The organism is Saccharothrix sp. (genome assembly GCF_031180885.1).
GTDB lineage: Bacteria > Actinomycetota > Actinomycetes > Mycobacteriales > Pseudonocardiaceae > Actinosynnema.
Window position 1 is genome coordinate 56,748 of record NZ_JAPSLK010000024.1, and the last position, 49,929, is coordinate 106,676.

Here is a 49,929-nt window from a genome sequence, read left to right on the forward strand (position 1 = left end):
GTGGGCACGGCGTTGATCCGCGGCGTGGGCCGGATCGCGCCGAAGCTGGTGCTGAAGAAGGGCCTCGGCCCGGTGTACGGCCAGAGCATCCACTCCGACCACCACGGCGAGTGGGACTTCGACACGACGTGGAAGCCGATCGAGGCGTTCCCCGTGCTGGCGGGCTGGCTGCGGGCGATCCGCCGTGGTCACGCCACGGTCCACAAGGGCTTGGACGTGTCCGTGCCGGTGCTGCTGTTGCGGTCCGCGCGCAGCCACCTGCACGCCAAGAAGTGGACGCAGGAGGCGATGGGCGCGGACACCGTGCTGGACGTCGAGCACATGCAGCGGTGGGCGCCCAAGATCGGCTCGCGGGTGACGGTGGTGCAGGTGGAGAACGGGCTGCACGACCTGTTCCTGTCCGCCGAGCCGGTGCGCAACCGGGCGTTGGCGGAGATCGACGAGTTCCTCGACTCGATCTGATTGTCGGTGGTCGTGGGTAGCGTCCCGGGGCATGGCGGAGATCTCCTACCTGGCCGGTGACGCGACGAGCCCGCAGGCCAAGGGGCCCAAGGTGGTCGCGCACGTCTGCAACGACCGCGGCGGTTGGGGGAAGGGTTTCGTCCTGGCCGTCTCCCGGCGGTGGCCGGAGCCCGAGGCCGCTTACCGGCGGTGGCACCGGGAGCGGGCGCGCAACGACTTCGGGTTGGGTGCGGTGCAGGTGGTGCAGGTGCAGCCGGACCTGTGGGTGGCCAACATGATCGGCCAGCACGGGACCAGACCCGGGCGGAGTTCGGGGCCACCGGTTCGGTACGACGCGATCCGGCAGTGCTTGGAGGCGTTGGCGGGCCACGCTGTGCGGCTGGGTGCGAGCGTCCACATGCCCCGGATCGGGACCGGCTTGGCCGGTGGCCGGTGGGACCGCGTGGAACCGCTGCTCGCCGTGCTCACCGACCGGGGTGTCGCGGTGTACGTCTACGACTACTAGTCAGCGCAGGTGTTCGACCGCCAGGCGAGCGGCCGTTCCGATGACCGCGTCGGCGGCGGGCAGGGTGAAGGCGGTGCTTGCGCTGCGGGTGAAGACCGCCACCGCGTACCGGCCGCCGTCGGGGTAGGAGACCACGCCGACCTCGTTGCGCACGGTCGGCAGCGTCCCCGTTTTGCCCGCGACCCGGACGTCGTCGAACGGGAAGCCCGACGCCAGCCGGTGCGGCCACACCTGGAGGGCCATCGCGCGGCGGATCAGCTCGTACCGGTCGTCGGTGAAGACGTGGGTGAGCAAGGTGGTCAGTTCCCTGGCCGTGCCGCGGTTGGTGCGGGTCGGGTCCAGGGCGCGCAGGCGGGACAGGACGACCGGGTCGGCCAGGGCGGCGGGGAGTTCGGCGGGGGCGGCGTCCTCGGCCATCGAGTGCATGAAGTCCCGGGCGCGGTGGACGACCGTGGTCCTGGTCAGGCCCAGCTCGCGCAGCACCCGGTTCACCTCGTCCAGGCCGACGACGTCCACGAGCGCGTCGGCGGCGGCGTTGTCGGAGACCGTCATGGTCAGGAAAGCCAAGTCCCGCAACGACATCGTCACCGGGTCGACCATGCCGCCGATGCCGGTCGGGCCGGTGCTGCGGCGGTCCGGGCGGAGGGTGACGCGGCGGGTCAGGTCGGCGCCGCCGCGCAGCAGGGCCACCAGCAGGGGCAGTTTGAAGACGCTGGCCAGCACCACGGGGTCGTCCGCGCCCACGGCCACCTCGCGGGTCGGGTCGGCCAGGTCGACCGCGTGCAGCCGGCCGGTGACCCCGGCGTCGGCGAACGCGGCGCGGATGCGGGCGGCGCTCACGACAGGTACTCCGCGGCCGGGCGCGGGTAGCGCGGGAGGGTGCCCTCGGCGGGCCGCATGCCTTGTGCCACCAGGACTTCCGCGACGGCGTCGGCGAACGCGGTGACCGCCGGCGTGTGCCGGCCGCGCGGCCACGCGGGCGCGGTCCGCCACAGCAGCGGGGTGCCGCGCAGGGGTCGCCACACCACGTCGGCGGGCGGCGAGACGCCGTCGTGCAACGCCACCGCGCCGCCCGCGAGCACCAGGCCCAGCGCGAACTCGGCGTTGCCCGCCTGGTGCACCTCGGTCGGCGTGTACCCGTGCCGGGCGCACGTCGTGAGCACTTCGTCATGCAACGCGGGCGCGGTGGCGCGCGGGAACAGCACGAGACCGAGGCCGTTCAGGTCGGCCAGCCGCACGTCGGGCGCGGCGGCCAGCGGGTGGTCCGGGCGCAGCAGCACGCCCAGCGGACTGGTCAGCACCTCGCCCAGGCTCAGCCACGACACGTCGAACGGCAGCCGCAGCACGCCGACGTCCAGCGTGCGGTCGGCCAGGGCGCGGAGTTGTTCGGCGGTGCCGATCTCGCGCAGCTTCAACGCCACCGGGCTGCGCACCCGGAACGCGGGCAGCAGCGCGGCGACCGCCCGCCCGCCGAGGTCCGGTGGCACGCCCGCGCGCAGCGCCCCCGCCTCACCGCGCCGGAACCGGTCGGCCAGCGCGCGCAACCGGTCCTCGCCGGCCAGCACGTCCCGCGCCTCGGGCAGCAGTTGCCGGCCGGCGTCGGTGAGGGCGACCCGGCGGGCGTCCCGGTCGAACAGGCGGACCCCGAGTTCGCGTTCCAGCCGCTGGATGCTCTGCGACAGCGGCGGCTGGGACATGCGCAGCCGGGTGGCGGCCCGCCCGAAGTGCAGTTCCTCGGCGACCACGAGGAAGTACCGGAGGTGCCGCAGGAGGTCCACGAGCAGCGATGATAGTGGTTCGAATATCGCTGTCCGCGCGATATTGGTCTTGGACACGTCCGCACGAGCACTGCTGTCCTGGGGTCATGTGCTTGAACAGACGACAGGTGTTGGTCGGGTCCGCGGCGGCGTTGGCGGGGGCGGCGGTCGCGGGATCGGCGGTGCCGGCGTTCGCCGAGGGCCGCAGCGGGGTGCGGCTGCGGTGGCTGGGTGTCGCGGGGTGGGAGCTGACCTTCGCCGGGCGGCGCGTGGTGATCGACCCGTACCTGACCCGGCTGCCGGTGTTCGACAAGGACGGCAAGTTCATCCCGGATTTCCCGCTGAACGTGCGGACGGACCTGGTCGACCGGCACCTGGCCGAGAAGCCCGAGTTGGTGCTGGTGTCGCACGGGCACTACGACCACATGCTGGAGGCGCCGTACCTGGTGGCGAAGCACGGTTGCCGGGTGATCGGGACCGAGACCCACCGCAATCTCCTGCTGGCACAAGGGGTTCCGGCGGGGAACATCACACTGGCCTCCGGTGGCGAACACCTGGACTTCCACGGGTTCACCGTGCAGGCGTTCCGCAGCCTGCACTCGGTGTTCAAGGACTACGGCACCTTTGCGCCCGGCACCCTGACCGCCGTGCCGCCGCGCCCGCAGACGATCGCGGACCTGGTCGAGGGTGGGACGCTGGCCTACCTGGTGGACGTCGGCGGGTTCTCGGTGCTGTTCCTGTCCGGCACGGCGAACTTCGTCGAGCGCGAGGTCGCCGGGTTGCGGCCGGACGTGCTGGTGCTCGGGATGAGCGGGCACGCAAACGTTTTCGACTACACCGCGCGGGCGTTGCGCGCGACCCGGCCGCGGGTGGTCGTGCCCAGCCACCACGACGACATGGTGACCCAGCTCGACGACCCGAACCTCCCGCCGCGCGGCAACCCGGCGGCGGCTGCCGAACTGGCCGACACGGCGCGGCGGATCGGGCTGGCGACGCGCGTGCTCGACCCGGAAATCCTGCGCTGGTACGAGTTCTAGTCGCGGTCGAGCACCCCGGCCCGCGCGGCGGCCAGTGCCGCGCGGGCCGATCGCCGGGCGGTGTCGCGGTCGAGGGGTTCACCGGTGATGAAGATCCGGACCGGGCGTGCGCATCGGCGACGGGGCGATCATCGCGTCCGGCGCGGTGGTGACGTCGGACGTGCCGCCGTACACGGTGGTCGGCGGCAACCCGGCCAAGCCGGTGAAACAGCGCTACTCGCCGGCCGACGTGGACCGCCTGCTGCGCGCGGCGTGGTGGGACTGGCCGATCGCCCTGGTGACCGAGCACGTGCGCACGATCATGTCGGGAACCCCGGCGGAGATCGAGGCCATCGCCCGGGACCACGGCCTACTCGGATGAGGGGCGGTCAAGCCTATTGGTCTAGCGACGGCTCCGGTCCGGTGGCGCGATCATTGAGCGCGCACGAGGGAGGTCGCCATGGGCGATGACCGCGAGGAGTTCAACCGGTACTGCGACGTCACCATGCGGGGTGGGGCGGCCAGTGGGGTCGTGTACCCGTGGGCGGTCGTCGAGTTGGCTCGGCACTACCGGTTCCGGTCGTTGGGGGGCGCTTCGGCCGGGGCCATCGCCGCGGCCTTCACCGCCGCCGCCGAGAAGGGCCGGGACGACGGCGGGTTCGGCAAGCTGGAGGACGTCATCCGGTGGTTCGCCGCGCCGGACTGGCGGCTGGCCCAGCTCTTCCAGCCCAGCGAGCACACCCGCAAGCTCTACCGGATCGTCGCCGCCTCCATGCAGTCCCGCGACACCACCGGCCGCAGCGCCACCACCTGCCTCGTCCTCGCCCTCCTGGGCGCGATCGGGTTCCGGGCCAAGGTCGCGCTCGGCCTGGTGCTCGCGCTGTGGCTGGTCGGACCGTTCGCCTGGTTCCTCGCGCTGGACTGGGGAACCACGCCAACATGGGCACTGGTCGCGATCATCGTCACCGTGCTCCTCGTGGTCCCCAGCGTGCTCATTCGGGTCCGCCCCAAGCGCAGGACACGCAAGAACACCGCCCTGACCTGGCTGCGCCGCCTGGGCACCGCGGTACTGCTCGCCCTCCCGCTCATCCCGGTCTACCTGGCCACCCGCTGGACCACCCAGAGCCTGGCCTCCGCGGCCACCGCCACCGCCTGGTGGATGGTGCTCGCCTTCGCCTTCGTCAGCGCGGTCGCCACCACCTACCTCTTGGGCGCCAAGCGTTTCCTCACCACCAAGGCGCAGACCATCCACTTCGGACTGGTCCCCGGCACCGGCGAGTTCACCGCGAACTTCTGGGACCGCCGCTGCGGCGTCCCGCGCTCCACGGGCGTGCCGCCGATGAGCGACTGGTTCGCCGACCGCCTCGACGACCTGTCCGGCACGGAGAACCTGAGGTTCTCCCACCTCACCACCAACCTCGTGCTGATGACGACCGACCTGTCCGAGGGCCGCCCCTACCGCCTGCCGTTCAGCGAGCCGTCGCCGGCCTGGCTCTACTGCACCAAGTGCCTCAACAACGTCGTCCCCCAGCGCATCACGGACACCCTCGACGGAACCGAAACCGAGCACACCTGCCCGTTGCACAAGGACAGCACCCTGCGCACCCTCCCGCAGGACCTGCCGGTGGCGCTGGCCGTGCGGATGAGCATGCCGATGCCGGGCCTGATCGCCGCCGTCCCGCTGTGTTGCGCGGAACCCGAGCCGCGCGTGCACTGGTTCTCCGACGGCGGCGTCACCAGCAACTTCCCGATCCACTTCTTCGACAGCCTGCTGCCGCGCTGGCCCACGTTCGGCCTGACGCTCGGCCCGTTGCGGGACGGCGGGGACCCGGTGTGGCTGCCCGAACAGGACTCGTCCACCACCGGCACGCCCTACCGCGAGGTCTCCCGGCCGCTCCAGTTCGCCACCGCGATCCTGGACACCATGCTGGACTGGCGCGACACCATGCAGTCCGCGCTGCCCGGCTACCGGGGCCGCATCGCGCACATCCGGCTGGCCGACGGCGAGGGCGGCACGAACCTGTTCATGACGCCCAAGACGATCCGCACCCTCGCCGAACGCGGCCGGCGCGCGGGCACGCTGCTGCGCGACCGGTTCACCGCCGACGACGCCGAGAAGACCGACCGCTACCGCTGGATCCGGATGCGGCTGGCCATGCGCGAGTACCAGCAGCTGGCCGCCCAGGCCAAGCAGCGCGCCGACCTGTACAAGGACCTGGCCGACGACTACCCGATCCCCGAGGACCTGCACGAGTGGTTCGACACGCCGCCCGCCGGCGCCGACCCGCACGGCACCGACATCATCCTGACCCTGGACGGCCTGGCGGCGCTCAGGCCGGGCCCGTTCGACGGCGAACCGCCGGTGGACCCGGACCTGCGCCTCACGCCCCCGGAATAGGCTTGCGGCCGACGCCGACGAACGCGCTGATGTAGGCGTCGTCGGAGTCCGGCCGCCACTCCGGCAGCGCCACCACGCCCGGCTCGACCACGTCGAACCCGGTGAAGAACGCCTCGATCTCGTCGTGCGACCGCAACGCCAGCGGGCTGTCGGTGCGGCGGTAGATCGCCTTGATGCGCTCGGTGTCCTGGAGGCCGTCCCGCGGCACCCCCTCCAGGCTGCCGTGCGACAGGGCTAGCCAACTGCCGGCCGGCAGGGCGTCGCGGTAGCGGGCCACCGCCTTGCCCGGCTCGTCCGAGTCCGGCACGAAGTGCAGCACCGCCACCATCAGCACCGCGATCGGCCGGTCGAAGTCGAGCACGTCCCGGGCGGCCTTGAGGACGGTGTCCACCTCGCGCAGGTCGGACTGGACCGCCGTGGCGAGGGGGTTGTCGGCCAGCAGGGCGTTGCTGTGCGCGACGGCGACCGGCTCGACGTCCACGTACAGCACGCGCGCCGAGGGGTTGGCCTGCTGGGCGATCTCGTGCACGTTGCCCACGGTCGGGATGCCCGAGCCGAGGTCGAGGAACTGGTCCACGCCCTGCTCCACCAGGTACCGCACGGCGCGGCGCAGGAAGGACCGGTTGGCACGGGCGGCGCCGGACATCCCGGGGTAGATCCGCTCCACCGACTGCGCGGCCTCGCGGTCCACCGCGAAGTTGTGCGACCCGCCCAGGAAGTAGTCGTACATCCGGGCCGCGCTCGGGCGGTCCAGGTCCACCGACGCCGGGACCCAGCTTGCCTGCTCCATGCCACTTCCCCTCAACGATCGCGACGCGCGTGATCGTCGCGGAGGGTCACACCGGGCACAACCCCTGAACGGGCTACGCCCCGGCTCGGAACGGGTTGGCGGGCTCGTCCGGTTGGCCGGTCAGCAGGCGGTCGACCAGGGCGGTCACCAGGTCGCGGCGCTGGTCGTCGGTGAGCAGGTCGGGCAGGGTCAGGCGCTCCACGATCAGCCAGTTGAGCGCCAGCCACAGCAGGACGACCATCGTGCCGTCGCCGGGCAGGCCGGACTTCTCGTGGTAGTCGACGTTGAACTCCACGTCCTGGCGGATGCGGAGGGTGAGGACCTCGCGCAGCTCGGGGCGGCGGGTGGCCTCCAGGCGCAGTTCCAGCAGGGCCAGGAAACCGGTGGGGAAGGCGGCCACGCGGTCCACCAGCTCGTGCATCAGCTCGGTGACGCGCTCGCGGTCGCGCGGCCCTTCGAGCCCGCCCGCGATGACGTCCTCGTCCACCAGCCGTTCGTACACGCGCTGGCCGGCCTGCTTGAGCATGTCGTCGCGGTTGGCGAAGTAGTTCGAGGCCGTGCCGGTGGGCACTTCGGCCTGCTGGTCGACGGCCCGGAACGTGAGCCCGCGCGCACCTTCCTTCGCCAGGACCTCGATCGCGGCGTCGAGCAGCGCCGCCCGCCGCTCCGGATTGCGACGCACCATCGAAACCACTCCGCTTGTAGTACTACAAGGAACGGCACACAAAGTACTACGACCGGAATCGGGCCGGTAGGGGATGATCAACCCCGTGCGCGTCCTGTTCACCTGCATCGGCGGTCCCGGTCACCTCAACCCGCTGCTGCCGGTCGCCCGCGCGGTCGCCGATCGCGGGCACGAGGTGCTGTGGGCCACATCGGGGGCGTTGCAGGGACTGGTCGAACGCGCGGGCTTTCCGTTCCACCGCTTGGGTCCCGCGCCCGACGACGCGCCCCGGACCAGGACACCGCTGCTCGTCCCCGACACCCGGCGGTCCGAGGACGAGGTGCGGGAGGGGTTCGCCCGGCGCGGGACGCGGAGCCGGTCGCCGCTGGTGCGGGCGCTGATGCGGGAGTGGCGGCCGGACCTCGTGGTGTGCGACGAGTTCGACTTCGCGACCATGCTGGCCGCCGAAGGGCTCGGCGTGCCGACCAGCCGATGAACGCCGACCGCTGCGCGGCACTGGGCGTCGGCTGCTCGCTCGACCCGGTCCCGCCACCCCGGCCGACGTCCGCGCCACCGTGGCGGCGGTGCTCGCCGACCCGGCCCACCGCCGGTCCGCCGAACGCCTGCGCGACGAACTGGCCGTACTGCCGGGACCCGAGCACGCCGCCACTCTGCTCGAAGGGCTGGTCAGCCGCACCGCCAGGTGAAGGCGGACGCCGGCATGGCACGGATTCCGCGCGAGAACCGTTGAGGGAGAGGCGGGTTTCCGGGGTTTCCCGGCCCGCATCGCTCAGAGCGAACACCCCGGGGAAACAATCCTCCGCTCACGTTGGTTGAGCCGTACAGACTCAACTTTGGAGGATCGACATGGGTGAGACGTTGGCGCTTCCGGTGCTGCCGCTGGACGACGTGGTCGTGCTCCCCGGCATGGTCGTCCCGATCCGGCTCACCGGCTCGGACGCCGCGGCCGAGGCGCGCGCCGCCGTCGAAGCCGCTTCCGCGGCGGGCGGGGAGACCCGGGTGCTGCTGGTGCCCCGGCTGGACGGCAAGTACGCGAAGGTGGGCACGCTGGCCGTCGTGGAGCAGGTCGGGCGGCTGTCCGGCGGCGAGCGCGCGGCGGTCGTGCGCGGCACCGAGCGGGTGAAGATCGGGACCGGCACCACCGGACCCGGCGCGGCCCTGTGGGTCGAGGCGACGGTGGCCGACGAGCCGCCCGTGGACGACCGCACCCGCGAACTGGCCCGCGAGTACCGCGCGCTGGTCACCACCATCCTCCAGCAGCGCGGCGCGTGGCAGGTCGTGGACTCGGTGCAGCAGGTGGACGAGCCGTCCGCGCTGGCCGACCTCGCCGGTTACGCCTCCTACCTCAGCGACGAGCAGAAGATCTGGCTGCTGGAGACCAGCGACGTCGCCGAGCGGCTGGAGAAGCTGCTGGAGTGGGGCCGCGAGCACCTGACCGAGCTGGACGTGGCCGAGACGATCCGCAAGGACGTCACGGAGGGTGTGGAGCGCCGGCAGCGGGAGTTCCTGCTGCGCCAACAGCTCGCCGCGATCCGCAAGGAGCTGGCCGAGCTGGACGGCAAGCCCGCCACCGAGGAGCAGGACTACCGGGCGCGCGTCGAGGAAGCCGACCTGCCCGAGCACGTCCGCAAGGCGGCGCTGTCCGAAGTGGACAAGTTGGAGCGCACGTCCGACCAGTCCCCCGAGACCGGCTGGATCCGCACCTGGCTGGACACCGTCCTCGAACTGCCGTGGAACGAGCGCACCGAGGAGACCTACGACATCGCGGGCGCACGGGCGGTGCTGGACGCCGACCACGCGGGCCTCGACGACGTGAAGGAGCGCATCACCGAGTACCTGGCGGTGCGGCGCCGCCGGGCCGACCGCGGCCTGGGCGTCGTCGGCGGCCGGCGCAGCGGGGCGGTGCTCGCCCTGGTCGGGCCGCCCGGTGTGGGCAAGACGTCGCTGGGCGAGTCCGTGGCCAAGGCGATGGGCCGCAAGTTCGTCCGCGTGGCCCTGGGCGGCGTGCGCGACGAGGCGGAGATCCGCGGCCACCGCCGCACCTACGTCGGCGCGCTGCCCGGCCGGATCGTGCGCGCGATCGCCGAGGCCGGCTCGATGAACCCGGTCGTCCTGCTCGACGAGATCGACAAGGTCGGCGCCGACTACCGCGGCGACCCGACCGCGGCGCTGCTGGAGGTGCTGGACCCGGCGCAGAACCACACGTTCCGGGACCACTACCTGGAGGTGGAGCTGGACCTGTCGGACGTGGTGTTCCTGGCCACGGCCAACGTCCTGGAGTCCATCCCGGGTCCGCTGCTGGACCGCATGGAGCTGGTGCAGCTCGACGGCTACACCGAGGACGAGAAGGTCACCATCGCCCGCGACCACCTGCTCCCCCGGCAGGTCGAACGGGCCGGCCTGACCACCGAGGACGTCACGGTCTCCGAGGACGCCCTGCGCAAGCTGGCCGGCGAGTACACCCGCGAGGCGGGCGTCCGCCAGCTGGAACGGTCCCTGGCCCGCGTCCTGCGCAAGATCACCGCCCGGGTGGCGTTGGACGAGGCCGCGCTGCCGGTGTCGGTCGACGTCCCGGACCTCAAGGGCTACCTGGGTTCGCCGAAGTTCACGCCGGAGTCGGCGGAGCGGACGGCGGTGCCCGGTGTGGCGACGGGTCTGGCGGTCACCGGCGCGGGTGGTGACGTGCTGTTCGTGGAGGCGTCCCTGGCGTCGGAAGGGACGGGCTCGGCGGGTGTCACGCTGACGGGGCAGCTCGGTGACGTGATGAAGGAGTCGGCCCAGATCGCCCTCTCCTACTTGAAGTCCCACGACAAGCGGGCCGCGGCGCTGGCCGAGCGCGGTGTGCACATCCACGTCCCGGCGGGCGCGGTGCCCAAGGACGGGCCGTCGGCCGGCGTGACGATGACGACGGCGCTGGCTTCGCTGCTGTCGGGTCGGCCGGTGCGGTCGGACGTGGCGATGACCGGCGAGGTGTCGCTGACCGGGCGCGTGCTGCCGATCGGTGGGGTGAAGCAGAAGTTGCTGGCGGCGCACCGGGCCGGGATCACCACGGTCCTCCTGCCCCAGCGCAACGAGCCCGATCTGGACGACGTGCCGGAGTCGGTGCGGGAAGCGCTGACCGTGCACCTCGTGGGTGATGTGCGCGAGGTGCTGGAGTTGGCGCTGGAGCACGAGTCGGTCGCGGTGGCCGCGGCCTAAGCGCTAACGCAGGTTGCACAGCTCCAGAGGAGTTCCCTCGGGGGTTCGGCACGGCAGGTAGCCCGCGTCCGTCATCCGGACGCGGGCTTCGTCGTGCTCCAGCACGTACCGGATGAACCTGCCCGCCAACGAGTTCCCGTCCGGCTTCCCCTTGGTGTACAGGTACTCCACCGTCCAGAAGGGGTAGCCCGCCTCCACCCCCACCGACGCGTCGAACATCTTCCCGTCCAGCGACAGCGCGGTCATCCGGTTGGTCTTGCGGGCCTCCGCGACCGACGGCGCGTCCGCGTAGCCGATCGCACCCTCGACCGCGGCGATTTCCCTCACCACGTCGGCGTTCTTGTCGCGTTCGCAGCGGATCACCGTGGCCTGCGGGGCGCGGTCCTTCGTTCGACAGTCGTCCGAGGTGAGCGTGCCTTCGCCGGTGCCTAGGACGCGTTGCTCGAACAACTCGCGCGTGCCGGACTCGCCGCCGCGGCCGACGATGCGGATCGGCAAGGGGTCGCCGCCGCGCAGTTGGCTCCAATCGGTGTACGCGCCCGCATAGATCCCCCTGAGCTGGTCCAAGCGCACGGTGTCCATGCCCACCGAACTGTGCACGACCACGTGGTACACCACGATCGCCGCCTGCTCGGCCACGACGTCGCTGACGTCCTGCTTGCCGTCCGACATGGCGATCAGGCCGTCCTCCGGCGAGGCCGCGGCGACCGAGCGGACACCGGCGATGCTGCCGTTCGCGTCGGTGGCGATCTGCGCGTCGGGGCAGGCTTTCCCGTACTCCTCGGCGATCTTCGCCATGGTCGGCATGAAGACGCTCGAACCCTCGACGCGCAGCGGCCCGGTGCCGCACGCGACCGAGCCGTCCGAGGACGGCGGTGCCCACGCCAGGGTCACCACGAGCACGGCGGCGAGGAGTGCGGCCAGACCGCCGGTCAGGCGGGGCAGGGTGAGGAACCGTTCCTGCTTCTCGTCGTGCAGGACGCCCGCGCCGCCCAGGTGGCCGGTGATCTTGACCTCCTTGCCGATCTCGCCCGTGGGGTTGGTGTCGGGCTCGCGCAGGACCACCAGCAGCTTGAACTTCTGCTTGCGGCGCAGGGTGAGCGACTCCAGCCGGACGCCGTGCCACACCGGTTCGACGACCGCCCTCGGCCGGTCGCCGCCGTTGCGGAACAGGCGGGCCATGCTCTGGGACACCCGTTCGCGCACGGTCGGCAGGGACACGCGCAGTTCATCGCGGCCGAAGAACTGGAGGCTGCGGCGGACCTCCTCGCGCAACTCTTCCGACCCGGCCTCCGACACCCGCGCGTTCCAGACCACCCGATCGCCGAAGGTGAAGGTGAGGGGCTTGTCGAAGTCGTCCGGGTCGATGTCGTAGTTGCCGCTGTTGCGGACGCGGACCACGACGATGCTCATCCGCTCCAGCTGGCGCACCAGCTCGCGCAGTTGCGGCGCGTGGGAGTCGGTGCCGTCGTGCAGCTGGTCGGGACCCAGGCCGATCTTGGAGTTGTAGAGCACCCGGAAGCTGAGCCGCTTGCGGCGCACGAACAGCCGGTCGATGAGCGGCGTCGCGAAGAGCAGGGCGATCGCCAGCGCCACCGGGCCGGGGCCACCGAGGAAGTCCAGCGCGGACCGCAGGATCTGCACACCGAATTCTGCGTCGGACTACCGGTGGCACTCCGCGGAAAGCCGGACGTTCACTTGGACTTCATGTTGCGGCAAGGGGGTCCCGGACGGACGGGACCCCCTTGCCTCGCAGGACGTCAGTGATGGGCACCGACGTCGATGACCAGGCGGGTCGGGTTGCTGAGCAGGAACACGCGGTGCCACGTCTCCACGCGGAGTCCCAGGCCGACCGTAAGGTTGGCCTCGTAGTCACCGGTGATCGCGACGGCCTGCACGTTGTTCAGCGACGGCGTGTTGAACTGCTGCGGGCCGGTGTAGGTGGGGTTGCCGTTCTCGTCGTGCGCGGCGACGGGGGTTGCGCGGCTCAGGGTTGCGTTGTGGAGAGGAAGTCCTCCAGGGGCACCGGGGTCAGGCCGTGGGCCTTGCAGTGCTCCAGGAACGCCAGGAAGTCCTCGACGAACGTGTGCCGGAAGTGCATGAGGACGATGTCGCCCGGGACGAGCTTGTTCCCCGCCTGGAACTGCACGACCCCGTCGTTGACCGCCGCCGTCCACATCACCAGGGCCTTGAAGCCGCAGTCCGTGGCCGCCTTGCGGGTGGTGGCGTCGTGGTTGCCGAACGGCGGGCGGAACAGCGTGGGCCGCACCCCGGTCTGCTGCTGGAGGTAGTCGGCGTTGCCGCAGATCTCCTGCTTCTGGAACTCGTAGCCCTTGCCCAGCAGGTTCGGGTGGTTCGCGGTGTGCGAGTGGACGGCGGCCTTGGCGTCGTCCTGGAACGCCTTGAAGAACGCGGGCTGCTCCACGACGTGCTTGGTGTTGAGGAACAGCGACGGCCGGGTGTTCGACGACTTCATCAGTTCCAGCGCCGCCGGGTGCCGCACCGCGCCGTCGTCGATGGTGATGAACACGTACGGCTTGTCGGTCTGGATGCGCCGCACCACCGGCAGCAGGCCGTCCTGGCTCGCCGGGACCTTGGCCTGCGGGGTGCCGTACTCGTAGGGGTGCTGGAACACCGGCACCGTCGTGCCACCGGGACCGGGGACCGCCGTGGGCGGCGTGGTCGTGGTGACCGCGGTGGTCGTGGTGGTGGTCGCCGAGGTGGTCGGCCGCGCCGCGGGCTCGGGCGCGCAGGCGACGGTGACGACGGCCAGGGCAGCCGCGACCGCCACGCCGATTCTTCGCATTGTCGGGAGTCCCCCCAAGTAAAGATCCGCCCCTGAACGATCCGCCGCCGGCGCGGCGGCCCCTGATATTGGAGACGGTCCGAGCACCGCTCGGGTTGCGCGGTGATGGTTTCGCAACCAATGTTCACCCGACCGATAAGGTCGAGTGAGGACCGCTTGTGTGGAGGACCGCAGATGAGCCTTGAGCGCCCCGTCGCTCCCGACCCCTACTCCCTGCTCCCGGCCGTGGCGTCGTTCGACGTCACCTCGACCGACGTGCGCGACGGCGGGACGCTGCCCGACGCGCACGTGTACGCGCAGGGCGACACCTCGCCCCACCTGAGCTGGTCGGGCTTCCCCGCGGAGACCAAGAGCTTCGTCGTCACGTGCTTCGACCCGGACGCGCCGACGCCGTCGGGCTTCTGGCACTGGGTGGCGGTGAACCTGCCGGCGTCGACGACCTCGCTTCCGACCGGCGCCGGCAAGTCGGACGACGGCCTGCCCGGCGACGCGTTCCACGTGCGCAACGACTACGGCACCCGCTCGTTCGGCGGCGCCGCGCCGCCCCCGGGCGACCGGGCCCACCGGTACTACTTCGTGGTGCACGCGGTGGACGTGGAGGCGCTGGACGTGACCGAGGACTCGTCGCCCGCGGTGGTGAGCTTCAACCTGGCGTTCCACACGCTGGCCCGTGCCGTGCTCGTCGCGACGTACGCCGCCTGAGGTGCGGGAATGAGCGCCTCACGTCGTGGGTTGCAGCACGACGTGAGGCACTTCGACCTGGTCATCATCGGCACCGGCTCCGGCAACTCCATCGCGGACGAGCGATTCGCGGACTGGGACATCGCGATCGTCGAGAAGGGCGTGTTCGGCGGCACGTGCCTGAACGTCGGGTGCATCCCCACGAAGATGTTCGTGCACACCGCCGACGTCGCCGCCGCGCCGCGCGCCGGTGGGCGCCTGGGCGTGGACCTGGCGCTGGAGGGCGTGCGCTGGACCGACGTGCGGGACCGGATCTTCGGCCGCATCGACCCGATCTCCGAGGGCGGCCGGCGGTGGCGGGCGGAGGAGAACGCCAACGTCACCGTGTACGAGGGGACGGCCCGGTTCGTCGGCCCGAAGGCGCTGGACACCGGCACCGGCGAGGTGATCACCGCGGACCGGTTCGTCATCGCGGCGGGTTCCCGCCCGGTGGTGCCGGAGGTCGCGGACCTGGCGTCGGTCGGCTACCACACCAGTGACACGGTCATGCGCCTGGAGTCGTTGCCCCGGCGGCTGACCATCCTGGGTTCGGGGTTCGTGGCGGCGGAGTTCGCGCACGTGTTCTCGTCGTTCGGCGTCGAGGTGACCGTGATCGCCCGCTCGGACCTGTTGCTGCGCCACGAGGACCGCGAGATCGCCGAGCGCTTCACCGCGCTGGCGGCGGAGAAGTGGGACGTGCGCTTGGGCCGCAAGGCGGTGCGGGCGGAGCGCGCGTCGGACGGCTCGGTGCGGCTGCACCTGGAGGGCCCGGACGGCGCCGAGGTCGTGGTGTCGGACGAGTTGCTGGTGGCGGTGGGCCGCAAGCCGAACTCGGACCTGCTGGACCTGGCCGCGACGGGCGTCGAGGTGCACCCGGACGGCCGGATCGTGGTGGACGAGTACCAGCGGACGTCCGTCGAGGGCATCTACGCGATGGGCGACGTCAGCTCGGAGTACCAGCTCAAGCACGTGGCCAACCACGAGGCGCGGGTCGTCCAGCACAACCTGCTCAACCCCACTTCCCTGATCGCCTCCGACCACCGCTTCGTCCCCGCCGCGGTCTTCTCGTCCCCCCAGATCGCTTCGGTGGGGCTGACCGAGGAGCAGGCGGGCGCGCAGGGCATCCGGTACGTGGCCGCGTCGCAGGCTTACGCGTCGATCGCCTACGGCTGGGCGATGGAGGACACGACCGGCTTCGCGAAGGTCCTCGCCGACCCCGCGACGGGTCAGATCCTGGGCGCGCACATCATCGGCCCGCAGGCGTCGTCGGTGATCCAGCCGATCATCCAGGCGATGAGCTTCGGCCTCGACGCCCGCACGATGGCCCGGGGCCAGTACTGGATCCACCCGGCGATGCCCGAGGTGGTCGAGAACGCCCTGCTCAACCTGCCCCTGGACTGACCGACCTCACACCGGCACGACGCTCGGCCGCGGCGATGGACGCGATCACGGGATCGACGGGTCGTCGCCGCGGTTTTCCGCCCCGAGGCGAGCACGAGCGCGAAGGTGCTTGGTCGACCAAGTCGTCCAAATCCGTGCGGAACTGCTCGGCGTCGATGACCGGGGCGTGGCCGGCGGCGTGCGCCAACTTCGCGTGCGGGACGAACCTCCGAGTGATCTTCCGAGTCACCCCGCAACGCCATTGCGGCGAGCTACACCGTGCGCGGGCGGCCGGCGATCCAGCCGAGAGTTGTGAGCAGTGCGAGCAGGGCGACCAAGAGCAGCATCGACACGGTCCACGTCCCCGTCGCACCCCGCAGCAAGCCGAACGCGAACGGCCCCGCCGCCGAGATCAGGTACCCGATCGACTGCGCCATCGCGGACAGCCGCGCGGTGTCCGCCGTCGAGGACGTGCGCAGCGAGATCATCACCAGGGCCAGCGGGAACATGCCCATGCCCAACCCGACCAGCACGACCCACAGCCCCGGAGCCGCCGCCGGCGCCAGCGCCAGACCCACGACACCGGCCATGGACAGCAGGCCCAACCCCAGCACCAGGCCGGACTGGCTCGGCCGCCGCGCCGCCAGCGGCGGGACGATCAGGCTCACCGGGACGCCCAGCACCATCGTGATCGCCAGCAGCAGACCCGCCGTCGTCCGGTCCACGCCCGCGTCACCGAGGATCTGCGGCAGCCAGCCCATCACCGTGTAGGCGAGCAGCGACTGCAAGCCGAAGAACACCGTGATCACCCACGCCAACGGGCTCCGCACCAAAGAACGCTTGCGAGCCGAGCCCCGCGACGTCGAAGTGCGGACCGGAGCGCCGTGACGAGCGCCCGCCAGCCACACCAGCAAAGCCGCCAACGACAGGAACGCCCACGCCCCCACCGCGAGCCGCCACGACCCCAGCCACGACTCCAGACCGGGCGTGAATGCCGCACCCAGCGCCGCACCGGCCGCGAGCGCCGCCGTGTAGACACCGGTGATCAGGCCGACCCGGCCCGGGAACGAGTCCTTGACCACCACGGGGATCAGGACGTTGCACACCGCGATCCCGGCGCACGCGATGAACGTCCCGCCCAGCACCACCGCCGGCCCGTCGACGACCCGCAGCACCAGACCAATGGTCAACACCAGCAGCGAGAGACCGACCGCCCGCGCCATCCCCAGCCGACGCCCCAACCACGGCGCCAGGAAGGCCGCGAAGCCGAAGCACAGCGTGGGCACGGCGGTCAGCAGCGACGTCCACGCGGTCGACACGCCGAGCGACCCGCGCACGTCACCGAGCACCGAGGCCAGGCTGGTGACGGCCGGTCGGAGGTTCGCGGCGGCCAGCGCTACGCCGATCGCCAACAGGGTGCTGCCGACCAGGGCAACTTGGCGGTTCGCACCCCCGAACCCGGCGCCCGTGCCAGAAGGATTGACCGCGATCGTCGCATTGGCACCGGCATCAGTGGCAATGTGAACCATCGACGGTGTCCGGTCTGGCTGGGTCTGCTGGATCGTCACCGGACTACTATCGCAGACATAGGATGTTCGGATGAAAGGACGACGCTGTGCCGTTGGCCACTACCCGACGGGCCGGACTCGTCGACCAGGTGATCGACCAGATGCGGGGCGCGATCGCCGGCGGTGAATGGCCGGTGGGCCGGCGCATCCCGCCGGAACCCGAACTGGTCAACGCCCTCGGCGTGGGCCGCAACACCGTGCGGGAGGCGGTGCGCGCCCTGTCCCACGCGGGACTGCTGGAGGTCAGACAGGGCGACGGCACCTTCGTGCGCGCCACCAGCGAGCTGTCCGGCGCGGTCCGCCGGCTGTGCGGCAGCGAGTTGCGCGAAGTGCTCCAGGTGCGCCGGACGCTGGAGGTCGAGGGCGCCCGCCTGGCCGCGACCGAGCGCACCGACGAGGAGCTGACCCGCCTGACCGCCCTCCTGGCCGAGCGGGACGCCGCGCTGGCCGCCAAGGACTGGGACCGCCTGGTCGAGCGCGACGCCGCGTTCCACCTGCTGCTGGTGCAGAGTTCGCACAACAACCTGCTGTTCCAGCTCTACCAGGGCCTGACCGAAGCGGTCCGGGCCAGCATCACGGCCACCGTGGAGACCGACCACGAGGACGACCACGTGTCCCACACCGGCCTGCTCGACGCCATCCGCGACCGGGACCCGGCACGGGCGGCGGCGGAGGCCGGCGGGTTCCTGGAGGAGCTGCTGGAACGCCACAAGGACTAGCCGGCCGGGCTTTCCGCGGCACCGACGGAAAGCCCGGCTCTGCCCGAAAGAGGGCGGGGACCCCCCACGGCGGCGGATGAATCCTTGGGAGGTCCCCTGGGTGATGGCTGGTGTTAGCGCCCACAACCAGGGTCGCGACGAGCCACCCCGTCGCAACAACGGTTTGCACGATCGTTACTCAAGCGGTGGAACGTTCACCCCAACAGCCGTGCAGCGCCGCCAAAGTGGCCCCCACCGCGGGCCGCCGAGTGGCCTGCGTCCGCCACACCGCGAACACCCGCCGGGTCGGCGTCGGCGTGAACGGCACCGCCCGCACCCCGCCCGGCAACTCACCGCGCCCCAAGCGCGGCAGCAACGCGACGCCGATCCCCTTCGCCAGCAAGGCCAACTGCGTCTCGTACTCGGCGATCCGGTAAGCCAGATCGGGTTCCATGCCCGCTCCGCGGAAGGTGTTCACCAGCCAGTCGTGGCAGATCGTCCCCTCCGGCTGGCAGATCCACCGCTCCCCCGCCAAGTCCTCCGGCACCACGACTTCGCGCTCCGCCAACCGGTGCGACACGGGCAGCAGCACGTCCGCGACGTCCTCCCCCAACTGCACCCGCGACACCGCGTCCGGCACCGCCAACGGCGTGTTCACCCAGTCATGCGTCACGGCCATGTCCAACTCGCCGCGCGCCACCGCCTCCAACCCCTCCGGCGGGTCCAGCTCCACCAGCCGCACGTCCAGCGCCGGGTGGTCGCGCGCGAGCGCCACCAGCGCGGCCGGCAGCAGCCCTCGCGCGGCCGTGGCGAACGCGCCGATGCGCAGCTCGCCCACCGCCGCCCCGCGCTGCTCCTCCAGCGTCACCTCGGCTTCCTCGACCAGCTTGAGCACCTGCCCCGCCGTGGTCGCGAGCAGGTAGCCGGCGTCGGTCAGCGCCACGCCACGGCCGCGCCGTTCCAGCAGCGTGCTGCGGGTCTCGCGTTCCAGCTTGGCGATCTGCTGGGACACCGCGGAGGGCGTGTACCCCAACGCCGTCGCCGCGGCGCCGACCGACCCGTGCGTGGCGACGGCGTGGAGGGCGCGGAGCCTGCCGAGATCGAGCATGTAGCAATCCTAAACCAAAAGCCTTAGCAGTATTCGCTGGTGCTAAACGATCGGTCCGCCAAGACTCGAGGTCGTGAAACCTCGCCACGCCGCCCTCGCGGTCCTGATCACCAGCATCTGGGGCGTCAACTTCGTCGTCATCAAGGTCGGTCTCGCCGAGTTCCCGCCCCTGTTGTTCTCCGCGCTGCGCTTCCTGGCCGCCGCCGTGCCCGCCCTGTGGTTCGTCGGCAAGCCGCGGGTGGCGTGGAAGTGGGTGGTGGCGGTCGGGTTCCTGCTGGGCGTGGCCAAGTTCGGGCTGGTGTTCCTCGGCATGGGCGCGGGGATGCCGGCCGGGCTGTCGTCCCTGGTCCTGCAGAGCCAGGTCATCTTCACGGTGATCTTCGCCGCCGCCCTGCTCCGCGAACGGCCCCGGCCCGTGCAGTTGGCCGGTATGACCGTGGCCGCCGTGGGGATCATGCTCATCGCGCTGGACTACGGCGTCGGCAGCCCGATCTCCGCGTTGCTGCTGGTCGTCCTCGGCGCGGTGGCCTGGGGCCTGTCCAACGTCGTCACCCGGTACGCCAAGCCGCCGGACGCGCTGAGCTTCATCGTGTGGGTCAGCGCCGTCGCCGTCCTGCCGCTGCTCGGGTTGTCGCTGGTGTTCGAGGGGCCGGCCGCCGGGTTGGCCGCGTTGACCGACCTGCGGTGGACCGGGGTGAGCGCGTTGCTGTTCATCGCGTGGATCTCGACGCTGTTCGGGTTCGGCGTCTGGGGGTTCCTGCTGCGGGAGTACGACGCCTCGACCGTGGTGCCGTTCGCCCTGCTGGTCCCGGTGGCGGGCATGTTCTCCGGCTGGCTGCTGCTGGACGAGGCCGTGTCGCCGCTGCGGATCGGCGCCGCCGTCCTGGTGATCGCGGGCATGGCGGCGACGACCGTGCGGTGGTCAAAGCCGAAGCCGGCCCTGATCGTGCACAGAGAGGTGATTGACGCTCGCACTGGGTGATGATGGACTGGTGGTCGACGCCGAGCCCGCCTTCGGTGGCACCCCGCGCGACTTGGCGGTCGCGCACACCCCGACGCCGGGTCAGGCGATCGGCGGGACGCCCGCGGGCGGGACGACCCGGAGTCCGGTGGGCGCACCGCGTTCGAGCAGCGCGAGCAGCGCGTCCGTGTCGAGGTGGTCGGCGACCAGGTCGCCCAGCAGGTCCAATTGCGCCGCGCGGCGACCGGCGAAGTCCGTGTCCGGTGCGGAGGTGAACCCGTCCCGGCCCGCGTGCCCGGCCGCCCAGCGCAGGAACGCGCGCCGGAAGCCGTCGTTCTCCAGCAGGCCGTGCCAGTGCGTGCCGGCGACCCGGCCGGCCAGGACGCCCTCCGACGTGCCGTCGGGCAGGGTGATCAGGCCCTCGCCGGTCGAGCGGACCACGCGGCCGTGGTGGATCTCGTAGCCGGTGACCGGTTCGCCCAGCGCCTCGCCGTGCGGGCGGTGCAGGGTCTTGTCCGGCTCGAACCGGATGTCCACGTCGAGCAGGCCCAGGCCCTCCACGGTGCCCGCGCGCGACTCGACCGCGTCCTCGATGGTGCGGCCGAGCATCTGGAACCCGCCGCAGATGCCCAGGACCGGGCCGTCGTGGCGGACGATCGCGTCGGCGAGTCCGGTGGTGCGCAGCCAGTCCAGGTCGCTGACCGTGGCCTTGGAACCGGGCAGCACCACGAGATCCGCGTCCGCCAGCCGGGACGGCTCGGTGACGAACCGCACCGACACACCGGGCTCGCACGCCAGCGCCTCCACGTCCGTGGCGTTGGAGATCCGCGGCAACCGCACCACCGCCACCCGCAGCCACTGGTCGCCGTGCGGGGGCGCGGGACGGCCGATCACGCCGTCGGCGGTGTAGGAGAGGGAGTCCTCGGCGTCCAGCCACAGCTCCTCGCGCCACGGCAGGACGCCCAGCACGGGCCGGCCGGTGAGGGCGTCGAGCCGGCGCAGACCCGGTTCGAGCAGGGCCGGGTCGCCGCGGAACTTGTTCACCACGAACCCGCTGACCAGGGCCTGGTCGGCCGGGTCGAGCAGGGCCAGGGTGCCGAACAGGTGCGCGAAGATCCCGCCGCGGTCGATGTCGCCGACGACGATGACGGGCAGGTCCGCCGCACGCGCCAGGCCCATGTTGGCGATGTCGTTGGCCCGCAGGTTGATCTCGGTCGGCGAGCCCGCGCCCTCGCACACCACGGCGTCGAAGTCGGACCGAAGACCATCCAAAGTGGACAGAACAGTCTGCATCAGCTCGGCCTTGCGCTCGCGGTAGGACAGCGCCGACACCTCGCCGACCGCCTTGCCCAGCACGACCACCTGCGAGCTGCGGTCACCGCCGGGCTTGAGCAGGACCGGGTTGAACCGCACGCTCGGCTCCAGCCCGCACGCCGCCGCCTGGAGCGCCTGGGCCCGGCCGATCTCGCCGCCCTCGACCGTGACCACGGAGTTGTTGGACATGTTCTGGGCCTTGAACGGCGCCGTCCGCACACCCCGCCGGGTCAGCCAGCGGCACACCCCGGCCGCCAGGACGCTCTTGCCCGCGTCCGAGGTCGTGCCCGCGACCAGCAGCGCACCGCCCACAGTCCTCAAAGTCCCCTCGTTGTCGGTCCCGGCTGACATCATCCACGTCATGGTCGACGTGCCCGCCACCACCGTCCTGGTGCACAGCCCCTACCTCGGTCCGGCGAGCCTCCGGCCCCTGGCCGACGCGCTGGCCGCCCACGGCCACCCGACCCTGCTGCTCGACCTGCGGGTCACCGTGAACGCGGCGCCGGTGCACCAACGGATCATCGGCGTCTTCGCCGACGCGGTGGAGGACTCGCTGGTGGAGGGCGAACTGGTGCTGGTCGGCCACAGCGGCGCCGGCCCGTTGCTGCCCGCGTTCGCCGACGCCCTGGAGACGCCCGTGGCGGGGCTGGTGTTCCTGGACGCCGAACTGCCCACACCCGGCCGGAGCTGGCGCGACGACGCCCCCGAGGACCGCATGGCGCACCTGAAGTCGATCTCGCGGGACGGGCTGATGCCCCGGTGGGACACCTGGTTCGCGCCCGAGGCGTTGTCCGCGATGGTCCCGGACGTGCGACTGCTGGAGGAGATCGTGGGCGAGGCCCCCGAGGTGCCGCTGGCGTTCCTCAAGGAGCCCCGCCCCACCGTGTCCTGGCCCGGGCCGTCCGCGTACTTGCAGCTCAGTGAGGCCTACGCGACCGCCGCCGAGCAGGCCGCCGCCCTCGGCTGGCCGGTGCGATCGCTGGCCGCGCACCACCTGGCCGCCGCGTCCGCGCCGGAGGAGGTCGCCGCCGCGCTCGCCGGCCTGCTGGCCGACCTCAGCAGACCGTGAGGATCTCGGCGCCGTCCTCGGTGACCACGATGGTGTGCTCGAACTGGGCGGTCCAGCTCTTGTCGCGGGTGGTGACCGTCCAGCCGTCGTCCCACATGTCGTGGTCGATGCCGCCGAGCGTGATCATGGGCTCGATGGTGAACGTCATGCCGGTCTCGATGACCGTGGGGACGTGCGGCGCGTCGTAGTGCAGCACGACCAGGCCGCTGTGGAAGGTGCGGCCGATGCCGTGGCCGGTGAAGTCGCGGACGACGCCGTAGCCGAACCGGTTGGCGTAGGACTCGATGACCCGGCCCACCACGTTGAGCTGCCGACCGGGCTTGACCGCCTTGATCGCCCGCATGGTGGCCTCGTGGGTGCGCTCGACCAGCAGCCGGACCTCTTCGCGGACGTCGCCCGCGAGGAAGGTGGCGTTGGTGTCGCCGTGGACGCCGCCGATGTAGGCGGTGACGTCGACGTTGACGATGTCGCCGTCCTGGACGACGGTCGAGTCGGGGATGCCGTGGCAGATGACCTCGTTCAGCGAGGTGCAGCACGACTTGGGGAAGCCCCGGTAGCCCAGGGTCGAGGGGTAGGCGCCGTTGTCGCACAGGAACTCGTGCACGACCGCGTCGATCTCGTCGGTGGTGACACCGGGGACGATGACCTTGCCGGCCTCCTGCAACGCCTGCGCCGCCAACCGCCCGGCGACGCGCATCGCCTCCACCACCTCGGGCGGCTGCACCCACGGGTCGGTGTTGCGCTTGGGCTCCTTGCGATCCACGTACTCGGGCCGCTCGATCTCAGCGGGCACCGGACGACGCGGGGAGAGCACACCGGGCTCAAGAGGGGCACGCACGGACATGCCCACCACAGTACGGCCTGCCCGTGACGCTCTGTGCGCCGTATGCCCGCAATGCGGTCAGGACACCCCTGGCGAGGCGACCGGCAACCCCAACTCGTCCGCCGCCGCCAGCAACCGCTTGTCGTAGGCGACGAACGCGCTCAGCTCACCGCGCAAGCGCAACGCCGAGGCCAAGTGGATGGCGTCGAGCGACCGCAACGGGACCGGCAGCGCGCCGGCCGCGTCGAGGAGGTCCATCGTCATCGGCATTTGGTGGAGTTCGACCAGCAGGCGGGTCGCCACCCGAACAGCTGGGTCGCCTTCGTGGCGCACCGCCCGGACCAGCTCGACCCGTGCCAGCGTGCTGGTCGTCAGCCGAACCCCGTGACGCGCCTCGATCCACTCCTGCAGCGCGGCCGTTTCCGCTTCGGTCTGCACCAGCTTCACCAGCGCGGAGGTGTCGAAGTAGATCACCAGCGCTCGTCCTCGCGCATCTGGCGCAGCACCTCGGACAGCGGCGTGCCGGTCGACGGCGGCAGCGGCTCGGGCAGCGGACCTCCCCGGCCGCGCAGCATCTCGCCGTTGGCGACCAGTTGGTCCCAGAGGCTCAACGCCTCGTCGTCGGGGGGGACGATCTTCGCGACCACTCGACCGTGGTCGGTCACCGCGATCCGCTCACCCGCCTCCGCACGACGAACGTAGTCGTTGGTGTGGTGCCGGAGTTCGCGAAGCCCGATACGCTCCATGTATCACAATGTATCACATTGATGTTTGCCCCGTTCAGCCCAGTGCGCGCAGGAAACGGGCCGAGGCGTCGACCGCAGGCGCGGACGTGTTCGTGCCCAGCAGCAACGTCGCGAAAGCCACATCGCCCCGGTACCCCACGAACCAGCCGTGCGAGTTGGTGCCGTCGCCGAACTGGGCCGTCCCCGTCTTGCCCCGCACGTCCCCGTACGGCCGCAACTGCGGAGCCGTCCCCGACTCGACCACCTCGCGCATCATCGCCCGCAACGGCTCCAGCACCGCCGGCGACGGCGCAGTCGGCTTCAGGTTGGCCTTCGTCTCGCGCCCCTTCAGCAGCACCGGCGTGGGCATCGAGCCGTTGGCCGCCGTGGCCGCCACCAGGGCCATGCCGAACGGGCTCGCCAGCAGCTTGCCCTGGCCGAAGCCGTCCTCCGCGCGCTCCACGACGTCCGTGGCGGGCGGCGCCGAGCCGGTGATGGTGGTGATGGCCGGGATCTCGAAGTCCACGCCCAGGCCGAACTTCTCCGCCTGCTTGGTCAGCGCGTCCGCCGGCAGCTCGGCGGCGATCTTGGCGAACGTCGTGTTGCAGGAGAACGCGAACGCCGAGTGCAGCGGGATCGTGCCCTTCTCGAACTCCTTGTCGTTGGGCACGATCCGCCGCCCGTCGATGGTCATGCGACCCGGGCACGGCTGCGGCGAGTCCGGCGCGATGCCCGCCTCCACGGCCGCCGCCGCGGTGATCATCTTGAACGTCGACCCGGGCGGGAACCGGCCGGTCAGTGCGATGGCGCCCTGCTCGTCGGCGGGCTTGTTCTGGGCCACGGCCAGGATGTCGCCGGTCGACGCGGACAGCGCCACCAGCATCGCGGGCTCGGCGATCGGCTCCAGCGCGTCCTCGGCCGCGGTCTGCACGGTCCGGCTCATGCCCGTCGACACCGCCTCGGCGGGCTCCGGCGCCACCTCGTGCAGGTCCTCGACCTCGTCGCCGGCCGCGTTCACGGTGTAGATCCGCAACCCGGCCCGCCCCGCGATCTCCTCCTCCACGGCCTTGCGCACCGCGGGCAGCACCTGCGACCCGAAGTCCCGCGCGGGCGCGAGCAGGCTGGTCTGGGTGGTGAACCGGACCCCGGGCAGCTCGTAGATCTCCGGCTTCACGCTCTGGTAGTCGGCGTCGCGCAACGCCGCCACGTGGTACACCTGCCCGGCGGGCACCTTGCCCACGCCCTCGGTGATCGACGCCGCCGTGATGGCCGGGTCGATCCGCCCCAGCGCCGCGCCCAGCGCACCCGCGACCGCCGCCACGTCACCGGCCTGCGCCGGGTCCAGCAGGATCGAGATCACCTGTTCGGGCGACAGCAGGGGTGTGCCCTCGCGGTCCAGGACCGGGGCCAGGGCGGGCCTCACCTCGGACGCCCCGATGGACTGCTGCGCGCCCAGCTTCGGGTGCAGCACGGACGGCGACCAGTGCACCTTCCACGCGTCCTCTTCCCGGCGCAGGTCGAACTTCGTCTGGTACGACCACACCCGGCCGTGCGCCAGCTCCCACTCCAGCTTCGCCGTGGCGTCCGCCGACGACGACTCGCCGGCCGACCGCACCTGCTCGACGGAGGCGCGCACGGCGGCCGGTTTGAGCGCGCCGCGCACCTTCTCCAGCAGTTCCTTGGCCCCGCCGGAGTCGTCGGTCATGGCCGCGGCGCCGTCGACGTCACCCGACGCGAGCTTGCCGAGGAAGTCCCCCGCGATCTGGTCGGGACCGGGTTTGGAGGAGAACAGGCCGCATCCGCTGAGCACCAGGAGAGCCACCACGGCCAGGGCAGTCCGGAGGGTCACGGGTGGTGAGTATGCCGGGTGGCCGGAACAGCCCTAGAACAGCACCGTCGCGTACTGGCCGACCTGGCTGAAACCGATGCGCCGGTACGCCGCCCGCGCCACGTCGTTGTAGCTGTTCACGTACAGCGAGGCGGTCCGGCCCAGCCCCCGGACCAGGCGTTCGGCGACGGCCGCGGTCCCGGCGGTGCCCAGGCCGTGCCCGCGCCGGTCCGGCCGCACCCACACGCCCTGGATCTGGCCGACCTTGTTCGACATCGCCCCGATCTCGGCCTTGAACACCACGTCCCGGCCCTCGAACCGGGCGAACGCGCGACCGCTGGAGATCAGCTCGGCCACCCGCGCCCGGTAGGACGCGCCGCCGTCGTCGGCGCACGGGTCGACGCCGACCTCCTCGATGAACATGGCCACCGCCGCCGGCAGGTACCGGTCCAGTTCGTCCGGGCGCACCGGCCGCACCAGCGGGTCCGGCGCCACGGACGGTGTCCGCCCGAGTGCCATCAGCGGCTGGTCGCCGCGCACCTCGCGGGCCGGACCCCAGTCCGCGGCCAGTTCCTCCCACAGCGCGAGCACCTGCTCGGCCGGACCGACCAGGGACGAGCACATCCGGCCCCGCCGCCGCGCCCGGTCGGCGAAGCTGCGGATGGCGGACGCGTTGCCGCACAGCGGGATCAGGTTGGGCCCGGCGAAGCACAGGGCGTCCAGCCGGGCGCCGCGCAGCGACCGGTGGTCGTAGGCCCACACCTCGCCGCCCAGCCGCCACGGGTCCAGCCCGGCGACCTCGACCCGGGCGGCCACCATGCAGGCGGCCACCGGGTCGCCCGCCAGCACCGCGAGGACCTCGTCGAGGTCCCGCTCGTCCAGGACGCGCGCGCCAGCAAGCCTCAGCACGGTTCAAGCCTGCCAGATGGACCGCATTCCACGCGCGTCCGCCACCCGCTCAGCCGACCGTGACCACCGGTTCACCGTCGCCCGCGGCCTCGCCCATCTCCTCGGCGATCCGCATGGCCTCCTCGATGAGGGTCTCCACGATCTGGTGCTCGGGCACGGTCTTGATCACCTTGCCCTTGACGAAGATCTGGCCCTTGCCGTTGCCCGACGCCACGCCCAGGTCGGCCTCGCGCGCCTCGCCCGGCCCGTTCACCACGCAGCCCATGACCGCGACGCGCAGCGGGACCTCCATGCCCTCCAGACCCGCGGTGACCTGCTCGGCCAGCGTGTAGACGTCCACCTGGGCCCGACCGCAGGACGGGCAGGAGACGATCTCCAGCTTGCGCGGCCGCAGGTTCAGCGACTGGAGGATCTGGTGGCCGACCTTGACCTCCTCCACCGGCGGCGCGGACAGCGAGACCCGGATCGTGTCGCCGATGCCCTGGCGCAGCAGCGCGCCGAACGCCACGGCGGACTTGATCGTGCCCTGGAACGCCGGACCGGCCTCGGTCACGCCCAGGTGCAGCGGGTAGTCGCACTGCTCGGCCAGGAGCTCGTAGGCCCGGATCATGACCACCGGGTCGTTGTGCTTGACCGAGATCTTCAGGTCGTGGAAGTCGTGCTCGGCGAACAGCGACGCCTCCCACAGCGCCGACTCGGCCAGCGCCTCCGGGGTGGCCTTGCCGTACTTGGCCATCAGCCGCGGGTCCAGCGAACCCGCGTTCACGCCGATCCGGATCGGGGTGTTGTGGTCCTTCGCGGCCCGCGCGATCTCGCGGACCTTGTCGTCGAACTTCTTGATGTTGCCCGGGTTCACGCGCACCGCCGCGCACCCGGCCTCGATCGCCGCGAACACGTACTTGGGCTGGAAGTGGATGTCCGCGATCACCGGGATCTGCGACTTCTTCGCGATCGCCGCGAGCGCGTCCGCGTCGTCCTGCGACGGGCACGCCACCCGGACGATGTCGCAGCCCGCCGCGGTCAGCTCCGCGATCTGCTGCAGCGTCGCGTTCACGTCCGCCGTGACCGTCGTGGTCATCGACTGCACCGACACCGGGTACTCACTGCCCACACCGACGGACCCGACCATCAGCTGGCGGGTCTTGCGGCGCTCGGACAGCACCGGGGGCGGCAGCGCCGGCATCCCGAGGAGCACGCCGTCACTCATGGACAAACACCTCTCACAACGATCACTGGAGCCGGATGGGGTTGACGATGTCCGCGGTCACGGTCAGCAGCGTCACCGCACCGCCCACGAAGATCACGAAGTAGGTCAGCGGCAGCAGCCGCAGGTAGTTGACCGGCGCGCCCGCGGGCAGACCGCGCAGCTTCCGGATCCAGTTTCGCACCCGCTCGTACAGGTTGACGGCGATGTGACCACCGTCAAGCGGCAGCAGCGGCAGGAGGTTGAACACACCGACGAAGAAGTTCAGGCCGGCCAGCATCAGCCAGAAGAACGGCCACAGGCCCTGCTCGACCGCCTCGCCACCCAGCCGGGACGCGCCGACCACGCTGACCGGGGTGTCCAGGTCGCGCTCGCCGCCGCCGATGGCCTTGACCACGGCGGGGATCTTCTCCGGGAACTTGAGCAGGCCGTTCCACGTGTTGACGAACATGTCGCCGGTGTACTTGGTGGCCCCGCCGAAGGCCGTGAGCGCGTTGTAGTTGAACTCGGTCTGGTGCAGGATGCCGATCGCGCCGACTTCCTTCTTGTAGGTCGTGCCGTCCTTGCGCACGTACTCCCGGTCGACCCGGGTCACGTCCACGCTGAGCACCAGCTCCTGGTCGCCGCGCTTGACCTTGAAGTCGGTGGCGCCGAACCGGTCGCGGGTCACCTTCAGCACGTCGGTCCAGGTCGGCGTGGGCGTGCCGGCCACCGCGAGGATCTCGTCGCCCGCCTGGAAGCCGGCCTTCTGCGCGGGCGAGGTGTCGCCGGGCTTGCACTCGGTGACCATGACGCTGGTGACGCACGGCGCGACCTCGGCGACCAGCGGCGTGTTGCGCAGGTTGGGGATGCCGATGATGGCGGCCATCAGGTACAGGATGATGAAGCCGAGGATGAAGTGGGTGATGGAGCCCGCGCTGAGCACCACGACCCGCTTCCAGGTCTTCTGCTTGTAGAAGGCGCGGTGCTGGTCCTCGGGCCGGACCTCCTCCAGCGCGGTCATGCCGGTGATCTCGCAGAACCCGCCGGCCGGGATGACCTTCAGGCCGTACTCGGTCTCGCCGCGGCGGAACGACCAGATCCTCGGCCCGAACCCGATGAAGTACCGGGTCACCTTCATCCCGAACATCTTCGCGGTGGCCAGGTGGCCCAGCTCGTGCAGGGCGATCGAGATGCCGATCAGCAGGGCGAACAGCAAGATGCCCAAAAAGAAGACCACTCTCAGTCCCTTCCAGACCCCACCGAAGTGGCCACGAGTTCCCGCGCCCGCGTGCGGGCCCAATCCTCGGCGGCGAGCACCTCGGCGACGTCGGCCGGCTCGTGCGCCCAGCCGTCCGCCTCCGCCAGCACCCGCTCCACCGTGTCCACGATGGACGTGAACGACGTGCCGCCGTCCAGGAAGGTCGCGACCGCTTCCTCGTTGGCGGCGTTGTACACCGCCGGCAGGCAACCCCCGCCGGAGCCCGCCTGCCTGGCCAGCCGGACCGCCGGGAAGACCTCGTCGTCCAGCGGCTCGAACGTCCAGGCGGTCGGTGATTCGAAGGTACACGCGGCGGCGGCGCCGGGGACGCGCTCGGGCCAGCCGAGGGCGAGCGCGATGGGCAGCCGCATGTCCGGCGGGGACGCCTGCGCGAGGGTCGACCCGTCGGTGAAGGTGACCATCGAGTGGATGATCGACTGGGGGTGCACGACCACGTCGATGCGCTCGTAGGGGACGCCGAACAGCAGTTGCGCCTCGATCAGCTCCAGCCCCTTGTTGACCAGGGTGGCGGAGTTGATGGTGATCACCGGCCCCATCGACCAGGTCGGGTGGGCGAGGGCCTGAGCTGCGGTGATGCCCTCCAGCTCGGACCGCTTGCGGCCCCGGAACGGGCCACCGGACGCGGTCAGCACGAGCTTGGCGACCTCGGCGTCCGTGCCGCCGCGCAGGCACTGGGCGAGAGCGGAGTGCTCGGAGTCCACCGGCACGATCTGACCGGGCTTGGCGGCCTTGAGCACGAGGGGACCGCCGGCGATCAACGACTCCTTGTTGGCCAGGGCCAGCGTCGAGCCGGAATCGAGCGCCCGGAGAGTCGGCTCCAAGCCGATGGAGCCGGTGATGCCGTTGAGGACGACGTCCGCGGGGGTCGAGTCGATGAGGTCGACCATGGCGGTCGGCCCGGCCAGGACGCGCGGCAGCTTGAACTGGGCCTTCGCGTAGCCGCGCTTCTGCGCCTCGGCGTAGAGGGCGAGCGTGACGTCCTCGACGGCCGTGGCCTTGGCGACCGCGACGGCCTCGACGCCGTGCTCGACGGCCTGGGCGGCCAGCGCGGCCGGGTCGGAGCCGCCGGCGGCGAGCCCGACGACGGAGAAGCGGTCGCGGTTGGCGGCGATGACGTCGAGGGCCTGGGTGCCGACCGAACCGGTCGACCCGAGGACCAGGACCGTGCGTGGTGTGCTCATCACCGCCCATTGTTCCGGAACCAAGCTGACAGACCGCACAGCGGTACTCAGGTCACGGAATGGTAACGCAGGCGTGGGCTCACCCGTCCGTGGGCAACCCCTGATCAAGCGCCACGACGGATTCCGCCCGTCGAGGCCGGCAGGAAGGAGAGCCCCTGTGGGCATCTTGGGTTGGATCGTACTCGGCTTGATCGCGGGCGCCATCGCCAAGGCGATCATGCCTGGTCGCGACCCGGGTGGCATCATCATCACGATGCTGCTCGGCATCGTCGGGGCCATCATCGGCGGGTTCATCGGCCAGGCCTTGTTCGGCACCGACATCAACACGTTCTTCAGCCTGAGCACGTGGCTGCTCGCCATCCTGGGCTCGCTGGTCGTGCTGGGCATCTACCGCCTGGTGACGGGCAACCGCGCACGCGCATAACCGCACCGGACCTCGCGGAGCGCGCACCCCCTCGCGCGCCGCGATCCACAGCCCCCTGTCGACTATCCCCCAGGTCGGCAGGGGGCTGCCTTATGCGCACGTTGGGCTGGGCGCGGCGCACCCTGCTGAGCGCGGCTCCCGGCGCAACCGGGCGGGCGAGGTGGCGCTCCGGCGCAGCCGGGCGCTTTCCGGCGCAGCCGGGCGCTTTCCGGCGCAGCCGGGGCTCTTCGGGCTCTTGCGTCGGGCTCTTGCGGGGACGGCCTGGGTGGGGGCGGGTGGGTGGACCAACGAAACCTCAGCCGGGATTTTCCGGCGCAGCCGGGGGCTCTTCGGGCTCTTGCGGGGACGGCCTGGGAGGGGGTGGGCGGGTGGAAGCTCAAGCGAGAAAGCCCAGCTCAGACCTCCGGCCCCGATCACGCCGGCCTCCGGCCCCCGATCACCATTGTCCCACCCACCACCGACAAAACAGCCCGCTCAGCCCGCCAAGAGATTCCGGCGGCGCAGCTCAGCCCGCCAAGAAGCAAGCCTGCTCACCCAGCCAAGCCCGCGTCCCGCGCCAGCAACGCCGCCTGCACCCGGTTCGTCAACCCCAACTTCGCCAACAACCGGCTCACGTACGTCTTCACCGTCGCCTCGCTCATGTGCAGCCGCTGCCCCACGTCCGCGTTCGACATCCCCAACCCGAGCAGCGCCAGCACCTCCACCTCCCGCTCGGTCAACCCCTCCACCTGCCGAATGGCCTCCTGCCGGCGCGGCTGCCCCACCTGGGCCACCATCCCCACCACCCGGCTGGTCACCATCGGCGACAGGTAAGCCTCCCCCGAGTGCACCGCCCGAACGGCCCGCAGCAACTCCTCCGGCGCGGAGTCCTTCAACAAGAAACCCGCCGCCCCGTCGGACAAAGCACGCACGATGTTGTCGTCCTCGCCGAACGTGGTGAGCATCACGACCCGCACCGAAGGGGCCACCGACCGCAGCTCCCGCGCCGCCGCCAAGCCGTCCAGACGGGGCATCCGGATGTCCAACACCGCCACGTCCACCCGCCGCTCGGCAGCGATCCGCACCGCCTCCCGCCCATCACCAGCCTCGGCCACCAGCTCGATGTCGTCGGCGGTGCCGAGGATGGCCTTGATGCCCGCGCGCATCAACGGCTCGTCATCGGCGATCAGGACCCGGATCAACGTTCACGCCCCATGGTGCAGGTGGATCTTCTTCTCAACGAGCTTGCCGTCCGCGAAGCAGAAGCGCACTACCTTGACCCCGCCGGAGGTGTAGCTCTGGTCGTCGGTCACGAAGTACTCGCACGCGGTGCCGGCCGGTTCGGGGTCGGCGCCCTGGGTGATGTCGCTCAGGACCGGCGACGAGCCGCCCGGGAATCGGCTCCTCAGGTCCGCCTCCGAGTCGCCGATCGACGCCTTCTCGTACAGGTCCGACGGCACGACCTTGGTCAACGGCCGGCTGCCCAGCCACACATACCCGGCGATGACGATCAGCACGACCATCCCGGCCAGCACGATCGACCCCACCCCGGCCCACTTGCGGATACCGGTCGCGGGCTTGGTCTGCTCGATGGGGATGCTGTCGTCGGACGGCTCGTCGTCGGCCGCCGCCGTGTCCTCGTACGGCAGCAGGGCCGCGATCCGGAAGCCACCCGTGGGCAGCTCGCCGACGTGCAGCATCCCGCCCGCCAGCCGCACCCGCTCACCCAACCCGACCAGCCCGAACCCGACTCCGTCGCGCGGCTTGACCTTGGGCGGGTTGTTGCGGACCTCGACCACCAATGCGTCCGGCTCGTACTTGACGGTCACCTGGACGCTCGCCCCGGGCGCGTGCTTGCTGGCGTTGGTCAGCCCCTCCTGCGCGATCCGGTACGCCGCGTGACTCACCTTCGCGGGCAGCGGACGTGGCTGGCCACCACGCACCAAGCTGACCCGCACCCCGGCCCGCCGCGCCCCCTCGACAAGCTCGTCGATGGCGTCCACGGTCCGCCGAACCTGCTCCTCATCGGGCTCGTCCCGGCGCAGAACACCAATAACCCCGCGCAACTCCTCCATGGCCGTCAATGCCGCACTACGCAGCACCTGCACGGCCTCGCGCTGCTTGTCACCGAGCCCCGAATCCAGGGACAGCGCGCCCGCGTGCACCGAAATCAGGCTCAGCCGGTGGCCGAGGCTGTCGTGCATGTCCTGGGCGATCCGGTTGCGCTCGCGCAGCCGGACCTGGCGGGACACCATCTGCCGTTCCCGCACGACCCGCTCCTCGCGTTCCTGCAACGCCGCGACCAGGGCGTTGCGCTGCGCGGTGTAGCGGCCGACGAGGAACGGCAGGACCACCACCATCCCGTAGACGGTGAGGATGATCCACGACCCCAGCGGGCCGGAGAGCGTCGGCGCGGACAGGTCCCAGGCCACCATGTACACGGCCAGGCCCAAAGCAGCGGTCACCAGCGAGCGCTGCCACGCCACGATCCGGTAGCCGGCCGCGTAGGCCAGCATGATGATCGTCGCGATGCCGCCGTGTTCGAGGGTGAACACCACCCAGGTCGCAGCCAGCAGCGCGATCGCCGGGAACCCCAACCGCAGCACGTACAGGCCCACGTACCCGAGGCCGACCAAGACCACGGACCAGCCTTGGACCTGCTTGTCGCCCGCGATGAACCCCGGGTACACGTCGAGCACCAGCAGCAGCGCGATCGCCAAAAGCTCCCGGCCGACCCGCCACCAGGTCACCTCGCGCAGTCGCTCGGCGTGCGTGCGGAGGAACTCCCGAGGCGCGGCCCGCAGGGCCACCACCTCGGGCCGCAGGCGCTGAACGACAGCCGTCACAACGGACAACGGTAAACACTCCCCCCGCGCGCCACGGCGTTCATTCGTCGCGGATCGAGCCGACGAAAGTTGACGACCGCGCACGTTTGGCGGCGACCAGGACACCCGCGATGAGCAGGGCCGCACTGGTCGCCACGAGCAGCGTGGACAGGGCCACGATCTCCGGCGACACGCCCCGCTTGCTCGCCTGCGCGTAGACGAACACGGGCAGTGTCGTGGACCCGACCCCGGTGAGGTAGCTGGACGTCACCACGTCGTCGAAGGACAGCAGGAACGCGAATGCCGCGCCCGCCGCGACGGCCGGCGCCACCAGCGGCAGCGTGACCGTGCGGAACGCCACCAGCGGGCCGGCCCCGAGGTCGGCTGCCGCCTCCTCCAGCCGGGGGTCCATCCCGGCGACCCGCGCCCGCACCACCACGACGACGAAGCTCAGCGAGAACGCCACGTGCGCGGCCAGCAGCGCGCCGAACCCGAGCGGGATGCCGGCGAGCTTGACGCAGAACCCCAGCAGCGCCACGCCCAGCACCACCTCGGGCACCACCAGCGGCAGGCTCAGCAGCACCGTCCACAACCCGCGCCCCGGGAACGCCCGCCGCAACCCGAAGGCCGCCGACGTCCCGATCACCGTCGACACGACCGCACTGGCCCCCGCGAGCCGCAGGGTCAGCCCCAGCGACTCCAACACCCGTGAATCGTCGAGCAGCTCCGCGTACCACCGGGTCGACAACCCGCTGATCCGGCTCAACGACCGCGAATCGTTGAACGACACCAGCGCCAGCCACAGGATCGGCAGGTAGAGGAACGCGAACACCGCCCCCGCCACCGCGCCCAGCACCCACGGCCGCCGGTTCACAGCACGTCCTCCCCGCGCCGCCCGCGCAGCACCAGCACCACGACCACCAGGACCAGCAGCAGGACCGCCATCGCCGACCCCAGCGGCCAGTTGTTGCCGCCCCGGAACTGGTCGTCGATCACGCTGCCGAACGTCGACTGGTCCACCCCGCCGAGCAGCCTCGGCGTCACGAAGTCACCCGCCGCCGGCACCAGGACCAGCAACGACCCCGCCAGCACCCCCGGGAACACGGCCGGCAGCACGACCCGGACGAACGTCGACACCCGCCCGTGCCCGAGGTCGTAGGACGCCTCCACCAGCCGGTGGTCGAACCGCTCGCACGCCACGTACAGCGGCAGCACCATGAACGGCAGGAACCCGTACGTCAGCCCCACCACCACGGCCCCGTGCGTGAGCAGGAACCCGCCGTCGCGCCCCAGCCCCACCGCCCCGAGCAGCCGGTTGACCAGCCCCTCCCCGTCCAGCAGCGCCTTCCACGCGTAGACCCGCGCCAGGTACGACGACCAGAACGGCACCAGCACGGCCGCCAGCAGCGCCGTCCGGTACCGCCCGCCGTGCCGCGCGATGAACCACGCCAGCGGGAACCCCAGCAGCAGGCACAGCGCCGTGGTGATCCCGGCGTAGGCCAGGGTCCGCCCGAAGATCGGCAGGAACGCGGGGTCCAGCGCGGTCCGGTAGGCCTGGGTCGTCCACGGCAGCACGGCCCGCGCGACGCCGGTGTCCCGCGTGGCGAAGCTGAACTGGACCACCAGCACCAGCGGTGCGATCAGGAAGGCGCCCAGCCACAGGCCGGTCGGGGTGAGGAGGCCGGTGGCGACGAGCCACCTGCGCCGGGTCCGGGACACGAGCCCAGATTCTGCCCGACCTCCAAAACGCGTGAACAACCCAGTTCGGCTGCGAACGTTCGTGTACTGTTGTGAACATGAGTGTTCACCTCGTCGACATCGCCACCCGGGTCCTGCTGGCCGACCCGTCCGCCTCGCTGGGCGACGTCGCCAAGGCCGCCGGCATCGGGCGCACCACGCTGCACAAGCGCTACCCCACCCGCCAGGACCTGGTCGTGGCGCTCGCGGACAGCGCGCTGGACGTCGTCGACGAGGCGGTCGCCGACGTGGACCTCACCCGGCCCACCCGCGAGGTGCTCGACGACCTCGTCGCCAAACTGGTCCCGCTCGGCCCGCGCCTGGAGTTCCTGCTGCGCTTCCCCGGCCTCGAACAGGACCCGCGCGTCGCGGAGCGGCTCGACCGGATGGACCAGCCCTTCCTCGCCTTCGTGGCGACCGGCCAGCAGCAGGGGCAGCTTCGCGCCGACCTGCCCGCCTGGTGGGTCCTGCACACGTTCTACGGGGTGATCTTCACCGCCTGGGAGGCCATCGCGGCGGGCCGGCTCGCCCCGCTGGACGCGCCACGTCTGGTGCTGACCACGTTCCTGGAGGGGGTTCGACCATGACCACGTTCACCGAACTGCGGTACGTCGCCGAAGCGAGCGCGACACGCCTCTTAGGCCGCACGTTCAGCCTCATCGGCAAGCTGGACACCACAACCGACCCGTACCCGCTGTACGAGCGGATGCGCGCCAAGGGACCGCTCTACAAGGAGCGCACCGGCCAGTGGGTCACCACCTCGCACGCGCTCGCCAACAGCGTCCTGCGCGACCGCCGCTTCGGCGTCCGGAAGACCGACGGCGAACTACCCGGCATGTCACCGGCCGCCCGCGACGCCACCGGCACGTTCTACGACTCGTTCCTGGAGCAGGACCCGCCGGACCACACGCGCCTGCGCCGCCTGGCCGCGCCCGCGTTCAGCCCGCGCCGCATCGACGGCTACCGCGCCCGGGTCGAAGAACTCGTCGACCAACTCCTCACCCGACGGGACTTCGACCTCATCGCGGACTTCGCCGCGCCGCTCCCGATCGCCGTGATCAGCACCCTCCTCGGCATCCCCGACGAGGACACCGCCGAGTTCGCCGAGCACGGCAAGGTCGTCGGCGCAACCCTCGACGGACCGACGTCGTTGGCGCAGGTCAGGGCCTTGCGGAAGACCACGGCCGACCTCGACGCGTTGTTCACCCGCCTGATCGAACGCCGCCGGCACGACCCGGGCGAGGACGTGATCAGCGACCTCGTCCAGGCCGAGGGCGACGGCAAGATCAACACCCACGAACTCGTCGCCACCTGCGGACTCCTGCTCATCGCGGGCTTCGAGACCACGGTCAACCTCATCGGCAACGGCACCGCCGCCCTGTTGCGCCACCCCGACCAGTTCGCCCTGCTGCGCGCCGACCCGGACCTCGCGCCGGCCGTGGTGGAAGAGGTCCTGCGCTTCGACCCGCCGGTGCAGCTGACCGCCCGCGTCGCGCACGAGGACGTCGACCTGGCCGGTCACCGGGTCCGCCGGGACGAGGAGGTCTACGTGGTCATCGCCGCCGCCAACCGCGACCCGGAGGTCTACCCGGGCCCGGACCGCTTCGACCTCGCCCGCGAGCGGAAGCCCGAGCACCTGGCGTTCTCCAGCGGCATCCACTACTGCCTCGGCGCGACCTTGGCCCGCATGGAGGGCGAGGTCGTGTTCCGCGCCCTGGCCCGCCTGCCGCGCCTGCGCCAGGCGGGCACCGCCTCCTACCGCGCGTCCACGGTGATCAGGGGTTTCGCGTCGTTCCCGGTCAGCCGGTCTTGACCTTCGTCCACGCGTCCGCGTAGCGGGCCTCGACCTCGGCGCCCAGGTCCTTGGTGAACGGCAGCTTCGCCAACTGCTCGTCGGACGGGTACACCAGCGGGTCGTCCAACAGTTCCTTCTCGATCAGCGGCTTGGCGGCGGCGTTCGGGCTGCCGTAGCGGATGGCGTTCGCCAGGGCCGCGCCCACCTCCGGACCCAGGACGTAGTCGATGAACCGGTGCGCGTTGGCGGCGTGCGGCGCGTCCTCGGGTATGCACAGCAGGTCCACATAGGACAGACCACCCTCGGCCGGGATCGCGTACGCGATGTCCGGGTTGGTCTCCCGGGCCTGGAACGCGTCACCGGAGTAGGCCTGCGCCAGCGGCACCTGGCCGCCGGTCAGCGGTTCGATGACGTCGGAGGTGATCTGGCCGATCTTCTTCTTCAGCTCCAGCAGCACCTTGACCGCCTCGTCGAGGTGCTTGGGGTCGGTGGTGTTCGGGTCGTGGCCGGCCTTGAGCAGGCCCAGGGCGAGACCGTCGCGGGCCTCGTCCAGGATCGTGCTGCGGCCCTGCGCGGCGGCCAGGTCGTAGGCGGTGAACCCGGACACGTCCCCGAGCTGGGATTTCGCGTACGCCAGGCCCGTCGTGCCCCACGCCCACGGCACCGAGTAGGCGTTGCCGGGGTCGTAGTCGGCCTCGGTGAACCGCTTCTCCAGGTTCTTGAGGTTGGGCAGCAGGTCGTGGTCCAGCGGCGAGAGCAGGCCCGCGCGCAGGAACCGGCGCAGGAAGTTGTCGCTGGGCACGACGAGGTCGTAGCCCGCCGCGCCGGAGGCGATCTTGGCTTCCATCTCGTCGTTGGTGCTGAAGTTGTCGTAGGTGACGTCGATGCCGGTCGCGGACTTGAAGCCGGACAACGTGTCGGACGCGATGTAGTCGGTCCAGTTGTAGAAGTTGAGCTTCGCCTCCTCCTTGGCGTTGACCGCCTTGGCCTTGGAGGTGGTGGGTTGCGAGGTGGACGGCGCTTCGCCGACACCACACGCCCCGGTCGCGGCGAGCGCGAAGAACGCGGTGGAGCGCAGCATCGTGCGGCGGCTCACCCCGGCGTCCCACAGGCGGGCGATCCGGAGGTCTCGATCAGTCATCGGCGCTCTCCAACAGCACGGTGAAGTCGGGGTCCCAGCCCATCCGGACGGGCTGGCCGGGCGCGCCCGCGTCGTCGATGCGGCGGGTGTTCTGCACGAACGCGACGAGTTCGCCGCCACCGGGCACGTCCACCACGTACTGGGTCGACACACCGGTGTACACGACGTCGCGGACGGTGCCGGCGACCACGCACCAGCCCGTCGGCGGTTCGGCGGCGTCGTCGTAGAGGTGGACCTTCTCCGGTCGCACGATCGCGGCGACCCGCTGCCCGTGGCGGACCTCGCCGTCCAGGCGCGCCCGCAGCCGGGTGGTGCCCGCCGCGTCCAGCTCGACCCAGCGACCGTCCACACCGGACACCTTGGCGTCGAGGATGTTGGACGTGCCGATGAACCCGGCCACGAACCGGGTCGCGGGCCGCTCGTAGACGTCCTCGGGGTAGCCGACCTGCTCCACCCGGCCCGCGTTCATCACGGCCACGCGGTGCGACAGAACCAGCGCTTCCTCCTGGTCATGGGTGACGTAGAGGAACGTCGTGCCCACTTCGCGCTGGATGCGCATCAGCTCCATCTGGAGTTCCTTGCGCAGCACGGCGTCCAGCGCGCCAAGGGGTTCGTCCAGCAGGAGCAGCCGGGGTCCGGCGGCCAGCGCGCGGGCGATCGCCACCCGTTGCTGCTGCCCGCCGGACAGCTGGGCCGGGCGGCGCTTGGCGTACTGGCTCAACCGGACCAGTTCCAGGTGTTCGCCGACGGTCTTCTTCAGCGCGTCGCCGCGGACGCCCTTGCGCTTCACGCCGTAGGCCACGTTGTCCCACACCGACATGTGCGGGAAGAGGGCGTAGGACTGGAAGACGGTGTTGACGTCCCGGCGGTAGGGCGGCACGCCGACCATGTCGACGCCGTCCAGCTCGAGGCGGCCCGCGTCGGGGTGCTCGAACCCGGCGATCATGCGCAGCAACGTCGTCTTGCCGCACCCGGAGGGGCCGAGGACGGAGAAGAACTCGCCTTCGTGGACCCGCAGCGAGAGGTCGTCCACGGCGGTCTGGTCGGCGAACCGCTTGGTGACCCCGTACAGGCCGACTTCGACGGGTGCGAACGTGTCCGGCGCGGGCTGTTCGGCCGGGTGGAAGCCGGGCTGGTCGGTCACCTCGTCACCTTCCGCACAGCGCGTGACGTTAGCGGCCGGGGGCAGTGCCGCGCACCTCACGTCTCGACCGTGCTCGTGATGTGCGACGATGACGCCGTACGTGAACTTGATCGGGCAGGAAGGTCGTGCGGCTGTGTCTTCGTCCTCTGAACTGGACAAGCGTCCGGCGGTCGACACCCACGACGAGCCGTCGGCCGAGTGGGGTTGGCACGGCACCTTCCCCAAGGGCATCCGCATCGCCGGCTGGCTGTCCGTGCTGGCGACGTTCTCGCTGCTCATCGGCAACCACCACGGTCGCACCGAGGACATCTGGGTGATCGCCTTCGGTGCCGGCATGGCGCTCCTGCTCATCTGGGAGCAGGTCCGCAGCCGCACCTCGTGGCGCCGCTGACGGCGTTGTACACCGCCGCGGCGGGCACCGACACGGGCCGCCGCTACCACGCCAACTTCGACGTGGCCCACCTGTCCACCGAGCCCCTGGTGGCGATCGTCGCCGACGGCATGGGCGACGGCCCGGGCAGCGCCATGGCCGGCCGGACCGCGGTGGACCTGGTCGTTTCCCACATCCAGTCCTCGGGCGTACCCGGCATCCGCCCAGCCCTGTCGGAGGCCCACCGAGCGGTCGCCGACTTCGGCCGCACGTCCGGCACCCTGGCCGGCTGCACCCTGACCGCCCTGGTGGAGTCCCCAGACGGCCTGTGGCTGGCCCAACTCGGCGACTCCCGGGCGTACCGCCTGCGCTCAGGCCTGCTGGAGCTGCTGACCGTCGACCACACGATGGCGTGGCTGGGCGCAGTCCACGGCTGGTGGCCCCACGACTCGCCCCAAGCCCACGCGGCCGGCTACCAACTGACCCGCTACGTGGGCCACTCGTCCCACCCGGACCCGGATCTGCTCCACATCCGGCCACAGGCGGGCGACGTCTACCTGCTGTGCACAGACGGCGTAGCCGAACAGGTCCCGTACTACCGGATCCTGGACATCCTGCGCACGTCGTCCCCGGAGCAGGCCGTACGCAGCCTCCTAGCCGACTCAGAATCCGCCGGCGGCAACGACAACGCCACCGCCATCGTGGTCAAGACGTCATAGCCGCCTGTTCGGTGTTCGGTAGTGACAGAACGCCGAACAAGCCACGCCGGATTCCGCATTCGCCGCTGTGAAGGCCGGACGCTGAGCCTGGTTGGGACGACACCGGCCGGAGCGGGTGCCGCTTCCGACGACATCGCCCTGGTCCGCTCGCCGCCCTTCGATGGCGAGAACTGCCGTCTCCGGATATCAGCCCTCGGCGGCGAGTTGGCCGCAGGCGGCCGCGATCTCCTGCCCGCGGGTGTCGCGCACGGTGCACTCCACACCCTGCTCCTTCACCCGCCGCACGAACTCCCGCTCCACCGGCTTCGGCGACGCGTCCCACTTCGACCCCGGCGTCGGGTTCAACGGGATCACGTTCACGTGCACCAACTGCCCCAGGTGCTTGCGCAGCACCTTCCCCAGCAGGTCCGCCCGCCACCCCTGGTCGTTGATGTCCCGGATCAGCGCGTACTCGATCGACACCCGCCGCCCGGTCCGATCCGCGTACCCACGCGCCGCCTCCAACACCTCGGCGACCTTCCACCGCGTGTTCACCGGCACCAACGTGTCCCGCAGCTCGTCATCCGGCGTGTGCAACGACACCGCCAACCGGACCTGGAGGTTCTCCTCCGTCAGGCGACGGATCGCCGGCACCAACCCCACCGTCGACACCGTCACCGACCGCTGCGAGATCCCCAGCCCCGAAGGCGCCGGATCACAGATCCGGTGCACCGCCTCGACGACCCGCTTGTAGTTGGCCAGCGGCTCGCCCATGCCCATGAACACGATGTTCGACAGCCGCCCCGGCCCACCCGGCAGTTCGCCGTCGCGCATGGCCGCCGCACCCCGCCGCACCTGGTCCACGATCTCCGCCGTCGACAGGTTGCGGGTCAACCCACCCTGTCCCGTGGCGCAGAACGGGCACGCCATGCCGCACCCCGCCTGCGACGAGATGCACAGCGTGGCCCGGTCCGGGTAGCGCATCAGCACCGACTCGACCAGCGTCCCGTCGTGCGCGCGCAGCAGCGTCTTGCGGGTCGCGCCGCCGTCCGCCTCGACCGCGCGCAGCTCCGTCCACAGCGGCGGCATGAGGTCGGTCACCAGGCGTTCGCGCGACGCGGCCGGGATGTCGGTCATCTCCGCCGGGTCGACGGTCAGCCGGCTGAAGTAGTGGTGGGACAGCTGAGCGGCCCGGAAGGGCTTCTCACCCAGCGCCGCCACGGCCTCTTTCCGCTGGTCGGCGGTGAGGTCGGCGAGGTGGCGCGGCGGCAGGCCGCGCTTGGGCGCGTCGAACACGAGGGGAAGGGCAGTCATAGCACCTCCCAGTGTCCCACGACCGCACGCCAACACCGACCGTTGCATCGCGACAGGTTCCGATATATCGTTGATGTGTCAGAACCGATCGATGAAGGAGCAACGACATGCGTATGCACCCCCACCACCCAGGACACCGGTTCCACGAACGCCACCAGCGGGACCACGGCTTCGGCGACCCGCGGCGCGGTTTCGGCGGCGGTTTCGGGTTCGGCGGACCGCCGATCCCACCCGGTCCGCCCGACTTCTTCCGGCGCGGCGGACGCGGCCGGCAGCGCAAGGGCAACGTGCGCGCGGCGGTGTTGAGCCTGCTGGCCGAACGGCCCATGCACGGCTACGAGATGATCCAGGAGATCGGGCAGCGCACCGACGGCCTGTGGCGGCCCAGCCCGGGCTCGGTCTACCCGACCCTCCAGCTGCTGGCCGACGAGGGCCTGGTCACGTCGACCGAGGAGGCGGGCGGCAAGAAGCTGTTCTCGCTCACCGAGGCGGGCCGCGCCGAAGCGGCCAAGCTCGGGGACACCCCGCCGTGGCAGCAGGTGACCGACGACCAGGACGCGGGCGCGGCCAAGCTGCGCACCGCCGCGCGGCACTTGGGCGCGGCGATGCACCAGATGGCCCACGCGGGCACGCGTGAGCAGCAGTCCCGCGCCGTCGAGGTCCTCAACGAGGCACGGCGCAAGCTGTACGCGATCCTCGGCGAACTCGACGTCGAGGAAGACGAGGAGTGACCTACCAGCGGTCGTGCACCACCGGCCGCACCAGCTCGTCGTACACGGCGCGGACCTCGTCCTGCACGGTCAGCGGGGCGAGGTCCGCCGCCGCCGAGTTCGCCCGCGCCTGCTCGGGGTTGCGGGCGCCCGGGATCACCACGGTCACGCCCGGCTGGTCGATGATCCAGCGCAGCGCGAACTGCGCGAGGGTCGCACCGGCCGGCACCAGGGGGCGCAGCCGTTCCACGGCCTCCAGCCCCACCTCGAACGGCACGCCGGAGAACGTCTCGCCGACGTCGAACGCCTCGCCGTGCCGGTTGTAGTTGCGGTGGTCGTCCTCACCGAAGCGCGTGTCGCGCGTGTACTTGCCCGACAGCAGCCCGGACGCCAGCGGCACGCGGGCGATGATCGCCACCCCAGCCTCTTCAGCAGCCGGCAGGACCCGCTCCAACGGCTTGAGCCGGAACGCGTTGAGGATGATCTGCACGCTGGCCACACCCGGCCGGGCGATGGCGGTCAGCGCCTCGTCCACCGTCTCCACGGACACGCCGTACGCGGCGATCCGCTTCGCCTCGACCATCTCGTCGAGCGCGTCGAACACCGCGTCGGTGGAGTACACCGGGGTCGGCGGGCAGTGCAGCTGGACCAGGTCGAGCGTGTCCACGCCCAGGTTGGCGCGGGACCGGTCGTTCCAGGCCAGGAAGTTCTCGCGGGTGTAGTTCTCCGGCACCTGCTCCACCCGGCGGCCCATCTTGGTCGCCACGGTGATGCCCGCGTCCCCGCGTTCGCGCAGGAAGCGGCCGACGAGCGTCTCGCTGCGCCCGTCGCCGTAGACATCGGCGGTGTCGAAGAAGTTCACGCCCGTGTCGGCGGCGGCGTGGAGCACCGCCAGCGCGTCCTTCTCGTCCACCTGGCCCCAGTCGGCGCCGAGCTGCCAGCACCCGAGGCCCACCACGCCGACCTGACGTCCCAACCTGACCGCGTTCCGGTTCTCCACGCCCGCAATCCTATGTGCACGTTCTCACGGGAGCACGAGCCCGGCCGGTTTCCGTCGGGTGTGGACCCGGTAGCCCACCTCGAACGACAGCCCCGGGGTCTGCGTGATCGCGCGGGCGGCGATCTTCGCGGAGAACTCGATGCGCAGCACGGCCTCCAGGTCCTCGCGCTTCTCGAACCGCCACAACGCCCGCACCCGGCGCAGCCCGAAGCCCTGCGCGGCGAAGAACTCCTCGACGTCGGCGGGGTTGTAGCGGGGTTCGTCGGCGCACAGCCACGGCCCGTACGGCTCGGCCGTGCCGTCCAGGTCGACGATCGCGAGCGTGCCGCCCGGCCGCAGCACCCGGTCCGCTTCGCGCAGGCCGGGTTCGCAGCCCGGTCCGAAGAAGTACGCGGTGCGAGCGTGCACAAGGTCCGCGCTCGCGTCGGGCAGCGGCAACCGTTGCGCGGGACCGGCCACGACGGAGGCGTTGGGGACGTCCGCGACGCGCTTGGCGGCCCGTTCGACCAGCGGCGGGTGCGGTTCGACGCCGATCACCGACCGCGCGCGTCTTGCGAACGCGATCAGGTGGAATCCGTCGCCGCACCCCACGTCCACCACGTCCCCGCCGGTCCAGTCGCAGGCCTCGCGCAACGCCTGCCAGATGGCGCCGTCCACGTCCTGTGCGCGGTTCTCCACCTCGTACACGTCGGGCCAGTGCCAGATGTTCGGGCTGGGCAGGACCGTGGCCGGGCGGACGGCGGCCAACGCGGCGCGGACGAATCCCTTCACGGGACGACTGTAGAGCCGTAGCGTGATCATCCCGACGCCCATGCAGGAGGTAGCCGGTGTCGATCGTCCCCAACTCCCCCGCCCTGGCCGAACTGCACCACGGCGCGCCCTGCTGGGTGGAGCTGCCCGTGGTCGACGAGCAGGCCGCCATCGACTTCTACACCGGGCTGTTCGGGTGGACCTACGCCGACGTGCACGGCCGCACGATCGCCGTGGTGGACGGGCTGCCGGTGGCGGAGTTGGTGCCGGCAGACGGCGGGTTCGGGTGGACGCTGTACCTCAACAGCCCGCACGCCCGTGCCACGGCGGAGAAGGTGCACGCGCTGGGCGGGCACGTCCTGCGGGAGCCGGACGAGGTGTCCACGCTGGTCGCCGACCCGACCGGCGGGGTGGTGGGGTTCCGGCACGTGCCGCCGGACTGGCTGTTCGGCACCGACGGGCACGGCGCGTACGCGTGGGCGGAGCTGAACACGTGGGACGGCGCGGTGGCGGACGAGTTCTTCCGCGAGCTGTGCGGCTTCGAGATCACCCAGATCGGTGACGGTCACGCGGTGGACTACACGATCTGGGGCGTCGAGGGGCACACCGTGCTGGGGCGGCAGCGGATGGGTCGCGCGTTCCCGTCCGACACGCCCGCGCACTGGATGGTGTACTTCACCGCCGCGCCCGAGATCGGCACCGACTCGGTCGCCAACAGGGTGCTTGAGCTGGGCGGACGAATCACCGTGGAGCCCTACGACACCCCGTACGGGCGGGTGACCGTGGTCGCGGACCACACCGGTTCGGTGTTCTCGGTGATCGACCCGTCCCGGGCGGTGCCGCTGTCCGAGCAGGAGATCGGCGCACCGGTCGACGACCCGTTCGACGACTGATCCGCCGGCGCTCCCGACCGCGCACGCCCGGGATTGTCGTACCCCTCCCGTACCGTCCGATGCGATCCACACCACATCCGCATCGACTCGAGGAGAGGGCGATGTCCACCCCCGGAACCCCGGCCTGGATCGAGGCGCCCACCGGCGACCCGGCCCAGACCCGAGACTTCTACACGGGCCTGTTCGGCTGGACCTACACCGACGCCTACGAGGGCTACACGGTCGCGATGAGCGACGGCGAGCCCGTCGCCGGCTTCTACCCGCCGTCCGACGAGCCCACACCGCCGGGCTGGCTGTTCTACCTGCACACGGCCGACCTCGCACGCACGTCGGAGCGGCTGGCGGAGCTGGGCGCGAAGACGGTTATGGGTCCCTTGGAGATCCCGGGGACGGGCCACGTGCAGCTGGTGCACGACCCGGCGGGCGCGGTCGTGGGGTTCTGGCAGGCCACATCGGACACAGCCCTGGCCACCGGCCGTCCCGGCGCGCTCGCGTGGCAGGAGGTCAACACACGGGACGCCGCCGCGACAGACGCGTTCTACGGCGCGATCTTCGGCTACCAGGAGCGGCAGCTCGGCGACGGCGAGGCGTTCGACTACAAGGTCTGGTCGCTGGGTGACGAGGAGGTGGCGGGCCGCCTGCGCATGGGTGAGGAGTTCCCGCCCGACCTGCCGCCGCACTGGATGCTCTACTTCGCCGTCACACCCGAGGTCGGCACGGACAAGGCGGCCGAGCGGGTGACCGAACTCGGCGGCGCGGTCGGCGTCGAGCCGTTCGACTCGGCCTACGGCCGGATCGCCGTGGTCCGCGACCCGTACGGCTCGACGTTCTCCCTGGTCGACATGTCGCGAACAACACCCGACGCCTGAGCGTTGCGCCACCGGCGGAACGGCCCCGTTCGAGGGGTCGGAGCCGTTCAGCCGGCGCGGTGCTCAGTCTCAGGCAGGCACGAAGGCGCTGAGCAGCAGCCAGGACACGACGGCGGACGGCAGGAGCGAGTCCATGCGGTCCATGAGGCCGCCGTGGCCCGGCAGCAGCGTGCCCATGTCCTTCAGGCCCAGGTCGCGCTTGATCAGCGACTCCACCAGGTCGCCGGTCGTCGCGGTCACGACCAGCGCGGCGCCGAACAGCGCGCCGTGCCACCACTGTCCGTCCAGCATGAGGCTCACGGTGAGCGCGCCGCCGACCACGCCCGCCACCATCGACCCCGCGAAGCCCTCCCAGGACTTCTTCGGGCTGATGGTCGGGGCCATGGGGTGCTTGCCGAAGAACACGCCGGCCGCGTAGCCGCCGGTGTCGGACAGCACCACGCCGATCAGGAAGCACAGGACCCGGAAGACCCCGTCCTCGGGGACCACCAGCATGACCGCGAAGGAGGCGAAGACCGCCACGTACACGACCGTGAACACGGACGCGGTGACGTCCCGCAGGTAGCCGTCCGCGCCGTCCTTGAGCCGCCACAGCAGGCACACCAGGACGGTGACGACGAACGCCGTCAGCACGCCGTCGCGCCCGAACGGCCAGGCCAGCCACACCACGGCCTGGGCGCCCACGAGCACGGGCACCAGCGCGACCCGGATGTCCGCGGCGCGCTTCAACGCGCCCGCCAGCTCGTAGACGGACACGGCGACGGCGATGGCCACCACACCGATGAACAACTGCCGCACCGTGAACAGCGCGAACAGGATGACCGCGCCCAGACCCACGCCGACGGCGATGGCCGCGCGCAGGTCCCGACCCGCCCGTGACGGGCTCTTCGGGGCCGCGCCCTGGTCACCGCCGCCTGACACCTGTGCTCCTATCACGACCGGCTACCCGGCCGGGCAAACCCGATCCGGCCGGTGTTCCGGCCGGTCCCTACACCGCGAGGCCGCCGTCGGCTTGTCGCGTCGCCTTTCCCGACGATCACGCTTTCGATCGGCGGGAAACGCGGCGCGATGAGCCGACCCTCAGGGCGGCCGAGCCGCGCGACGGAGTCGCGCCATCCAGCTCAGACCTCGAGGAGTTCGGCTTCCTTGTGCTTCACCAGCTCGTCGACCTGGGCGACGTACCGGTGGGTGACGTTCTCCAGCTCCTTCTCGGCCCGGACGCCCTCGTCCTCGCCGACCTCGCCGTCCTTGACCAGGCGGTCCAGCTCTTCCTTGGCCTTGCGGCGGATGTTGCGGATGGAGACCTTGGCGTCCTCGCCCTTGCCCTTGGCCACCTTCACCATCTCGCGGCGGCGCTCCTCGGACAGCTGCGGGATCACCACGCGGATGACCGAGCCGTCGTTGCTGGGGTTGACGCCCAGGTCGGAGTCGCGGATTGCCTTCTCCACCGAGTTGAGCTGGCTGGTGTCGTACGGCTTGATGACCGCCATCCGCGCCTCCGGGATGGCGACGCTGGCCAGCTGGTTCAGCGGGGTCGGCGAACCGTAGTACTCGACGACGATGCGGGAGAACATGGCGGGTGTAGCGCGGCCGGTGCGCACGGACGCGAGGTCTTCCTTCGCCACGGACACCGCTTTTTCCATCTTCTCCTCGGCGTCGAGGAGGGTCTCGTCGATCACGGCTACTCCCTTGGTGTGCGCAGTTCGGCTCGAATCCCAGCAGGTCTAGAAGGACGGGCGACCACCGGGGGTGCTCACCAGTGTCCCGATCTTCTCACCACGCACGGCACGCGCGATGTTCCCCTCGGTGAGCAGGTTGAACACCATGATCGGCATGTTGTTGTCCATGCACAGGCTGAACGCGGTGGCGTCGGCGACGTTGAGGCCGCGCTCCAGCACCTCGCGGTGGGTGATGTGGTCGAACATCAGCGCGTCCGGGTCGGTCTTGGGGTCGGCGGTGTAGATGCCGTCCACCGCCTTGGCCATCAGCACGACCTCGCACCCGATCTCCAGCGCCCGCTGCGCGGCGGTCGTGTCGGTGGAGAAGTACGGCATGCCGGCGCCGCCGCCGAAGATGACCACGCGGCCCTTCTCCAGGTGGCGCATGGCGCGGCGGGGGATGTAGGACTCGGCGACCTGGCCCATGGTGATGGCGGTCTGCACGCGGGTCTCGATGCCGTGCTCGCGCTCCAGGAAGTCCTGCAGCGCCAGGCAGTTCATGACCGTGCCGAGCATGCCCATGTAGTCGGCGCGGCTGCGGTCCATGCCGCGCTGCTGGAGTTCCGCGCCCCGGAAGAAGTTGCCGCCACCGATGACGACGGCGACCTGGACACCTGTTCGGACGACCGCGGCGATCTGGCGGGACACGGTCTGGACGACGTCGGGATCGACACCCACGCCGCCACCGCCGAACATCTCGCCACCGAGCTTGAGCATGACCCGGCGGTAACCACCGGACTCGGCGTTGTCTGCCCCTGGGTGGGCTACCTCTGCGCTCACAGGTCCTCCTCTGGACACGGCAAGGGCGGGGTTGCATCCTCGCGCAACCCCGCCCTCACGCGAATCAGGCCTCGCCGACCTCGAACCGGGCGAAGCGGGTGACGGCGATCCCGGCCTCGTCCAGCACGGCCTTGACGGTCTTCTTGGACTCGGTCACGGAGGCCTGCTCCAGCAGCACGACGTCCTTGAAGAAGCCGTTCACGCGACCCTCGACGATCTTGGGCAGCGCCGCTTCCGGCTTGCCCTCCTCGCGCGAGGTCTCCTCGGCGATGCGGCGCTCGTTGGCGACGACGTCGGCCGGCACCTCGTCGCGGGTGAGGTAGCGCGGGCGCATCGCGGCGATCTGCATGGCGGCGCCGCGGGCGGCCTCCTCGCTGTCGCCGGTGTACTCGACCACGACGCCCACGGCGGGCGGCAGGTCGGCGGCACGGCGGTGCAGGTAGGTGGTCACGGTGCCGTCGAAGACGGCGACCTTGGCCAGCTCCAGCTTCTCGCCGATCTTGGCGGACAGCTCCTGGACGGCCGCGTCGACGGTCTGACCGTCGAGGTCGGTCGCCTTGAGCACCTCGACGTCCGCCGGACGGGAGGCCTTGGCGACGGCGACGATCCGGGACGCCAGGTCCTGGAAGTCGGAGTTCTTGGCGACGAAGTCCGTCTCGCAGCGCAGCTCGATCATCACGCCGTCCTCGGCGGCCACCAGGCCGTTGGAGGTCGTGCGCGCGGCGCGCTTGTCGACGTCCTTCGCACCCTTGATGCGCAGGATCTCGACCGCCTTGTCGAAGTCGCCGTCAGCCTCGTCCAGCGCCTTCTTGCAGTCCATCATGCCTGCGGCGGTCAGCTCGCGCAGGCGCTTCACGTCAGCGGCGGTGTAGTTCGCCATCGTGCGGTTTTCCGTTCCTTCTGCGGGATACGCGCGGGGATAGTGCCCGATGCGCGCCGCGCCCGCGAGTCGAGAGCGGGCGCGGCGTGCGACGGATCAGGACTGGACGGTCTCGGAACCCTCGGCGGGCTTGTCCGCCTCGGCGCCGACGAGCAGCTCCTGCTCCCACTCGGCCAGCGGCTCGTCGGTGGCGACACCCGGCTCGGGCTTGTCGGCGCCGTCGGCGGCGGCGGTGCGGGCACCGGAGCGCGCCATGAGGCCGGCGGCGGCGGCCTCGGCGACGACCTTGGTCAGCAGCGCGGCGGACCGGATGGCGTCGTCGTTGCCCGGGATCGGGTAGTCGACCTCGTCCGGGTCGCAGTTGGTGTCGAGGATCGCGACGATCGGGATGTTCAGCTTGCGCGCCTCACCGACCGCGATGTGCTCCTTCTTGGTGTCCACGATCCACACGGCGCTGGGCACCTTGGACATGTCGCGGATACCGCCGAGCGTGCGCTCCAGCTTGTCCTTCTCGCGGTTCATCATCAGGATTTCCT

At 71.1% G+C, this 49,929-nt stretch carries 52 protein-coding genes and 1 pseudogene (1 of these 53 cut by a window edge); 21 read left to right on the plus strand and 32 right to left on the minus strand.

What is annotated here, in order from left to right:
- Both RIN75_RS25070 and RIN75_RS25075 read left to right on the plus strand, forming a co-directional pair.
- Positions 1-462, plus strand: partial view of an alpha/beta hydrolase gene (locus RIN75_RS25070; protein ID WP_309114460.1) — the end only. The gene continues 471 nt to the left of window position 1, outside the view; only the last 462 of its 933 coding nucleotides appear in the window; its start codon lies beyond the left edge, outside the window; the stop codon is at positions 460-462.
- 31 nt (positions 463-493) lie between these two features.
- Complete coding sequence (locus RIN75_RS25075) at positions 494-967, plus strand: macro domain-containing protein (protein WP_309114461.1); 474 nt, start codon at positions 494-496, stop codon at positions 965-967.
- On the opposite strand, the gene RIN75_RS25080 is transcribed toward RIN75_RS25075, so the two are convergent.
- Together RIN75_RS25080 and RIN75_RS25085 are read right to left on the minus strand one after the other, a co-directional pair.
- Entirely contained in the window at positions 968-1,807 is an 840-nt protein-coding gene (locus tag RIN75_RS25080) for a serine hydrolase (protein WP_309114462.1), read from the minus strand. It abuts the gene before it with no gap.
- Positions 1,804-2,745 (minus strand): LysR substrate-binding domain-containing protein, encoded by a 942-nt coding sequence (locus RIN75_RS25085; protein WP_309114463.1) that lies wholly within the window; start codon positions 2,743-2,745, stop codon positions 1,804-1,806. Before RIN75_RS25085 ends, RIN75_RS25080 begins: the two co-directional genes overlap by 4 nt.
- Before the next feature lie 92 nt (positions 2,746-2,837).
- Between RIN75_RS25085 and RIN75_RS25090 the strand changes: the two genes are divergently transcribed.
- From RIN75_RS25090 to RIN75_RS25100, 3 genes and pseudogenes are all read left to right on the plus strand, one after another.
- The gene (locus RIN75_RS25090) at positions 2,838-3,761 is read left to right on the plus strand and encodes an MBL fold metallo-hydrolase (RefSeq protein WP_309114464.1); all 924 of its coding nucleotides are present in this window, start codon (positions 2,838-2,840) and stop codon (positions 3,759-3,761) included.
- 100 nt (positions 3,762-3,861) lie between these two features.
- Positions 3,862-4,122, plus strand: a pseudogene (locus RIN75_RS25095) (antibiotic acetyltransferase); the annotation flags it as partial.
- A 78-nt stretch (positions 4,123-4,200) separates the two neighbouring features.
- Positions 4,201-6,138, plus strand: coding sequence for a patatin-like phospholipase family protein (locus RIN75_RS25100; RefSeq protein ID WP_309114465.1), 1,938 nt, complete (start codon positions 4,201-4,203; stop codon positions 6,136-6,138).
- Here the strand turns inward: RIN75_RS25100 and RIN75_RS25105 are convergent.
- Positions 6,122-6,928, minus strand: coding sequence for an SAM-dependent methyltransferase (locus tag RIN75_RS25105; protein ID WP_309114466.1), 807 nt, complete (start codon positions 6,926-6,928; stop codon positions 6,122-6,124). The two genes, RIN75_RS25100 and RIN75_RS25105, sit on opposite strands and share 17 nt — an antisense overlap.
- Before the next feature lie 73 nt (positions 6,929-7,001).
- Positions 7,002-7,613 (minus strand): TetR family transcriptional regulator, encoded by a 612-nt coding sequence (locus RIN75_RS25110; RefSeq protein WP_309114467.1) that lies wholly within the window; start codon positions 7,611-7,613, stop codon positions 7,002-7,004.
- 85 nt (positions 7,614-7,698) lie between these two features.
- Between RIN75_RS25110 and RIN75_RS25115 the strand changes: the two genes are divergently transcribed.
- The 3 genes from RIN75_RS25115 to lon all read left to right on the plus strand — a co-directional run bounded on the left by RIN75_RS25115 (position 7,699) and on the right by lon (position 10,811).
- Positions 7,699-8,088 (plus strand): glycosyltransferase, encoded by a 390-nt coding sequence (locus RIN75_RS25115; protein WP_309114468.1) that lies wholly within the window; start codon positions 7,699-7,701, stop codon positions 8,086-8,088.
- Between the two features lie 88 nt (positions 8,089-8,176).
- Positions 8,177-8,299: a hypothetical protein gene (locus RIN75_RS25120; RefSeq protein ID WP_309114469.1), complete on the plus strand. Its 123-nt coding sequence runs from the start codon at positions 8,177-8,179 to the stop codon at positions 8,297-8,299.
- A 160-nt stretch (positions 8,300-8,459) separates the two neighbouring features.
- The gene (gene lon / locus RIN75_RS25125; RefSeq protein WP_309114470.1) at positions 8,460-10,811 is read left to right on the plus strand and encodes an endopeptidase La; all 2,352 of its coding nucleotides are present in this window, start codon (positions 8,460-8,462) and stop codon (positions 10,809-10,811) included.
- A 3-nt stretch (positions 10,812-10,814) separates the two neighbouring features.
- On the opposite strand, the gene RIN75_RS25130 is transcribed toward lon, so the two are convergent.
- From RIN75_RS25130 to RIN75_RS25140, 3 genes are all read right to left on the minus strand, one after another.
- A complete protein-coding gene (locus RIN75_RS25130) occupies positions 10,815-12,455 on the minus strand; it encodes a substrate-binding domain-containing protein (RefSeq protein WP_309114471.1) in 1,641 nt (546 codons plus the stop codon).
- 116 nt (positions 12,456-12,571) lie between these two features.
- The gene (locus RIN75_RS25135) at positions 12,572-12,709 is read right to left on the minus strand and encodes a hypothetical protein (RefSeq protein ID WP_309114472.1); all 138 of its coding nucleotides are present in this window, start codon (positions 12,707-12,709) and stop codon (positions 12,572-12,574) included.
- 89 nt (positions 12,710-12,798) lie between these two features.
- Positions 12,799-13,617: a polysaccharide deacetylase family protein gene (locus RIN75_RS25140; RefSeq protein WP_309114473.1), complete on the minus strand. Its 819-nt coding sequence runs from the start codon at positions 13,615-13,617 to the stop codon at positions 12,799-12,801.
- A gap of 174 nt (positions 13,618-13,791) precedes the next feature.
- Here RIN75_RS25140 and RIN75_RS25145 point away from each other — a divergent pair, with 174 nt between their 5' ends.
- Positions 13,792-14,319 carry a YbhB/YbcL family Raf kinase inhibitor-like protein gene (locus RIN75_RS25145; protein WP_309114474.1) on the plus strand — a complete coding sequence of 176 codons (528 nt, stop codon included), beginning with the start codon at positions 13,792-13,794 and terminating at the stop codon, positions 14,317-14,319.
- Positions 14,320-14,361: 42 nt separating this feature from the next.
- Positions 14,362-15,738 carry a mycothione reductase gene (locus RIN75_RS25150; protein ID WP_309114512.1) on the plus strand — a complete coding sequence of 459 codons (1,377 nt, stop codon included), beginning with the start codon at positions 14,362-14,364 and terminating at the stop codon, positions 15,736-15,738.
- A gap of 251 nt (positions 15,739-15,989) precedes the next feature.
- Here RIN75_RS25150 and RIN75_RS25155 read toward each other — a convergent pair whose 3' ends face one another.
- Positions 15,990-17,129 carry an MFS transporter gene (locus tag RIN75_RS25155; RefSeq protein ID WP_309114475.1) on the minus strand — a complete coding sequence of 380 codons (1,140 nt, stop codon included), beginning with the start codon at positions 17,127-17,129 and terminating at the stop codon, positions 15,990-15,992.
- A 203-nt stretch (positions 17,130-17,332) separates the two neighbouring features.
- Between RIN75_RS25155 and RIN75_RS25160 the strand changes: the two genes are divergently transcribed.
- Positions 17,333-18,004 (plus strand): FadR/GntR family transcriptional regulator, encoded by a 672-nt coding sequence (locus RIN75_RS25160; protein WP_309114476.1) that lies wholly within the window; start codon positions 17,333-17,335, stop codon positions 18,002-18,004.
- 178 nt (positions 18,005-18,182) lie between these two features.
- On the opposite strand, the gene RIN75_RS25165 is transcribed toward RIN75_RS25160, so the two are convergent.
- Positions 18,183-19,091, minus strand: coding sequence for a LysR family transcriptional regulator (locus RIN75_RS25165; protein WP_309114477.1), 909 nt, complete (start codon positions 19,089-19,091; stop codon positions 18,183-18,185).
- A 73-nt stretch (positions 19,092-19,164) separates the two neighbouring features.
- Between RIN75_RS25165 and RIN75_RS25170 the strand changes: the two genes are divergently transcribed.
- Positions 19,165-20,073 carry an EamA family transporter gene (locus tag RIN75_RS25170; RefSeq protein ID WP_309114478.1) on the plus strand — a complete coding sequence of 303 codons (909 nt, stop codon included), beginning with the start codon at positions 19,165-19,167 and terminating at the stop codon, positions 20,071-20,073.
- Between the two features lie 81 nt (positions 20,074-20,154).
- Here RIN75_RS25170 and RIN75_RS25175 read toward each other — a convergent pair whose 3' ends face one another.
- On the minus strand, positions 20,155-21,720 hold the full coding sequence (locus RIN75_RS25175; protein ID WP_309114479.1) for a cobyric acid synthase: 1,566 nt from the start codon (positions 21,718-21,720) through the stop codon (positions 20,155-20,157).
- Here RIN75_RS25175 and RIN75_RS25180 point away from each other — a divergent pair.
- A complete protein-coding gene (locus RIN75_RS25180; RefSeq protein WP_309114480.1) occupies positions 21,698-22,435 on the plus strand; it encodes a hypothetical protein in 738 nt (245 codons plus the stop codon). The two genes, RIN75_RS25175 and RIN75_RS25180, sit on opposite strands and share 23 nt — an antisense overlap.
- Here RIN75_RS25180 and map read toward each other — a convergent pair.
- Genes map through dxr form a run of 8 tightly spaced genes read right to left on the minus strand, consistent with a single transcriptional unit; the run spans position 22,422 to position 30,366 of the window.
- Complete coding sequence (gene map / locus RIN75_RS25185; protein WP_309114481.1) at positions 22,422-23,279, minus strand: type I methionyl aminopeptidase; 858 nt, start codon at positions 23,277-23,279, stop codon at positions 22,422-22,424. The two genes, RIN75_RS25180 and map, sit on opposite strands and share 14 nt — an antisense overlap.
- A 57-nt stretch (positions 23,280-23,336) precedes the next feature.
- A complete protein-coding gene (locus tag RIN75_RS25190) occupies positions 23,337-23,732 on the minus strand; it encodes a type II toxin-antitoxin system VapC family toxin (RefSeq protein WP_309114482.1) in 396 nt (131 codons plus the stop codon).
- The gene (locus RIN75_RS25195) at positions 23,729-24,004 is read right to left on the minus strand and encodes a type II toxin-antitoxin system prevent-host-death family antitoxin (protein ID WP_309114483.1); all 276 of its coding nucleotides are present in this window, start codon (positions 24,002-24,004) and stop codon (positions 23,729-23,731) included. The genes RIN75_RS25190 and RIN75_RS25195 overlap by 4 nt, the downstream gene beginning before the upstream one ends.
- Before the next feature lie 34 nt (positions 24,005-24,038).
- Positions 24,039-25,832, minus strand: coding sequence for a penicillin-binding transpeptidase domain-containing protein (locus RIN75_RS25200; RefSeq protein WP_309114484.1), 1,794 nt, complete (start codon positions 25,830-25,832; stop codon positions 24,039-24,041).
- A gap of 33 nt (positions 25,833-25,865) precedes the next feature.
- On the minus strand, positions 25,866-26,720 hold the full coding sequence (locus RIN75_RS25205) for a GNAT family N-acetyltransferase (RefSeq protein WP_309114485.1): 855 nt from the start codon (positions 26,718-26,720) through the stop codon (positions 25,866-25,868).
- A 49-nt stretch (positions 26,721-26,769) separates the two neighbouring features.
- Complete coding sequence (gene ispG, locus RIN75_RS25210) at positions 26,770-27,903, minus strand: flavodoxin-dependent (E)-4-hydroxy-3-methylbut-2-enyl-diphosphate synthase (RefSeq protein ID WP_309114513.1); 1,134 nt, start codon at positions 27,901-27,903, stop codon at positions 26,770-26,772.
- A gap of 46 nt (positions 27,904-27,949) precedes the next feature.
- Positions 27,950-29,143 (minus strand): site-2 protease family protein, encoded by a 1,194-nt coding sequence (locus RIN75_RS25215; protein WP_309114486.1) that lies wholly within the window; start codon positions 29,141-29,143, stop codon positions 27,950-27,952.
- Positions 29,144-29,145: 2 nt separating this feature from the next.
- A complete protein-coding gene (gene dxr, locus RIN75_RS25220; RefSeq protein WP_309114487.1) occupies positions 29,146-30,366 on the minus strand; it encodes a 1-deoxy-D-xylulose-5-phosphate reductoisomerase in 1,221 nt (406 codons plus the stop codon).
- Between the two features lie 157 nt (positions 30,367-30,523).
- Here dxr and RIN75_RS25225 point away from each other — a divergent pair, with 157 nt between their 5' ends.
- Positions 30,524-30,790, plus strand: a complete 267-nt coding sequence (locus RIN75_RS25225; RefSeq protein WP_309114488.1) for a GlsB/YeaQ/YmgE family stress response membrane protein — start codon at positions 30,524-30,526, stop codon at positions 30,788-30,790.
- Positions 30,791-31,320: 530 nt separating this feature from the next.
- Here RIN75_RS25225 and RIN75_RS25230 read toward each other — a convergent pair.
- Genes RIN75_RS25230 through RIN75_RS25245 form a run of 4 tightly spaced genes read right to left on the minus strand, consistent with a single transcriptional unit; the run spans position 31,321 to position 35,313 of the window.
- Positions 31,321-31,971 (minus strand): response regulator transcription factor, encoded by a 651-nt coding sequence (locus RIN75_RS25230; RefSeq protein WP_309114489.1) that lies wholly within the window; start codon positions 31,969-31,971, stop codon positions 31,321-31,323.
- A gap of 3 nt (positions 31,972-31,974) precedes the next feature.
- On the minus strand, positions 31,975-33,615 hold the full coding sequence (locus RIN75_RS25235) for a histidine kinase (RefSeq protein WP_309114490.1): 1,641 nt from the start codon (positions 33,613-33,615) through the stop codon (positions 31,975-31,977).
- Between the two features lie 40 nt (positions 33,616-33,655).
- Positions 33,656-34,468, minus strand: coding sequence for an ABC transporter permease (locus tag RIN75_RS25240; RefSeq protein WP_309114491.1), 813 nt, complete (start codon positions 34,466-34,468; stop codon positions 33,656-33,658).
- On the minus strand, positions 34,465-35,313 hold the full coding sequence (locus RIN75_RS25245) for an ABC transporter permease (protein ID WP_309114492.1): 849 nt from the start codon (positions 35,311-35,313) through the stop codon (positions 34,465-34,467). The genes RIN75_RS25240 and RIN75_RS25245 overlap by 4 nt, the downstream gene beginning before the upstream one ends.
- 77 nt (positions 35,314-35,390) lie before the next feature.
- Here RIN75_RS25245 and RIN75_RS25250 point away from each other — a divergent pair, with 77 nt between their 5' ends.
- Together RIN75_RS25250 and RIN75_RS25255 are read left to right on the plus strand one after the other, a co-directional pair.
- Positions 35,391-35,918: a TetR/AcrR family transcriptional regulator gene (locus RIN75_RS25250; protein WP_309114493.1), complete on the plus strand. Its 528-nt coding sequence runs from the start codon at positions 35,391-35,393 to the stop codon at positions 35,916-35,918.
- Positions 35,915-37,144: a cytochrome P450 gene (locus RIN75_RS25255; protein ID WP_309114494.1), complete on the plus strand. Its 1,230-nt coding sequence runs from the start codon at positions 35,915-35,917 to the stop codon at positions 37,142-37,144. The genes RIN75_RS25250 and RIN75_RS25255 overlap by 4 nt, the downstream gene beginning before the upstream one ends.
- Here the strand turns inward: RIN75_RS25255 and RIN75_RS25260 are convergent.
- Together RIN75_RS25260 and RIN75_RS25265 are read right to left on the minus strand one after the other, a co-directional pair.
- A complete protein-coding gene (locus tag RIN75_RS25260) occupies positions 37,131-38,267 on the minus strand; it encodes a spermidine/putrescine ABC transporter substrate-binding protein (RefSeq protein ID WP_309114495.1) in 1,137 nt (378 codons plus the stop codon). The genes RIN75_RS25255 and RIN75_RS25260 overlap by 14 nt on opposite strands.
- Positions 38,260-39,411: an ABC transporter ATP-binding protein gene (locus tag RIN75_RS25265; protein ID WP_309114496.1), complete on the minus strand. Its 1,152-nt coding sequence runs from the start codon at positions 39,409-39,411 to the stop codon at positions 38,260-38,262. Before RIN75_RS25265 ends, RIN75_RS25260 begins: the two co-directional genes overlap by 8 nt.
- 133 nt (positions 39,412-39,544) lie before the next feature.
- On the opposite strand from RIN75_RS25265, the gene RIN75_RS25270 reads away from it, so the two are divergent.
- A complete protein-coding gene (locus RIN75_RS25270) occupies positions 39,545-39,802 on the plus strand; it encodes a DUF2631 domain-containing protein (protein ID WP_309114497.1) in 258 nt (85 codons plus the stop codon).
- Complete coding sequence (locus RIN75_RS25275; protein WP_309114498.1) at positions 39,790-40,500, plus strand: protein phosphatase 2C domain-containing protein; 711 nt, start codon at positions 39,790-39,792, stop codon at positions 40,498-40,500. The genes RIN75_RS25270 and RIN75_RS25275 overlap by 13 nt, the downstream gene beginning before the upstream one ends.
- Before the next feature lie 186 nt (positions 40,501-40,686).
- Here RIN75_RS25275 and rlmN read toward each other — a convergent pair whose 3' ends face one another.
- Positions 40,687-41,793: a 23S rRNA (adenine(2503)-C(2))-methyltransferase RlmN gene (gene rlmN / locus RIN75_RS25280; protein WP_309114499.1), complete on the minus strand. Its 1,107-nt coding sequence runs from the start codon at positions 41,791-41,793 to the stop codon at positions 40,687-40,689.
- Between the two features lie 107 nt (positions 41,794-41,900).
- Between rlmN and RIN75_RS25285 the strand changes: the two genes are divergently transcribed.
- Positions 41,901-42,524 (plus strand): PadR family transcriptional regulator, encoded by a 624-nt coding sequence (locus RIN75_RS25285; RefSeq protein WP_309114500.1) that lies wholly within the window; start codon positions 41,901-41,903, stop codon positions 42,522-42,524.
- Between the two features lies 1 nt (position 42,525).
- Here RIN75_RS25285 and RIN75_RS25290 read toward each other — a convergent pair whose 3' ends face one another.
- Together RIN75_RS25290 and RIN75_RS25295 are read right to left on the minus strand one after the other, a co-directional pair.
- Positions 42,526-43,503: an aldo/keto reductase gene (locus RIN75_RS25290; RefSeq protein ID WP_309114501.1), complete on the minus strand. Its 978-nt coding sequence runs from the start codon at positions 43,501-43,503 to the stop codon at positions 42,526-42,528.
- A gap of 24 nt (positions 43,504-43,527) precedes the next feature.
- On the minus strand, positions 43,528-44,274 hold the full coding sequence (locus tag RIN75_RS25295) for a class I SAM-dependent methyltransferase (RefSeq protein WP_309114502.1): 747 nt from the start codon (positions 44,272-44,274) through the stop codon (positions 43,528-43,530).
- Between the two features lie 56 nt (positions 44,275-44,330).
- Between RIN75_RS25295 and RIN75_RS25300 the strand changes: the two genes are divergently transcribed.
- Positions 44,331-45,146, plus strand: a complete 816-nt coding sequence (locus RIN75_RS25300; RefSeq protein ID WP_309114503.1) for a VOC family protein — start codon at positions 44,331-44,333, stop codon at positions 45,144-45,146.
- Between the two features lie 101 nt (positions 45,147-45,247).
- Positions 45,248-46,015 carry a VOC family protein gene (locus RIN75_RS25305; RefSeq protein ID WP_309114504.1) on the plus strand — a complete coding sequence of 256 codons (768 nt, stop codon included), beginning with the start codon at positions 45,248-45,250 and terminating at the stop codon, positions 46,013-46,015.
- Between the two features lie 69 nt (positions 46,016-46,084).
- Here the strand turns inward: RIN75_RS25305 and RIN75_RS25310 are convergent, their stop codons facing one another.
- The 5 genes from RIN75_RS25310 to rpsB all read right to left on the minus strand — a co-directional run.
- Entirely contained in the window at positions 46,085-46,936 is an 852-nt protein-coding gene (locus RIN75_RS25310; protein ID WP_309114505.1) for a phosphatidate cytidylyltransferase, read from the minus strand.
- Positions 46,937-47,136: 200 nt separating this feature from the next.
- Complete coding sequence (gene frr, locus RIN75_RS25315; protein ID WP_309114506.1) at positions 47,137-47,694, minus strand: ribosome recycling factor; 558 nt, start codon at positions 47,692-47,694, stop codon at positions 47,137-47,139.
- A 45-nt stretch (positions 47,695-47,739) separates the two neighbouring features.
- Positions 47,740-48,450 (minus strand): UMP kinase, encoded by a 711-nt coding sequence (pyrH, locus tag RIN75_RS25320; protein WP_246030263.1) that lies wholly within the window; start codon positions 48,448-48,450, stop codon positions 47,740-47,742.
- A gap of 127 nt (positions 48,451-48,577) precedes the next feature.
- Entirely contained in the window at positions 48,578-49,393 is an 816-nt protein-coding gene (gene tsf, locus RIN75_RS25325; RefSeq protein WP_309114507.1) for a translation elongation factor Ts, read from the minus strand.
- Between the two features lie 96 nt (positions 49,394-49,489).
- On the minus strand, positions 49,490-49,929 hold a 440-nt coding region (gene rpsB / locus RIN75_RS25330), incomplete at its 5' end, for a 30S ribosomal protein S2 (protein WP_309114508.1).

Excerpts from the sequence above, each read along its gene's own strand:
- RIN75_RS25075 (WP_309114461.1), top strand. The coding sequence starts at position 494 with ATGGCGGAGATCTCCTACCTGGCCGGTGACGCGACGAGCCCGCAGGCC.
- RIN75_RS25100 (WP_309114465.1), top strand. The coding sequence starts at position 4,201 with ATGGGCGATGACCGCGAGGAGTTCAACCGGTACTGCGACGTCACCATG.
- RIN75_RS25105 (WP_309114466.1), bottom strand. The coding sequence starts at position 6,928 with ATGGAGCAGGCAAGCTGGGTCCCGGCGTCGGTGGACCTGGACCGCCCG.
- RIN75_RS25110 (WP_309114467.1), bottom strand. The coding sequence starts at position 7,613 with ATGGTGCGTCGCAATCCGGAGCGGCGGGCGGCGCTGCTCGACGCCGCG.
- lon (WP_309114470.1), top strand. The coding sequence starts at position 8,460 with ATGGGTGAGACGTTGGCGCTTCCGGTGCTGCCGCTGGACGACGTGGTC.
- RIN75_RS25140 (WP_309114473.1), bottom strand. The coding sequence starts at position 13,617 with ATGCGAAGAATCGGCGTGGCGGTCGCGGCTGCCCTGGCCGTCGTCACC.
- RIN75_RS25145 (WP_309114474.1), top strand. The coding sequence starts at position 13,792 with ATGAGCCTTGAGCGCCCCGTCGCTCCCGACCCCTACTCCCTGCTCCCG.
- RIN75_RS25165 (WP_309114477.1), bottom strand. The coding sequence starts at position 19,091 with ATGCTCGATCTCGGCAGGCTCCGCGCCCTCCACGCCGTCGCCACGCAC.
- RIN75_RS25175 (WP_309114479.1), bottom strand. The coding sequence starts at position 21,720 with ATGATGTCAGCCGGGACCGACAACGAGGGGACTTTGAGGACTGTGGGC.
- map (WP_309114481.1), bottom strand. The coding sequence starts at position 23,279 with ATGTCCGTGCGTGCCCCTCTTGAGCCCGGTGTGCTCTCCCCGCGTCGT.
- RIN75_RS25195 (WP_309114483.1), bottom strand. The coding sequence starts at position 24,004 with ATGGAGCGTATCGGGCTTCGCGAACTCCGGCACCACACCAACGACTAC.
- ispG (WP_309114513.1), bottom strand. The coding sequence starts at position 27,903 with ATGCCGGCGCTGCCGCCCCCGGTGCTGTCCGAGCGCCGCAAGACCCGC.
- dxr (WP_309114487.1), bottom strand. The coding sequence starts at position 30,366 with ATGAGCACACCACGCACGGTCCTGGTCCTCGGGTCGACCGGTTCGGTC.
- RIN75_RS25250 (WP_309114493.1), top strand. The coding sequence starts at position 35,391 with ATGAGTGTTCACCTCGTCGACATCGCCACCCGGGTCCTGCTGGCCGAC.
- RIN75_RS25255 (WP_309114494.1), top strand. The coding sequence starts at position 35,915 with ATGACCACGTTCACCGAACTGCGGTACGTCGCCGAAGCGAGCGCGACA.
- RIN75_RS25260 (WP_309114495.1), bottom strand. The coding sequence starts at position 38,267 with ATGACTGATCGAGACCTCCGGATCGCCCGCCTGTGGGACGCCGGGGTG.
- rlmN (WP_309114499.1), bottom strand. The coding sequence starts at position 41,793 with ATGACTGCCCTTCCCCTCGTGTTCGACGCGCCCAAGCGCGGCCTGCCG.
- RIN75_RS25285 (WP_309114500.1), top strand. The coding sequence starts at position 41,901 with ATGCGTATGCACCCCCACCACCCAGGACACCGGTTCCACGAACGCCAC.
- RIN75_RS25305 (WP_309114504.1), top strand. The coding sequence starts at position 45,248 with ATGTCCACCCCCGGAACCCCGGCCTGGATCGAGGCGCCCACCGGCGAC.
- pyrH (WP_246030263.1), bottom strand. The coding sequence starts at position 48,450 with ATGCTCAAGCTCGGTGGCGAGATGTTCGGCGGTGGCGGCGTGGGTGTC.
- tsf (WP_309114507.1), bottom strand. The coding sequence starts at position 49,393 with ATGGCGAACTACACCGCCGCTGACGTGAAGCGCCTGCGCGAGCTGACC.